This window comes from Luteimonas yanweni (assembly GCF_039548475.1).
GTDB lineage: Bacteria > Pseudomonadota > Gammaproteobacteria > Xanthomonadales > Xanthomonadaceae > Luteimonas.
Window position 1 is genome coordinate 113,099 of sequence record NZ_JBCLVC010000006.1, and the last position, 55,513, is coordinate 168,611.

A 55,513-nucleotide genomic window follows, 5' to 3' on the forward strand; every position below is an offset into this window, starting at 1 on the left:
ACCAGGTTTTCGCTGGGATCGAGCGACACGGTGACGTTGGTTTCCGACGAGCCGATCAGGTCCACCGACAGGCCGTGGCGGCGGAAGCATTCGAAGATGTCGGCCAGGAAGCCCACCTGCTGCCACATGCCGATGGTTTCCATCGACACCAGGACCACGCCGTCGCGGCGGCTGATGGCCTTGACGCCGGGCACGGTGTCGGCGCCGCCGTCGATGCGCGTGCCCGGGAGTTCCGGGCGCGCGGTGTCCAGGATCGCCATCGGCACGCCGGCGTCGCGGCAGGGCTTGATCGCGCGCGGATGCAGCACCTTGGCGCCGGTGGTGCAGATTTCCTGCGCCTCCGCGTAGTCCAGCCGCGCCAGCAGGCGCGCGTCCGGGACTTCGCGCGGATTGGCGCTGAACATCCCCGGCACGTCGGTCCAGATCTCGACGCGTTCGGCCCCCAGCAGCGCGCCGAAACAGCCCGCCGATGTGTCGGAGCCGCCGCGGCCCAGGATGGCCGTGCCGCCGTCCTCGTGGCGGGCGATGAAGCCCTGGGTGAGCACCATGGCGGTGGGCTGCGCGTCGAAGCGCGGGCGCCAGGTGCCACCGACCTCGCGGCGGCAGGACACCGACAGCCGGCGCGCCCAGTCGTTCTGGTTGGGCAGCGACTCCGCCTGCAGCCAGTCGCGCGCATCGCACCAGCCGAAGTCCAGTCCCTGGGCACGCAGGTAGGCCGCGCCCAGCGTGGACGACAGAAGTTCGCCCTGGGCCAGCAGTTCGGCCTGCCATGCCAGCGGGCGACTGGCGGCGCGCGGCTCGGCGACCAGGGTGCGCAGGGCATCCAGCCGCGCCCCGACCGCCGCATCCGGGTCAAGCCCCAGCGCCACCGCGAAGGCACGGTGCCGCTCCACCAGGTCGTCCAGCCGAACACGGGCGTCGGCCGCGCCGTCCGCGATCGCCGCGAGCTCGTTGGTGACGCCGGACAGCGCCGAAACCACCACCAGCACGCGGCGGCCGCCTGCGGCGCGCGACGCGGCAAGGCGTCCGATGGTGTCCCAGCGCTCGCGCTGCGACACCGAAGTACCGCCGAACTTGAGCACGATCCAGCGGGCGGATTCGGGAAAGGTGGTCATGGCGGGAGGCGTGGGCACAGCCTGCGATTCTAGCCGCGTGCATGGTCCCGGCGCTGCCCGGCCGGCGCCCGCCGGACGCCTGGCGAGCCCCTGGCGTCGGCCGCGGACCATCCCGTCGCGGGCGCCGCGGCTACACTGGCGCGCCCGCGCTGGAGATCCCGATGACCGCACGTCCCTACGTCCAGCTGGACGTGTTCTCCGACCGCGCCGGCGCGGGCAACCCGCTGGCCGTCATTCCCGACGCCGGCGACATCAACGACGCCACCATGCAGGCGATCGCACGCTGGACGCGGCTGCCGGAAACCACCTTCGTCTTTCCCTCGCCCACCGCATCGGCCGACTACGCCGTGCGCATCTTCAGCCCGCGCCGCGAGGTTCCCTTTGCCGGCCATCCCAGCGTCGGCACCGCGCACGTGCTGCTGGACCGTGGCCTGGTCACGCCGCGCGACGGCATCCTGGTCCAGTCCTGCGCGGTCGGCGAACTGCCGCTGCGCGTGGATGGCGAAGGTGCGTCGCGCACGGTCGCGGTGCGCACGCCGCGCGCGAGCGTGGTCGAAGTCGCCGGCGCCGACGATCCGCGCCTGCGCGATGCGCTTGCCGGCCTCGTCACAGGGGCGCTGCCCCCGGTGCTGATGGACGGCGGCCGCCGCTGGTGGCTGGCCGAGCTGCGCGACGAAGCCGAACTGCGTTCGGCAACGCCCGACTGGGCCGCTATCACGGCCCTGGCCGAAGCCACCGGGACCATGGGCCTGTGCGCGTTCGCGCGCAGCGAGGACCCGGTCTACTACCTCGCCGTCCGCGCTTGGGTGGGCTCGCCGGCGCCGTTCGAGGACGCTGCATCCGGCGCGGCGAACGCGACGCTCGCCGCATGGCTGGCCGAGCGCGACGCCCTGCCCGGCGAAGACGGCTTCTACCGGATCAGCCAGGGCCGCGAAGTCGGCCACGACGCCATCATCGAACTGCGCGTCGACGCCGAAGGCGAAGTCTGGTCCGGCGGCCGTGCGCGCAGCATCGTCAGCGGCAGCATCGACTGGTAGGCCCGCCGCCCCTGGGGGAGTCGCGCCTGTGGAGCCCACTTGTGGAAGGGGAGCCGCTTTTGTAGGAGCCGCTATAGCGGCGATCATGGCAATCGCAGCTATAGCTGCTCCTACAGGTGAGCCGCTTTTGGGGGAGCCGCTATGGCGGCGACCTCGGCCTCGTACACCGGTCGCCCATCGACCCAGGTCGAGCGCACGGTGAGCGAATCGAGTTCGCTGCCCGGGATCGCCAGCGGATCTTCGCCCAGCACCACGAAATCCGCGCGCAGGCCCGGGGCCAGGCGGCCGGTTTCGTCCTCGTCGAACGCCGCCCGGGCCGCGCCGGCAGTGAAGCCGTACAGGGCCTCGGCCGCGGTCAGCACCTGGTCCGGCAGCCAACCGCCCGGCGGCTGGCCATGCGCGTCCTGCCGGGTCACCGCGGCCAGCAGGCCCAGGCGCGGGTCTGCGTACTCGACCGGGAAATCCGAGCCCAGCGCCAGCGGCACGCCGGCCTTTTCGAAGCTGCGCCAGGCGTAGGCACCCGCAAGCCGCGCCTCGCCCAGGCGCTCACCGGCCCAACCCATGTCGGATGTGGCGTGCGTGGGCTGCATCGATGCGACCAGGTGCAGGCCGGCAAAACGCCCGATATCACCCGGCGCCATCACCTGCGCGTGTTCGACGCGCCAGCGATGGTCGCCCGCCGCATCGTCGCCGAGCACGCGCCCGTAGACATCCAGCACCACGCGGTTGCCGCGGTCGCCGATGGCGTGGGTCGCCACCTGCATGCCGCAGTCGTGCGCGCGGCGCACCGCGGCCTCGAAGTCCTCCTCGCTCTGCACCAGCAGCCCGCGGTTGCCAGGGTCATCGCTGTAGTCCTCGATCAGCGCTGCGCCGCGACTGCCGAGCGCGCCGTCGATCATCAGCTTCACCCCGCGCATGTCCAGGCGTCCGGACGCGTGGCTGTAGGCGCCGTCACGGCAGAGCCCGTCCACCAGGCCGCTGTCGCGCTGGGCATAGGCACGCACGCGCAGGCTGAGCGCACCGCTGTCGGCGAAGCGCTTCATGCGCTCGAGTCCGCCACGGGAGGTGCCCATGTCGTGCAAGCCCGTCAGGCCGAGGCTTGCGACGTGGCGCAGCGCGCGCTCCAGGGCGCGGTCCTGCCACGCCTCGTCCGGCGAAGGCGCCGCTGCGTAGACCAGCTGGGACGCCATATCGATGAAGACCCCCGTGGCCTTGCCGTCGACACGCTGCACCAGGCCGCCATTGGGCTGCCAATCACCGGACAGGTCGCGCCCGGCCGCGCGCATCGCCGCGCTGTTGGCCCAGGTGGCGTGCCCGTCGATGCGCTCGAGCACCACCGGGCGCTCCGGGAAGGCGGCGTCCAGCACCGCGGCCGTGGGGAATGCGCTGTCCGGCCAGAGGTTCTGGTCCCAGCCGCGGCCCATCAGCCAGGCGCCCTGCGGCAGGTCCTTCGCGAAGGCCTGAAGGCGCTGCACGATCTCACCGGTGCTGCGCGCGCCGACAAGGTCCGCCTGCATCAGTGCTTCGCCAAGGCCGATAAGGTGCGCGTGGGCGTCGATCAGTCCCGGGATGACCGTAGCGTTGCCGGCGTCGATGCGCTCGGCGTCGGGGTGGCGCGCGGCCAGCGCTTCGGCATCGCCAACGGCGAGGATGCGGCCGTCCGCGCCCCAGACCATCGCGGTGGCCACCGGCATGTCCGCATCGGAGGTATGGATCCGCGCCGCGGTCAGGAGCTGTTCGCCATCGGCGGCAAGGGCGTTGCCAGCCAGGGCAAGCAGCACGCTTGCGATGGCGGGGGCGAGGATCGTGGTGGCGTTGCTTCGCATGCGGCGTGGCTCCGTGGATGGACCGCGCCGACTATGTCCGCGATCGCGCGGCGGGGCAACGTGTCCTTGTGGCCGTTGCCCGCCGCGTACCGCCGGCACCGCGGGCCGTCAGCCCAGGAGTTCGGCTTCGAGCGTGACCGGCACCGCCGACAGCGCCTTGGACACCGGGCAGTTCTTCTTGGCGTCGTCGGCGATGGCGCGGAACTTCGCGTCCTCGATGCCCGGCACTTTGGCCTTGGTGAACAACCGGATCGCGCTCAGCGTCGGCCCGCCTTCCATCGACAGGTCGACCTCGGCACGCGAGTCCACCGAGTCGGCCGGATGCCCGGCTTCGGCCAGTGCGTTGGCCAGTGCCATGGTGAAGCAGCCGGCGTGCGCGGCGGCGATCAGCTCTTCCGGATTGGTGCCCTTCTCGTCGCCGAAGCGGCTGTTGAAGCCGTAGCGGGTGTCCTGCATCAGCCCGCTGGCGGGGGTGCTGATGCTGCCGCGGCCGGACTTCAGGTCGCCTTCCCAGTGTGCGGTGGCCTTGCGCGAAATACCCATGTCATTGCTCCGTTGGTGATCTGGACCCGACACGCTAGCGGTCGCGCCGTTATGCGGGCGTCGGGCCTCCCGGCGCGTCCGCGGCGCGAACTCGGGACGACCATGCTGCGTCGCAACGCGACGCCCGCGCACGCGCCGCGCTACTGTGCCTTTCCGCCATGACCGCCCGCCGTGTGCAGGCCCGGTCGCAGCATGCGACGGACAGCCATGACGTCCTTTCCGCCCAGCCAAGGGAGAAACGGACCCATGTCCCATGCAAGCGAAGACATCCGCAACGTGGCCCTCGCAGGCCACCCGGGCGCCGGCAAGACCACGCTGTTCGAAGCCCTGCTGCATGCCGGCGGCGCGATCCAGGCGGCAGGCAGCATCGAACGCGGCAGCACGGCCTCCGACTTCGATCCCCAGGAACGCGCGCGCGGGCATTCCATCGATGCCGCGATCGCCGGCATCGACCATCGCGCGACGGACGGCAGCCGCGTCCACATCAACCTGCTCGACACGCCGGGCTACCCGGATTTTCGCGGCGCTGCGCTGTCGGCGCTGTCGGCGGTGGAGACGGTCGCGGTGGTGGTTGACGCCGACACCGGGATCGGACACGGCACGCGGCGGATCATGGAGCACGCGGCGCGTCGGGGACTGTGCCGCGCCATCGTGGTCAACCGCATCGACGCCGAGGGCGCGGACTGCGCGCGCCTGCTCTACGAGCTGCGCCGGGAGTTCGGCCCCGACGTGCTGCCGGTCAACCTGCCGGCCGACGACGGAACGCGGGTGGTCGACTGCTTCGCCGGCGGCGGTGGCGACAGCGACCTCGGTCCTGTCGCGGAGTGGCACCGGCGCATCCTCGACCAGGTGGTCGAGGTCGAGGAGTCGGTGATGGAGCACTACCTGGACGGCGGCGAGTCCGCGCTTGGCCGCGACGAACTGCACGACGCCTTCGAGCAGTGCCTGCGCGAAGACCACCTGGTGCCGGTGTGCTTCGTATCCGCGCGCACGGGCACCGGCGTGCGCGAGTTCCTCGACGTGGTCGCCCGGCTGTTCCCGCATCCCGGCGAAGCAAACCCGCCACCCTTCAAACGCGGCACAGGCGATGACGCCGGGCCACTCGCCTCGCGCCCCGATCCCGACGCGCACGTGATCGCCGATGTCTTCAAAATCATCAACGATCCCTTCGTCGGCAAGCTCGGCGTGTTCCGGGTGCACCAGGGCACGGTGAGGCGCGACCAGCAGCTGTTCGTCGACGATGCCCGCAAGCCGTTCAAGGTCGCGCACCTGTACCGGATCCAGGGCAAGGACCACGTCGAGATCGAGCAGGCGGTGCCCGGCGACATCGCCGCGGTGGCCAAGGTCGAGGAGCTGCACTTCGACGCCGTGCTCCACGACAGCCACGACGAGGACCACATTTACCTTGAACCGATGGCCTACCCCCGGCCGATGTTCGGCCTCGCGGTGGAGGCCGGCAGCCGTGGCCAGGAGCAGAAGCTCGCCACCGCCCTGCACAAGCTGTCGGAAGAGGATCCCTGCTTCCAGGTCGAGCACGATGCCGAGACCAACGAGACCGTGGTGCGGGGGCTCTCCGAGCTGCACCTGCGCATCCAGCTGGACCGCCTGCGCGAACGCCACGGCGTCGAGGTGCATTCGCGGCCGCCGCGCATCGCCTATCGCGAAACCGTCAGCGCCGCCGCCGAAGGCCATTACCGGCACAAGAAGCAGACCGGCGGCGCCGGCCAGTTCGGCGAGGTCATGCTGCGCGTGGAGCCGCTGCCGCGTGGCGCCGGATTCGAGTTCGTCGATGCGGTGAAAGGCGGCACCATCCCCGGCCAGTTCATCCCGGCGGTCGAGAAGGGCGTGCAGCAGGCAATGGCCGGCGGCGCCGTGGCCGGGCACCCGATCCAGGACGTGCGCGTCATCGTGCACGATGGAAAGCACCATGCCGTCGACAGCAAGGAGATCGCGTTCGTGACCGCCGGGCGCAAGGCCTTCCTCGACGCGGTGGCCAAGGCTTCGCCGAAGGTGCTCGAACCCATCGTCGACCTGGTGGTGACCTCGCCCGAAGCGCACATGGGCGACATCAGCGGAGGGCTTGCCGGGCGCCGCGCGCGCATTCTCGGCACCGATGCGGCGCGCGGCGGCGACATCGTCGTCAAGGCGCAGGTGCCGCTGTCGGAGCTCGATGGCTACCCCGCCGAACTGCAGTCGGCGACCGCGGGTCGGGGCCGTTATTCGCTTGATTTCAGCCACTACGAGCCGGTTCCGGCGCAGCTGCAGCAGGCACTGGCCGCTGCCTGGCATCCCGGCCGGGACGACGATTGAGCACGGGCCTTGCGCGCGCGGCGCAGGAAAGATCGGGTTTTACCGCGCTTTCCACTTGGCGTGGCCCCGGGCATGCCCTACATTGCGATTGCCGACGGGGTCGGCCCGACTACCCATTACCGATAAACGGAATCACATAAACATGGCGAAGAAAGCAACCAAGGCGGTCAAGAAGGCCGCCCCGAAGAAAGTCGCTGCTGCCAAGCCGGCCGCGCCGAAGCCGATCAAGGACGCCCTGACCAAGTCCGGCCTTGTCGCGCACATCGTCGAGGGCACCGGCCTTGCAGCCAAGGACGTCCGCGCCGTCCTCGCCTCGCTCGAGGGCGCAGTGCACGGTTCGGTCAACAAGAAGGGCATCGGCAGCTTCACCCTGCCCGGCCTGCTGAAGATCACCTCGGTCAAGGTGCCGGCCAAGCCCAAGCGCAAGGGCATCAACCCCTTCACCAAGGAAGAGCAGTGGTTCGCCGCCAAGCCTGCTTCGGTGAAGGTCAAGGTGCGCCCGCTGAAGAAGCTGAAGGACGCCGCGGCCTGATCGCGACGCGCCAACGCTTCACCCTGCTCGGGACGGCAATTGCCGTCCCGAGTCGTTTCAGGGCCACGGCCACGCGGACGCAACGCGGCGTGGCGCATGCTTTGCCGATCGCCGGCCACCTGCCGGTCCCTCCCACGCACCCCCAAGGCACGCGCATGAACCTGCAAGGCTTCCTCGATCACCTCCTCAAGTCCCAGTCCGCCAGCCAGGCACCGGGCACGCAGCCTTCGACCGGGGGCAGCCTGCTCAACGCCGACTTCGGCAAGGGCGCCATCACCGGCGGCGCGCTCGGCCTGCTGCTGGGCAAGAACAAGTCCACGCGCAAACTCGCGACCTATGGCGGCCTGGCCGCGATCGGGGTCATGGCCTACAAGGCCTACGGCGACTACACCGCGCAACAGGCCGCGACGCAGCAGGGCGCTGCACGCGCCGCACCTCCGCAGACCGTCGACCGGCTTCCGCCGCCGCAGGCCGCGCTGCACAGCGAGGCGATCCTGCGCGCGCTGGTGGGCGCGGCGAAGGCCGACGGCCACATCGACGAACGCGAGCGCGGCGTGATCGAGGGCGAATTCGCGCGCCTGAACCCGGGCAGCGAAGTGCAGCAGTGGCTGCACGCCGAACTCGCCAAGCCGCTGGACCCGGCCGAGGTCGCGCGCGCGGCGACGACGCCGGAAATCGCTTCGGAGATGTACCTGGCCAGCCTGATGGCCGCCGACGAGCAGAACTTCATGGAACGCGCCTACCTCGACGAGCTGGCGCGCCAGCTCAAGCTCGACGACGACCTGCGCCAGCGCCTGTCGAACGAACTCCAACGCGGCTGACGTGCGGGCGACCGTCCGCCTGGCCCGGCTGGTCGCCTGGCTGTTCGTCCTGGCGGCGCTCGCCGCTCTGGCATCCTGGGCCTGGGACCAGCCGTTCATGGCCCGGGTGCGCACGCAGTGGGAACTCTCGCGCATGCCGCCGCCGACGGCGGTGGCGATGCCGGTGCAGGGCGTGGAGGCCCGCAGCGTGGCCGACACCTTCGGCGCGCCGCGCGGACGCGACCGCAGGCACGAGGGCGTCGACATCTTCGCTGCGCGCGGCACGGTGGTGGCAAGCGCCACGCGCGGCATCGTGACGGCGGTGCGCGAAGGCGGGCTCGGTGGGCGCCAGGTCTGGGTGTCGGGTCCCGCGCTGCAGCGCCACTACTACGCGCACCTGGACGACTGGGCCGAAGGCCTCGCGGCGGGTGACGTCCTGTGGCCCGGCGACCCGCTTGGCGTGGTGGGCGACACCGGCAATGCGCGCGGTACGCCGCCGCACCTGCACTACGGCATCTACGGCGAAGGCGGAGCCATCGACCCGCTGCCGCTGCTGCGCGCCCACGGGCGTCGCGACGCACGACCGGGCGAAGCGGCGGTGCCGCAGTGATCGACCTTCGCGCGGCGCGGCGCTAGGCTTTGGCCATCGCGCGGCGCACCGCGCTCCATTGGACCGGCATGGACAAGCGCTTCTGGATTTGCGGGATTGTCGTCGGCGCGGCCGCCCTGTTGATCGGTTTCCTGGTCCACGGCCTGCTGCTGCGCCCCGACTACCAGGCACTCGCCCAGCTGTACCGTTCCCCGGAGCAGGCGAACGCGCACGCGGCATGGATCATCCCCGCCTACCTGTCCCTTGGCCTGGCGATGACCTGGCTGTACCGGCGCATGCCCGCCAGCGACGGCGTCGACCTGACCCGCGGCGCGCGCTTCGGGCTGGCGGTGGCGCTGGTCTCCTACGTGCCCTGGCACGTGCTCGCCTTCGTCGGCCAGCCGCTGCCACTGGCGTTGATGCTGCGCCAGGTGGCGTTCGACCTGGTGGCGATGGTCCTGCTGGGGATGCTGCTGGCCTGGCTGCAGCCGCACCGGCGGGTGCTCACCTCGCTGCCCTGAGCAGGCGGCCGCGGCGCGACCGGCGCTGACGATGCGTTCATCGCCGGCGCGTATCGTCTGGCGCAGCCATCGCAGACGTCTACACCGCCATGTCACCACTGAACCTGCTGTCCATCGCCGCGCTGGCACTCGCCCTGGCGGGCTGCGGCGACAAGGCCGCCGCGCCTGCCGTGGTCGCGGAGGAGGATTTCGAAGCCCTGCCCGCGCCCGCGCAACCGGACCGTGGCGGCGTCACCGGCATGCCCGATGCGCCGGGCCCGGGCGCCGTTCCGCTTGCGGGCCAGGCCGCACAGCTCGATGACGATGCCACCGGACCGGGCGCAACGCTGTTCTCGGACGGCATGGCGCTGCCCGCACTGCCTGATTCCGAAGCCACCGCCACCCTCTCGCCGCTTCGTGCAGCAGCTCCCGACCAGCAACAGCTGCCGCGGTTCGCCGACACCGGCACGGGCCCCGGCACGTTGCCGCCGCTGGAAGACAACCCCGAAGCCGGACTTGCGAGCGGGCCCCACGCAGCGCCACCCGCCTTGCCCGCGTCGGCGTCGGCGTCGGCGGCTCCGCCGGGCGCGTCCGCACGCGACGCGACCACCGCGGTCCGCGCCTATTACGACGCAATCGGCTCCGGGGATTACAACCGTGCCTATGCCGCGTGGTCCGACGGCGGCCGCAGCAGCGGACGCACGCCGGCGCAGTTCGCGGCGGCCTTCCAGGACACCCGCATCATCCGCGTGTCGATCGGCGATCCCGGCCGCGTGGAAGGCGCCGCGGGCTCCCGCTTCGTCGAGGTGCCGGTGACCGTCACCAGCCGCCTGGCGGACGGCCGCGAGCTGCGCCAGGCCGGCAGCTTCGCCATGCGCAGCTCCGTGGTGGAGGGAGCCGCGCCGGGCTGGCACATCGTGTCTGCGGACCTCCGCGAACTGCAGCCCTGATCCGGGGCGCGCCGGTCAGCGCTTGGGCTGCAGCATCGTCCCGGTGCAGTCCGGCGCGCCGCAGCGGCATCCCCAGAGCTTCTTCAGCTTCGGGGTGTGGCGTTCGTCCAGGATGATGCCGTAGTTGTAGGTCAGCTCCTCGCCCGGCTCGATGCGGCGCAACGCTTCGATGAATACCTTGTCCTTGTGCGGGCGACCCTTGTCGTCCTCTTCCACCACGGCCTCGCAGTTCGGCGCGCAGCTGTGGTTGATCCAGCGCGCGACACCGCTGTCCATGTTGCCATCGATGACGTAGTCGTCGTTGAGCGTGAACAGGAAGGTGTGGCCGTTCTCGTCGACGTCGCCGTATTCGGCATCGACCTCGTCGTGGCTGCGGAGCCTGCCCTTGTAGCGGACGATGCGCTCTTCCTTCTCGATCAACTCGGTGGCGAACACGCCGTTGCCGTGGATCTCGGATTGGCGGGCCTCGATCTTCTTGTCCTTCTTGCCGGACTTGTTCTTGCTCTTGGCCATCTGCGGCGTCGTCTCGCTGGGGAAAGGGGCATTGTGGTGGAAGCGCAGGCGATCTTCCATCGCACATGTCCGGCTCTCCGCACACCCCCTGTGCGCGGGACGGGCTCCGGCGTCTTCCAGCTTCGGATCGGAGACAGGAGCGTCGCGGCTGGGACGCTCCTGTCTTTGCGAGCCAATCCGCTCGACCTCGACGTTGCGACGCTGCCCTCCACCAGATCGCCGCAACGGTCGGACCCGCCGCGGATGCAGGGGGGATGACCAGAGCCGGCCATGGATGGCCGGCGCCCGGAACTGGGAGCAGGACAGCGCATATTCCGGCTGGGCATCCCCCCTGCGTCCGCGGCGGGCAGCGCACACCCACAACGAAGAAAGGAAGGGGCGCAGCTTGGACGCGACCGGATCAAATGGTACAATTTCGGTCCTCTTTAACGACCACCGCCTCCGATGCTGCGCGTCACCCGCCTCACCGACTACGCCACCGTGGTGCTGACCGTGCTTGCCGCGGAGCCGGATCGCGTGCTGAGCGCGGCCGAGCTTGCGGAGCGCGCGGGGCTGGAAGCACCCACGGTCAGCAAGCTGCTCAAGCCGCTGGCGCAGGCCGGACTGCTCGAGGCCTTCCGCGGCGCGCATGGCGGCTACCGCCTGTCGCGCCCGGCGTCGGAGATCAGCCTGATCGCCATCGTCGAAGCCATGGAAGGGCCGCTGGCGATGACCGAGTGCAGCCTGGAGGACACCAGCTGCGGCATCGCCGAGCACTGCGGCGCGCGCGCCAACTGGCGGCGCATCAACGACATCGTCGCCGACGCCCTGCGCGGCGTCAGCCTGGCGCAGATGCTCGAAGCGCCACACCCCCATTCCGGGGCCGGCCCGGCTGCGTCCAGACGCATCCCCGCCCGCCTCGCCACCCTATGAAGACCCAGGCAGCCCCCATGGCCACCCAGACCGAAGCACCCATCCAGCCCCTCGCCGACGACCGCCCGCTCCAGAACGAGGCGATCCACGAGCAGCTTGGCCGCAAGTACGAGGCCGGCTTCATCACCGACATCGAGTCCGACTCGCTGCCCCCGGGCCTTGACGAAGACACCATCCGCGCCCTGTCCGCGATCAAGGAAGAGCCCGAGTGGATGACCGAGTGGCGCCTCGAGGCCTACCGCCACTGGCTGACCATGCCGGTGCCGCACTGGGCCAGGCTTTCGATCGCGCCGATCGACTTCCAGGCGATCAGCTACTACTCCGCGCCCAAGGGGCCGAAGTACGCGTCGCTCGACGAGGTGCCGCAGGAACTGCTCGACACCTACGACAAGCTGGGCGTGCCGCTGCACGAGCGCGCGAAGCTTGCCGGCGTGGCCGTGGATGCCGTGTTCGACTCGGTCTCGGTCGGTACCACCTTCCGCAAGGAGCTGGCCGAGAAGGGCGTGATCTTCTGCTCGATGTCCGAGGCCATCAGGGAGTATCCGGAGCTGGTCAAGAAATACCTCGGCACCGTGGTGCCGGTGGGCGACAATTACTTCGCCGCGCTGAACTCCGCCGTGTTCTCGGACGGCTCCTTCGTGTTCATCCCGAAGGGCGTGCGCTGCCCGATGGAGCTCAGCACCTATTTCCGCATCAACGCCGGCCACACCGGGCAGTTCGAGCGCACCCTGATCATCGCCGAGGAAAGCTCGCACGTGAGCTACCTCGAAGGCTGCACGGCGCCGATGCGCGACGAGAACCAGCTGCACGCGGCGGTGGTGGAGCTGGTGACGCTGGACGACGCCGAGATCAAGTACTCGACGGTGCAGAACTGGTACCCCGGCGACGAGAACGGCGTCGGCGGCATCTACAACTTCGTCACCAAGCGCGCCGAGTGCCGCGGTGCCCGCAGCAAGGTGATCTGGACCCAGGTCGAGACCGGCTCCGCGATCACCTGGAAATACCCGAGCTGCGTGCTGCTGGGCGACGATTCCTCCGGCGAGTTCCATTCGGTGGCGCTGACCCACCATCGCCAGCAGGCCGACACCGGCACCAAGATGATCCACCTCGGCAAGCGCACCAAGTCGAAGATCATCAGCAAGGGCATCAGTGCCGGCCGCGGGCAGAACACCTACCGCGGGCTGGTCAAGGTGGGCGCGAAGGCCGAAGGCGCGCGCAACTACACGCAGTGCGACAGCCTGCTGATCGGCAAGACCTGCGGCGCGCACACCTTCCCCTACATCGAGGTGAAGAACCCGAGCGCGACCGTCGAGCACGAGGCCACCACCTCGAAGATCAGCGACGACCAGATGTTCTATTGCCGCAGCCGCGGGCTGGGCGAAGAGGACGCGGTCAGCCTGATCGTCGACGGCTTCTGCAAGCAGGTGTTCCGCGAGCTTCCGATGGAGTTCGCGGTGGAAGCGAAGAAGCTGCTGGAAGTGAGCCTTGAAGGCTCGGTGGGCTGAGGCTTGCCGGGGATCGCGGCTGTAGCCGCTCCCACAAGGACGGGTACAGCCGCTTCCACACAGTAAGAGAAACATGACAGGTGCGGCGCGGCCGCCCTGGTTGAAACCCGAAGGACCGGCCGATGCCGGCCGTCCCCAGACACAAGAGATCGACATGCTGAAGATCGACAACCTGCACGCCACCGTCGGCGGCGACCGCGAAATCCTCAAGGGCCTGAGCCTCGACGTGAAGCCGGGCGAAGTGCACGCCATCATGGGCCCCAACGGCGCCGGCAAGTCGACGCTGGGCAACATCATCGCCGGCCGCGATGGCTATGACGTCACCGACGGCACGGTCGAGTTCGAGGGCGCCGACCTGCTGGCGCTGGACCCCGAGGAGCGCGCGGCCGCCGGCGTCTTCCTCGCCTTCCAGTACCCGGTCGAGATCCCGGGCGTGAACAACACCTACTTCCTGCGCAGTGCGCTCAACGCCCAGCGCAAGGCGCGCGGCGAGGAGGAGCTGGATTCGATGCAGTTCCTGAAGCTGGTGCGCGAGAAGCTCGGCGTGCTGCACCTGGATGACAAGCTGCTGCACCGCGGCGTCAACGAGGGCTTCAGCGGCGGCGAGAAGAAGCGCAACGAGATCTTCCAGATGGCGGTGCTTGAGCCGAAGCTGGCGATCCTCGACGAGACCGACTCCGGCCTCGACATCGACGCCCTGCGCCAGGTCGCCGACGGCGTGAACGCGCTGCGCTCGCCCGACCGCGCCTTCCTCGTGATCACGCACTACCAGCGCCTGCTCGAGTACATCAAGCCCGATTACGTGCACGTGCTGGCCGATGGCCGCATCGTCGAATCCGGCGGGCCAGAGCTCGCCCTGCAACTTGAAGCCCAGGGCTACGAGTGGCTGCGCGAGCGCAAGGTGCCGGAGGCGGTGGCGTAATGTCCGCACTGCTCGACTCCCTCTCGACCGGCTTCAGCGGCACCGGCGCCCGCCGCGTCGCGCTTGATGCCGCGCTTCGCGACGGCCTGCCGCATGCGCGCAGCGAAGCCTGGAAGTACACCTCGCTGCGCACGCTGGAGCGCCGCGGCTTCTCGCCCGCGTCGCTGCCGCATGCGGACGTGGATCCGGCGCTCATCGCCGACATCCCGGCACCGCGCCTGGTCTTCGCCAACGGCCGCTTCAACGCCGCGATGTCGGACATCTCCGGGCTGCCCGAGGGCGCGCGCCTGCTGTCGATGGCCGAAGCGATGGCCGATCCCGACCCGCGCGAGAGCAACGTGCTGGCGCGCAGCTACGAGCGTGCGGACGAGGTCTTCGCGCGACTCAACGCCGCGCTCGCCGACGACGGCGCGGTGCTGCGCGTGGCCGAGGGCGTGGCGGTGGAGGTCCCGGTGCACCTGGTCTTCATCGGCCTCCCCGCCGAGGGCGACCTCGCCTGGCACGCACGCCACCTGCTCGAACTGCGCCGCGGCGCCTCGGCGACGGTGATCGAGCACCACCTGGCCGGCGGCGACCATGCCCACCTCGGCAACGCCATCGCCCACGTGCACCTGGCCGCCGGCGCCGTGCTGCGCCATGCGCGCATCCAGGACGAATCCGGCCGCGCCACCCTGTTCACCCGCACCGACGCCGTGCTCGCACGCGACGCCAGCTACCGGCGCCTGGACCTCGAGCTCGGCGGCGCGCTGTCGCGCCACGAGCTCAACGTGCGCCTGGAAGGCGACAAGGCCGAGCTGGTCGCCAACGGCGTGCTGCTGGCCGCCGGTCGCCGCCACCTCGATACGCGCCTGGGGATCGAACACATCGCCCGCGACACCCGCTGCGAACTGGTCTGGCGCGGCATGGCCGCGGGCCGCGGCCGCGCCGTGTTCCACGGCGGCATCGAGATCCGCGAAGGCGCCGACGGTACCGATGCCCGGCTGTCGAACAAGAACCTGCTGCTGTCCGACACCGCCGAGATCGACACCCAGCCGGTGCTGGTGATCCACGCCGACGAAGTCACCGCCGCGCACGGCGCCACCGTCGGCCAGCTCGATGATGCCGCGATGTTCTACCTGCGCTCGCGCGGACTGCCTGAAGAGGAGGCGCGCGCGCTGCTGACCGCCGCGTTCGTGCGCGAACCGCTGCTGTCGGTAGTGGAGACGCCCGCGCACCGCGAACTGCTGGAGGCAAGGCTGGACCGGGCGGTCGAAGCGCAGGTACTGGTGTGATGGATCCTGGCGCGCTTCGCCCCCGTCCGCCCTTCGGGCACCTTCCCCCGCACGCGGGAGAAAAGGATCCGGCCACGATTGACTGGGCGGCGGTGCGGGGCGACTTCCCGCTGCTGCAGCGGGAGGTGCACGGCAAGCCGCTGGTGTATTTCGATTCGGCCAACACCGGACAGAAGCCGGCCGCGGTGATCGATGCCGTCGACGGTTTCTATCGCCGCCACAACGCCAACGTCAGCCGCGCCGTGCACCAGCTCGGCAGCGAGGCGACCGAGGCCTACGAGCAGTCGCGCGCGAAGCTTGCGCGCTTCATCAACGTACGGCCCGACGACCTGGTCCTGACCAGCGGCACCACCTTCGCGATCAATCTGGTCGCCTACTCCTGGGCGCTGCCGCGGCTCAAGGCCGGCGACGTGGTCCTGGTCACGCGCATGGAGCACCACGCCAACATCGTGCCCTGGCAACTGGTTGCCCAGCGCACCGGCGCGCGCATCGACGTCGTCGACCTGCTGCCCGACGGCAGCCTCGACATGGACATGCTGCGCGCGAAAATGACCGGCGACGTCAAGCTGCTCGCCGTCGCCCACGTCAGCAACGTGCTGGGCACCGTCAATCCGGTGGCCGACATCTGCCGCGAAGCGCGCAGGCGCGGCATCGTCACCGTGGTCGACGGTTCGCAGGCGCTGCCGCACCGCCCGGTCGACGTCGCCGCGATCGGCTGCGACTTCTACGCGCTGACCGGCCACAAGATGTGCGCGCCCACCGGCACCGGCGCGCTGTGGGCGCGACGCGAGCACCTCGAGGCCATGCCGCCCTTCATCGGCGGCGGCGAGATGATCAGGGAGGTGCGGCTGGACGGCGGCACCGTGTTCAACGATCCGCCACGCAAGTTCGAGGCCGGCACGCCGAACATCGCCGGCTTCGTCGGCATGGGCGCCGCGGTCGACTACCTTTCGGCGCTGGGCATGGCGCGTGTCGAAGCCCGCGAGCAGGAATTGCTGGCGCACCTGGACGAGGAGTTCGCCAAGGTCGACGGCCTGCGCGTCTTCGGCACCGCGCCGGGCAAGGCGGCGGTGGTCTCGTTCGCGATCGACGGCGTCCACTCGCACGACCTCGCCACCCTGCTCGACCTCGAGGGCATGGCCGTGCGCTCCGGCCAGCACTGCGCGCACCCGCTGCTGCAGTGGCTGGGCGTCAGCGCCACCTGCCGCGCCTCGCTCGCCTTTTACAACACCCATGACGAGATCGATGCCTTCATCGCCGCGCTGCGCAAGGTCCGGAAACTGCTGGCCTGACCCGGCCGCGGGCCGGCAGAATCACGCCATGGGCGAACTCCAGTTCCGCGCGGCCACCGACGCCGACATCGATGCCATCGTGCGCCTGGTCACGCGCGCCTACCGCGGCGAAGCCAGCCGCGCCGGCTGGACCACCGAGGCCGACTTCCTCGACGGCGAGCGCATCGACGCCGCCGTGGTCCGCGCCGACATCCGCCAGCCACGCAGCCGCGTACTGCTTGCCCTGCGCGGGGACGCGCTGCTCGCCTGCGCACACGTCGCCGACGTTGGCGGCGCCGGCTATTTCGGCATGTTCGCGGTGGAGCCGACCTTGCAGGGCGGCGGCATCGGGCGCGCCGTGCTTGCCGAGTGCGAGCGCATCGCGCGCGGGGAGTGGGGCCTGCCGTGCATGCGGATGACGGTGATCGACCTGCGCGCTGAACTGATCGCCTGGTATGGGCGCCTGGGCTACCGCCGCACCGGCGAGCACAGGCCCTTCCCCTACGGTGACGCCCGCTTCGGCATCCCCCGGCGCGACGACCTCCGTTTCGAAGTTCTGGAGAAGATGCTGTGAGCGAAGCCTGGACCTTCGTCTGCCCTGGCGCCGAGCTGCTGCCAGGTGAAATGAAGACGGTGTTCGATGAAGCCACCGGGGCGCCGATCCTGGTGCTGAACCTCGACGGCGAACTCTATGCGCTGGAGGACATCTGCAGCCACGAGGACTTCGAGCTCTCCGCCGGTGCGCTCGACGCCGACGCGGGCACGATCGAGTGCGTGCTGCACGGAGCGAAGTTCGATGTCCGTGACGGCAGCGCGCTCTGTGCGCCGGCGTATGAGCCGGTGGCCAAGTTTCCGGTGAAGCGGGAGGCGGATGGCGGGGTGTGGACGAGGGACGACCGGGACTGAGTCCTGATAGCAGCGCGACGGGACCCGTGGGGACCCGGTTCTTTGGAGGGGGCGGGTCGCAGCGATAGCTGCTCCTGCAGTTGGGATGTGGGCGCTGGGTGAATGATTCCCCGTTGCGGTTGCTAATGGTTCTCATTACCATGGCGGTCCGCTGAATGCGTGCGGACGGCCCCCGGGTTGCCGCGCACGCTTCCCCGTCAAGCCGCCGCCAGACGTGGACCCCCACTGATTTCCGGAGCCAATCCGTCCATGTCCACACCCGCCGCCCGCCTGCGCGTGCGCCACGCGCCCGTGCGCACCGCGCTGTTTGCCGCAATCACTGCCCTGCTGCCGCTGTCCACTGCGCTCGCGCAGGATGCGACGTTCGATGGCGGCGACGCGACCACCCTCGACACCCTGGTGGTGACCGCCGCCGGCTTCGAGCAGAAGCTCACCGACGCCCCGGCCAGCATCAGCGTGATCACCCGCGAGGACCTGTCCACCCGCCCCTACGTCACCTTGACCGACGCCGTGCGCGACCTCGAGGGCGTCGACGTCGGCGAGACCTCGGACAAGACCGGGCAGAAGACCGTCAGCATGCGCGGCATGGGGCCGGACTACACGCTGATCCTCATCGACGGCAAGCGGCAGAACAACCACGGCGACATCTACCCCAACAACTTCGGCGGCAACCAGTTCAACCACGTGCCGCCGCTGGACATGATCGAGCGCATCGAAGTGATCCGCGGGCCGGCGTCCACGCTGTACGGCGCCGACGCCCTGGGTGGCGTGATCAACATCATCACCCGCAAGGTCGGCGACCGCTGGATGGGTTCGGCCACGGTCTCGCACAACCTGCAGGAAAACGACGACTTCGGCAGCGACAGCACCTTCGACTTCGCGGTCATGGGGCCGCTGGTCCAGGACACGCTGGGCCTTGCCGTGCGCGGCTCCTGGTACGACCGCAATTCGTCGACGCCCGAGTACGAAGTCATCACCGCTCCCGACGGCACGGAGTTCGAGCGTTCGCTGGGCTTCGGCGGCGGCGGCAAGACCGTCGACAACACCAACAGGAGCGCGGGCGTGACCCTGAGCTGGACGCCCGGCGAGTTCCAGAGCGTGGTGTTCGAATACGACAAATCCGAGCAGGTGTACGACAACACGCCGTACATCAACAACCTCGGCACCGAGACCTACCCGCTGGGCACGGTGGACGGGCTGGGCGGCATCTGGCGCGCGCCGCCGCGCGTCGGCTATGCCGCCGACCAGGAGTTCACCCGCGACCAGTGGTCCGTGACCCACCAGGGGCAGTGGGAGTTCGGCAACAGCTTCCTGTCGCTGTCGCATATCGACACCGCCAACCACGGCCGCACCCTGCCCTTCACCGTGGCCGAGCGCCTGCTGCACGAAGACATCTACTGCGACAACGCCGCCGTCTGCGAGACGGGTCCCTACGCCGGCCTGGGCCGTGAAGACCGCCAGCAGCTGGCGGTCGAAGCCTTCCTGCCGCGCCCCAAGCGCACCATGGAAAGCCGCCAGTACACGCTCGACGGCAAGCTCGACTTCGCGCTGGGCGCCAACCACCACGTGATCGTGGGCGGACAGGTCGTCGACGGCGAACTCGAGGACGGCGTGTTCGGCATGGAAGGCGGCGGCGACGGCGGCGGCACCGTGCAGGAGCACAAAATGTGGTCGGTGTTCGCCGAGGACAACTGGAAGCCCACCGAGGCGCTGACCATCACCCTGGGCCTGCGCCACGACGACCACAACATGTTTGGCAGCCGCCTCAGCCCGCGCGCGTACGCGGTCTGGGACCTGGCCCCGGCCTGGACCCTGAAGGGCGGCGTCAGCACCGGCTACAAGACGCCCAAGACCACCGACCTCTACGACGGCATCATCGGCTTCGGCGGCCAGGGCACGTCGCCCTTCGTCGGCAATCCGGACCTTGAGCCGGAGACCAGCGTCAACACCGAAGTCGCGCTGTACTGGACCGCGCCCGAGGGCGGGCACAACTTCAACGTCACCATCTTCCGCAACGACTTCGACGACAAGATCGCCCGCGGCGAGACCAGCCAGAGCTGCGAGGAGACCGGCGGCGTGCGTCCGTGCGCCAACCTTGGCGACTTCGGCCTGCTGGGCTACACGACCTACGCGCAGAACATCAACATCGACGAGGTGCGCATCCAGGGTGCCGAAATCGCCGGCCGCTGGGGCATCAGCGAGGCCTGGTCGCTGCGCGCCAACTACACCTTCACCGACAGCGAGCAGCTGAGCGGCGACGACAAGGGCCTGCCGCTGACCAACACCGCCAAGCACATGGTCAACGCCAGCCTCAACTGGCAGGCCACGGATGACTTCAGCATGCAGCTGTCATCGGAAACCCGCTCCAAGCGCTACCGCGACGTGATCGACGGCGTCCGCTACGACTACGAGGACTACACCGTCCTCCATTTCGGCGCGCAGTACCGTTTCAGCGAGAACGTCCGCCTCAACGCGCGCATCAACAACCTGCTCGACGAGGACTTCACCAGCTTCCGCACCGTCTGGACGCAGGATGCGGACGGCGCCTACGCGCCCACCTATTACGACGACTACAACAACAAGGACAAGTCGCGGAACCTGTGGCTCAGCCTGAACGTGCAGTTCTGACCCGCGACGCCGGCCCCGACGTGACCCGACCCTCCGCACCTTCCGGCAACGCCGCCGCCCAGCGCCGCGGCTTCTGGCTGCGCACGCTGCACCAGTGGCACTGGATCAGCTCGGCGGTGTGCCTGGTCGGCATGCTGCTGTTCGCGGTCACCGGCATCACGCTCAACCACGCGGCGAAGATCGAAGGCAGCCCGGAGATCGACAACCGCCAGCTTGAAGTGCCCGCTGAGCTCCTGCCGCAGCTTGACGCCCACGCTGAAGGCACCGCGCCGCTGCCGCGCGCGCTCGAGCGCTGGCTGCGCGACGAACTCGGCGCGCCCACCGGCGGCCGCGAGGCCGAGTGGTCCGAGGACGAGGTCTACCTGTCGATGCCGGGTCCCGGCCGCGACGCCTGGCTTGCCATCGACAAGGCTGGCGGCACGGTCGAGTACGAACGCACCGACCGCGGCTTGATCTCCTATCTCAACGACCTGCACAAGGGCCGCAACTCAGGCCCCGCGTGGGGCTGGTTCATCGACATCTTCGCCATCGCCTGCATCGTGTTCACGCTGACCGGGCTGTTCCTGCTGCAGATGCACGCGCGCCAGCGCCCCTCCACCTGGCCCTGGGTGGGGCTGGGCCTGGTGGTGCCGGTGCTGCTCGCCCTGCTGTTCATCCATTGATCCACGAGAGACCACGCATGCGCATTCCCCTGACCATTGTCCTTGGCGGCCTGCTGGCCACGCCGGTGTATGCCGCGGAGCTGACCGTCGAGGTCGAGATCCCGTCGATGACCGTCGCCGAGTACCACCGTCCCTACGTCGCGGTCTATCTCGAAGGCGCCGACGGCAAGGCCGCGGTCGACCTGTCGGTCTGGTACCTGATGAAGGACACCGCGGAAGGCCACGGCACCAAGTGGCTGCCCGACCTGCGCCAGTGGTGGCGCAAGTCCGGGCGCACGCAGCAGCTGCCGGTCGATGGCGTCAGCGGACCGACCCGCCCCGCGGGCCGCCACGCGCTGAAGTTCGACGCCCGCGACCCGCGGCTGTCCGGCCTCGCGCCCGGACGCTACAGCGTGGTGGTGGAAGCCGTGCGTGAAGTCGGCGGCCGCGAGCTGCTGAAGATCCCCTTCGACTGGCCGGCAAGGGCCGCGCAGTCAGGCAAGGCGCAGGGCAAGACCGAACTTGGCGCGGTGAGCCTCGCCATCAAACCCTGAGCTCCGGCCGCGCGATCCGCGGCACGCCGGCCGCACGACAAGCCGGCCACACGACAAGTATTCCCTTCCGGAGACCGACGATGAAGAACACCCTCGCACTCGCACTCGCACTTGCCCTGGCCGCCGTGCTGCCCATGACCGCGTCCGCGCACAAGCAGTGGATCATCCCTTCGCAGGCCGTGGTCAACGGCAGTGACGTCTGGGTGACCTTCGACGCCGCGGTGTCCAACCAGCTGTTCTTTCCCGACCACGTGCCGATGCGCCTGGACGGCATCACCGTCACCGCGCCGGACGGCAGCAGCGCGGAGCTGGCGAACGGTGCCACCGGCAAGTACCGCAGCACCTTCGACGTCGAGCTCGCGCAGCAGGGCACCTACCGCATCGCCAACGCCGGCAGCGGCATGTCGGCGCGCTGGGACACCGCCGAAAGCCTGGCCGCGAAGGCGAAGGCCGAGGCCGAAGGCAAGCCCGCCGGTCCCGACGCGCGCGGCGGCTTCCTGCGCAGCGCCACCGTCGAGGACCTGGCCACCAGGGTGCCGAAGGACGCGCGGAACCTGGAAGTCACCGAGACCGTCCGCCGCGTCGAGACCTTCGTCACCAACGGCGCGCCCAACGCGACCGCGCTTGCCGCCACCGGCACGGGCATCGAGCTGGAGCCGGTGACCCACCCCAACGACCTGTTCGCGGGCGAGGAAGCGACCTTCCGCATCCTGGTCGACGGCAAGCCGGCCGCCGGCCTCGAGTTCGAGATCGTGCGCGGCGGTACCCGCTACCGCAATGCCCAGGACGACATCGCCGCGACCAGCGACGCCGAGGGCCTGCTGCGCGTGACCTGGCCCGAGGCCGGCATCTACTGGCTGGAAACCGGCCTGCAGGACGACAAGCCCAGCCTGCCGCAGGCTACCGGCCGCCGCCTGGGCTACGTCGCCACCCTGGAAGTCCTGCCGCAGTAATGGGTCCACACGGCGCCATCGCCGCGCGACCCGCCCTCGCGGTGCACGCGCTGGGCGGCGCCACCATGGGCACGCTGTGGCGGGTGTCGGTGGCGGCGCCGTGCGGCGCCGACCTGCACGTCCTGCACGACGGCATCCAGGCCTGCCTGGATCGCGTGGTTGCGCAGATGAGCACGTGGGAGCGCGACTCGGACATCAGCCGCTACAACCGCGCGCGCGCGGGCAGCTGGCAGACGTTGCCGCAGCCGTTCTTCGATGTCCTGCGCGATGCGCTCGCGATCGCCGCGGACAGCGATGGTGCGGTCGACCCGACCGTCGGGCCGCTGGTCGAGGCCTGGGGGTTCGGTCCCCATGGACAGGGTGGTGCTGTGCCCGATGCAGCGACCCTTGCCGAGGCACGCGCACGCGTCGGCTGGCGCCGCATTGAACTGGATGCGTCCCGGCAGCGCGTGCTGCAGCCCGGCGGGGCCGCGCTGGATCTGTCCGGCATCGCCAAGGGCCATGGCGTGGACACGGTGGTGGATTGGCTGCAGGCGCGAGGCGTGCGCGCCGCGCTGGTCGAGGTCGGTGGCGAACTGCGCGGCCACGGCCGCAAGCCGGACGGAAGCCCGTGGAAGGTCCTGGCCGAGGCCTGGCCGGATGATGACGACCGCGACGATCACGCTGCCGCCCCCGCACCCTGCGTGATCGCGCTCGACGACGCCGCGATCGCGACTTCCGGCGACCACTGGCATCGCTTCGAACAGGACGGCCGCCTGTACTCGCATACGATCGATCCGCGCACAGGCGCGCCGGTGGAGCATGCACCGGCCGCCGTGACCGTGGTCGCCGACACCGCGCTTGCAGCGGACACCTGGGCGACGGCGCTGACCGTGCTGGGGCCCGAGCGCGGCCTGGAACTGGCACAGGCCCGCGGCATGGCCGCACGCTTCGTACTGCGCGATGCCACGAGCGTGCTCGACCGTGCCACCGACGCCTTCAGGCAGCGGCTCGCGCAGTGAGCGGCGCATCCGCCACTCGCCGCGCGCGCGTGGCGCAGTCCGGCGTCCTGCTCGCCCTGTGTGCGGCCGCGTTTGGCTTCGTTCCGCTGCACGACGGGGCCTGGTGGCCCGGTCCCCCCAGCGCGATGCAGGGATGGCTCGCAGCGCTGCTTGCGGCCGTCTACCTGGCTGCCACCGGCGGCAGGCTCCGGCACGTCCGTCGCGGCGCTCGCGCCCAGCTTGCCATCGAAGCCGCTGACGCCGGGACGCCGGATGCCGGCGATTGGCTCGTGGTCCACGCCAGCCAGACCGGCCAGGCGCTGGACGTCGCCCGACGCACGGCGGACGCGCTGCGCAGCGCCGGACTGCGCCCCCGCCTGCGCGGCATCGCCACGCTCGATGCCGCGTCGCTCTCGGCCGCGCGGCAGCTGCTGTTCGTCGCCAGCACCACCGGCGAAGGCGACGCACCCGATCCGGCCGCGGCCTTCATCCGCGACACGATGCACGCCGGCATTGCCCTGCCTGGCCTCCGCTACGCCGTCCTGGCCCTGGGCGACCGCGACTACCAGAACTACTGCGCTTTCGGCCACGCCCTGGACCAGTGGCTGCGCGACGCAGGTGCCAGGCCGCTGTTCGACATCGTCGAGGTCGACAACGGCGATCCCGCCGCGTTGCGCCATTGGCAACACCACCTCGGCGTCGCGACCGGCGCGCCGGAGTTGCCCGACTGGTCTCCTGCGAGCTATGCGCCCTGGACCCTGGCCGCGCGGCGCGAACTCAATCCCGGCAGCCTCGGCGGCGCCGTGCACGAAGTGCTGCTCTCGCCACCTGCCGGCAGCGACCCGCAGTGGCGCGCCGGCGATATCGCCGAAATCGGTCCACGCCAGGCGCCGCGGGCGGTGGTCGCCCTGCTGGTCGCCACCGGCCTGGACCCCGCCACGCAGGTGCGCGTGGACGACGGACGCGCGTCCCTGCGCGACCTGCTGGCGCGTTCCCACCTGCCCGAAGCAGCCGAGCTCGCCGGACTGGATGCCCATGGCGTGGCCGCGATCCTGAAACCCTTGCCGCACCGCGAATACTCCATCGCATCAGTGCCCGGGGAAGGCAGGTTGCGCCTGCTGCTGCGGCGCATGCTGCGTCCGGACGGCAGTCCGGGCATCGGCAGCGGCTGGCTCTGCGACCACGCCCGGCCTGGCGGCATGATCGACCTGCGCATTCGCGCCAATCCCGGATTCCATGGCCCGGACGCCGGCACGCCGCTGGTGCTCGTCGGCAACGGCACCGGCATTGCCGGCCTGCGCGCGCACCTGGCCGAGCGCATCGCCACCGGCGGCCATCGCAGCTGGCTGCTGTTCGGCGAGCGCAGCGCGGACCACGATTTCCACCTGCATGAAGACATCCTGCAGTGGCTCCACGACGGCGCGCTGGCGCGCCTGGACCTTGCATTCTCGCGCGATGCCGAGGGCGCCGGACGTCTCGCGTCGGTGGTCGCCGGCGACGCCGCGGCCATCCATCGCGGCTACGTGCAGGATGCCCTGCGCGCCCGATCCACGCGCCTGCGCCAATGGGTAGAAGACGGCGCCACGATCCTGGTCTGTGGCAGCCTGCAGGGCATGGCGCCGGGCGTGGACGCCGTGCTGCGGGATATCCTGGGTGATCCCGCGGTGGAACGGATGCGCGCGGAGGGACGGTACCGCCGGGATGTCTATTGACGCGTCGGCTCGATGCGTACGAGCAGCAGCTCGCCGGCGCCTTCTATCAGGCATCGCCTGCGCGCGGCATCGGCTTCCAGCAGCGCGCTGTCGCCCATTTCCAGCAGCGGCATCGCATGGCTGCCGCCGAGCGCTGCCTGCCCCGCCACCACGTGCACGACCCAGGCAGCACCCGGGTCGACGAACAGAAGCATCGAGCCCACCAGCGGCCGATGCCACAGCTGCGGTGCCACGCGCCCGTCCTGCCACATCAGGTTGAACACCTCGACCCGCCCGGCCTGCAGCCGGGCCTGCACCGCGACCTCGCCGCTGAAGCGCTGGCGTCCGTGCGGCGGCGCCAGCACGCGCTCCGACCCGTCATCGAAGTCCAGCGCAAGGCCTTCGCCGGCCAGCAGCACCTGTTCTCGCTGGACGCCGGGGAAGATGGAATACGGCCCGTCGGCTTCGATTTCCGCGATCGACAGCCGCCAGTCCCAACCTTCGCCCGCGGCGGCCCCCGCCGCATGGATCTCGCGCGTCCAGCCCAGGCCGTTGCGCCAGCGCAGGCGCCGGTACTCGTTGGCAGGAAGGTGGCGTGCGAAGGCCGCGTCGCTGGGCATGGCGGCAGTGTAGCGCCGCATGCGTGCCCTTCGAGGGCGCGCGGGACGCGTCCCTGCGTCCCGCCACGCCATTGCCTCGCCGGGTGCGTCCCTGCACCCGGCACACGACGCCGTGTCAGGGGGTTGACGCAGCGACGGGCTTGCCGGCAGCCGGCTTCTTCGCCGCGGCGGCTTTGGCGGTGCCGCCACCGACCACGATGCGGTCGCGGTTGCGCTCGACCGTCTTCAGGCCCACGCCCTTCACGTTGACCAGTTCGTCGGCGCTCTTGAAGGCACCATTGGCCTTGCGATACGCGACGATGGCCTCGGCCTTGGACATGCCGATATTGACCATCACGCGCTCGATGGTCGCGGCATCGGCGGTGTTGATATTGACCTTGTCGCTGGCGAACGCGCTGCCTGCCAACAGCAGCGACAGCAGCACGGGTGCAAGTACGGACTTCAGGGGAATCATTGCGCTCTCCTTGCGTGGTTGGGTTTCCTTCCCGCCGGGCCATCCTGGCGCCGGCGTGGCCAGTCTCGACGCCCGCCGCCCGCCACGACCATCGCCCGGCTACTCGCGGCGGCGCCGGCCTGCAGCGCATCGCGTCGTCCGGAAACCCTGACGCGAGGGGGGTAGAATCGGGCGTTCCCCCGAAAAACAGGGCATCCGCGATGGACACCAGCCTGATCAACCCCGACAGCGCCGAAAAGTTCGTTTCCGCCAAATGGGACGACGAAATCGTGCCGCAGCTGGTGGAGTACATCCGCATCCCCAACAAGTCGCCGATGTTCGACGCCGACTGGGTTGCACATGGCTACATGGAAGACGCGGTCAAGCTGATGGAAGGCTGGGCGCGGTCCCAGCCGATCCCCGGGATGCAACTGGAGGTGGTGCGCCTGGAAGGCCGCACGCCGCTGATCTTCATCGACATCCCGGCGGCCAACGGCGGCAATGCCGACGACTGCGTGCTGCTCTACGGCCACCTCGACAAGCAGCCCGAGATGACCGGCTGGGACGACGACCTCGGCCCCTGGAAGCCGGTGCTGCGCGACGGCAGGCTGTACGGCCGCGGCGGCGCCGACGACGGCTACGCGATCTACGGTTCGCTGGCCGCGCTCATGGCGCTGCAGGAGCAGAAGGTCCCGCACGCGCGCTGCGTGGTGCTGATCGAGGCCTGCGAGGAATCCGGCAGCTACGACCTGCCGGCCTACGTCGACCACCTCGCCGACCGCATCGGCCAGCCCTCGCTGGTGGTCTGCCTGGACTCGGGCTGCGGCAACTACGACCAGCTCTGGTGCACCACTTCGCTGCGCGGCCTGGCCGGCGGCAACTTCAGCGTGAAGGTGCTGGAGGAAGGCGTGCATTCGGGCGACGCGTCGGGCGTGGTGCCGTCGAGTTTCCGCCTGCTGCGCCAGCTGCTGTCGCGGATCGAGGACGAGGCCACCGGCCGCATCCTGCTGGACGGCCTGCACGTGCAGGTCCCGGACGAACGGCTCGCGCAGGCGCGCAAGTGCGCAGAAGTGCTTGACACCGCCGTGTTCGACAAGTTTCCGTTCCTGCCGGGAATGACGCCGATGAGCGACGACCTCACCGAACTGGTGCTCAACCGCACCTGGCGCCCGGCGCTGTCGATCACCGGCATCGGCGGCATGCCCTCGCTGGAATCGGCCGGCAACGTGCTGCGCCCGGAAACCGCCGTGAAGCTGTCGCTGCGCCTGCCGCCGACGCTCGACGGCAAGCGCGCCGGCGAGCTGCTGCAGGAGGCGCTGCTGCGCGACCCGCCGAACGGCGCGAAACTCGGCCTCGAGCTCGAGAAGGCGTCGAGCGGCTGGAACGCACCGGCGATGGCGCCGTGGCTCGACAGTGCCGTCGACGCCGCCAGCCAGGCCTTCTACAAGCGCCCGGCCATGTACATGGGCGAAGGCGGTTCGATCCCCTTCATGGGCATGCTTGGCGAAAAGTTCCCGGGCGCGCAGTTCATGATCACCGGCGTGCTCGGGCCGCACTCCAATGCCCACGGCCCCAACGAGTTCCTGCACATCGACATGGGCAAGCGGGTGACCGCCAGCGTGGCGCAGGTGATCGCCGCCCACCAGGCGGCGAGCGAGCGCGGCGAGACCACGGGCGCGGCGGTGGCCGCCGACAGCGGCACGCGGCACGGCGACCACGGCTGCTGCTGAGTACGACTGCTAAGCTCCCCGGACCATCAATCTAGGGGCAAGGATATGGAAGGCGTCTTCGGCGGCAGCAGCTGGCTCTGGATCATCCTGGTGGGCTTCGTGGTCGGCGTGCTCGCGCGCCTGATCAAGCCCGGCAGGCAGGGCATCGGCATCATCATGACGATCGTGCTCGGCATCGTCGGCGCACTCTTCGCCGGTTGGATCGGGCGCATGCTGGGGTGGTACGCCGAGGGCGAACCGGTCGGCTTCATCGCATCGCTGGTCGGCGCGATCGTGCTCCTGTTCATTGCCGAGGCCATCAAGGGCAAGCGCAGGCGCTGAGCCGGCTCGGGGCACTGCACGCATGGAAAAGCCGGGCGATGCCCGGCTTTTCCGTTCCCGGGCCGGGCTTCAGTCCAGGAGCGCTGCGATCACGCGTTCCGCGAGCGCCTCGGGCCCTGCCGACATCGTGTCCAGCACCAGCTCCGCATCCTCCGGCCGCTCGTAGGGCGAGTCGATGCCGGTGAAGTTGGGGAGTTCGCCACGGCGCGCCTTGGCGTACAGGCCCTTGGCGTCGCGTCGCTCGGCTTCGGCCAGCGGCGTATCCACGAACGCCTCGATGAAATCACCCTCGGCGAACAGCGCGCGCGCGGACCGGCGCTCGGCGCGGAACGGCGCGATGAAGCTCACCAGCACGATCAACCCCGCATCGGTCATCAGCCGCGCGACGTGGGCGATGCGGCGCAGGTTCTCCACCCGGTCCTCATCGGTGAAGCCCAGGTCGCGGTTGAGGCCGTGGCGGATGTTGTCGCCGTCCAGCAGGTAGGTGTGGCAGCCGCGCGCGACCAGCCCGCGCTCGACCAGGTTGGCGATGGTCGACTTGCCGGCGCCCGACAGGCCGGTGAACCAGACGCAGCGCGGGCGCTGGCCCTTGAGCGCGGCACGCACGTTGCGGTCAACGTCCAGCGCCTGCCAGTGGATGTTGTCGGCACGGCGCAGGCCATGGCGAACCATGCCGGCCGCGACGGTGGCGCGGCTCAGCATGTCGACCAGGATGAAGCCGCCCATCGCCGGTTCGTCGGCGAACGGCGCGAACGGGATCGGCGCGTCGAGCGACAGCACCACTTCGCCGATGTCGTTGGCCTGCAGGCGCTTCGCGGCCAGCGGCTGCAGCGTTTCGGGATCGAGCAGGTGCTTGATTTCACCGACGCGCGCGCCAACCACGCGGGGGCCCGCCTGGAGCTGGTAGCGCCGCCCGGGCAGCAGCGCGGCGTCATCGAACCACAGCAGGTCGGCGACGAACTGGTCGGTGGCCGCCAGGGGCGCGGGGGCGGCGGCAAGCACGTCTCCGCGTGCGGCGTCGACGTCCTCCGCCAGGCGCACCGAGACAGCGTTGCCGGCGTACGCGCTGTCGACCTCGACGCCACCGCGGCGCAGGCCGGCGACGGTCGCGGCGACGCCGTCGGGCTCGATGCGCAGCGCGTCGCCCACGCGCAGCGTGCCCGAGGCGACGGTGCCGGCCAGCCAGCGCCCGCCATCGTCGTCGCGCAGCACCAGCTGCACGGGCAGCCGCACGGCAAGGTCGGCGTCGCGGGGTTCTACCTGCACGGACTCCAGGTGTTCGAGCACGGTCGGCCCGTCATGCCAGGGCATCGCGTCCGAACGCGCGGTGACGTTGGCGCCGGTCGCGGCGGCCAGCGGGATCGCGACGGCATCGGCGATGCCAAGCTTCGCGGCGTGCGCACGGTATGCGCCCGCGATCGCCTCGAAGACGGCGCGATCGTGGCCGATGCGGTCCATTTTGTTGACCGCCAGCAGCACGTGGCGCACGCCGAACATCGCCGCGATCGCGGTGTGGCGGAAGGTCTGCGGCAGCAGGCCGCGGGTGGCGTCGACGAGCACGATGGCGAGGTCGGCCACCGACGCGCCGGTGGCCATGTTGCGCGTGTACTGCACGTGCCCCGGGCAGTCCGCGATCAGGAAGCGGCGGCGCGGCGTGTCCAGGTGGCGCCATGCGACATCAATCGTGATGCCCTGCTCGCGCTCGGCCTCGAGCCCGTCCAGCAGCAGCGCGTAATCGACGTCGCCGCCGCGGGTGCCATGCACTGCACTGGCCTTCGCCAGCGCGGCGCGCTCATCGTCGGGCACGCGGCCGGCTTCGGCCAGCAGGCGACCGATCAGGGTGCTCTTGCCGTCGTCCACGCTGCCGCAGGCGACGATGCGCAGGAAATCACGCGCCATCAGAAGTAGCCCTCGCGCTTCTTCTTCTCCATCGAATCGCCCTCGGCGTGGTCGATCAGGCGGCCGGCGCGCTCGGACTGCGTGCCCGCCTCCATCTCGGCGATGATCGCGTCCAGGTCGGTGGCGTCGGATTCGACCGCGCCGGTCAGCGGGTAGCAGCCGAGGGTGCGGAAACGCACGCGGCGCATTGCCGGGGCCTCGCCAGGCTCGAGCCTGAAGCGCTCGTCGTCGACCATCACCAGCGTGCCGTCGCGCTCCACCACCGGGCGCTCTGCGGCAAAGTACAGGGGCACCACCGGAATGCCTTCGCGGCGGACGTAGCGCCAGACATCGAGTTCGGTCCAGTTGGACAGCGGGAACACGCGCATGCTCTCGCCCGGGTTCACCCGCGCGTTGTACAGGTTCCACAGCTCGGGGCGCTGACGGCGCGGATCCCAGCGCTGGTTCGCGTCGCGGAAGGAAAACACGCGCTCCTTCGCGCGCGACTTCTCCTCGTCGCGACGGGCCCCGCCGATCGCGGCGTCGAAGCCTCCGGCGTCCAGCGCCTGGCGCAGCGCCTGGGTCTTCATCACTTCGGTGTGGCGACTCGCGCCGTGGCTCTGCGGACCGATGCCGTCGCGCACGCCGTCGGGGTTCACGTGCACGCGCAGGTCCACGCCGGTCTCCGCGGCGCGACGATCGCGGAAGGCGATCATCTCCCGGAACTTCCAGGTGGTGTCGACGTGCAGCAGCGGGATCGGTGGCCGCGCCGGCGCGAAGGCCTTCAGCAGCAGGTGCAGCAGCACCGAACTGTCCTTGCCGATCGAGTACAGCATCACCGGCTTGCGGCACTGCCCCGCGACCTCGCGCAGGATGTGCAGGCTCTCGGCTTCAAGCCGCTCGAGCTGGGCGTCGATCGCGTCCACGTCGCTCATGAACGCCCGTAGACATCTTCGTAGCGGACGATGTCATCCTCGCCCAGGTAGTCGCCGGACTGCACTTCGATCAGCTCCAGCACCTCCGTGCCCGGGTTCTCCAGCCGGTGCCTGGCGCCCAGCGGGATGTAGGTCGACTGGTTGGCATGCAGCTCGAAGACGTCGTTGTCGCGCGTCACCCGCGCCGTGCCCCGGACCACGATCCAGTGCTCGGCCCGGCACTCGTGCGACTGCAGCGACAGCCGGCCGCCGGGCTTGACCTTGATGCGCTTGACCTGGAAACCCTCGTCCCGGTCGATGGAGTCGTAGCTGCCCCAGGGCCGGTGCACCTCGCGGTGGAGCACGGCGTGGCTGCGGTCGTCGGCCTTCAGCCTCGCGACCACGTCCTTGACCTCCTGCACCCGGTCCTTGTGCGCGACCAGCACCGCGTCGTCGGTCTCCACCACGACCAGGTCGTCCACGCCCACCAGCGCAACCAGGCGGCGCGACCAGGCATAGCTGTTGCGGCTGCCGACCGCGATCACGTCGCCATGGCCGGCATTGCCGTCGGCGTCCCGCTCGCTGACCTGCCACAGCGCCGACCAGGAGCCGACGTCGTTCCAGCCGATGTCCACCGGCAGCACCATGGCGCGGCCGGTCTTCTCCATCACCGCGTAGTCGATCGAGTCCGAAGGCGACGACGCGAAGGCCTCCTTGTCCAGGCGCACGAAGTCGCCGTCGCGGGTCGCGCCGTCGCTGGCGCGGCGCACCGCATCGAGCATGTCCGGATGGAAGCGGCCGAGCTCTTCCAGGTAGCGCGAGGCGCGGAACAGGAACATGCCGCTGTTCCAGTAGTAGCCGCCCGCATCCACGTAGGCCTGGGCGGTGGCGGCGTCGGGCTTTTCGACGAAGCGCAGCACCTCGCGCACGCCGTTTCCGGTGCCAGCCCCGCCCGCATCCGCCTGGGCCGTAGCCGCTCCCGCCTGGATGTAGCCGAAGCCGGTTTCCGGCCCCTCCGGCACGATGCCGAACGTGACCAGTGCACCGGCATCGGCCGCCGCGGACGCCTCGGCCACGGCGGCGCGGAACGCCCCGGCATCGCGCACCACGTGGTCCGACGGCAGCACCAGCAGCAGCGGATCGGCGCCACCGGCCATGGCCTGCAGGGCCGCGGCGGCGATCGCCGGGGCGGTGTTGCGGCCGACGGGCTCCAGGATGATCGCCGCGCCCTCCACGCCCACCTGGCGCAGCTGCTCGCCGGCCAGGAAGCGATGCTCCTCGTTGGCGACCACGATCGGCGCCAGCGCGGCCAGGGGCGCCACCCGCAGCCACGTGTCCTGGAGCATGGTGTGCTCGCCGGTCAGCGCGAGGAACTGCTTGGGATACGCCTCGCGCGACAGCGGCCACAGGCGCGTGCCGGAACCGCCGGAGAGGAGCACGGGTTGCAGCTGGGTCATGGCGGCGCGGCCTGGCTGTCTAAGGGGAAGCGCGAAGTTTACCCTGTGCGCACCGCCGCCCCGACGGCCGAAGACCGCAGCCTGCATGACCACAGCCAGTGAAAGAACGCACGCCACCGAACGCCTGGACTGGGCCCGTACCGCCGCCGGGCGACCCGGCCTGGAGCTCGAACGCGCGTCGACCGACGCCGGCTTCCGCAGCTACTGGCGCACGGCGGGCGCTGGCGATGCCAGCCTGGTCGTGATGGACTCGCCCCCCGCGCTGGAGGACGTCCGGCCCTGGCTGAAGATGCACGAACTGCTCGAGGGTGGCGGCGTGCGCGTGCCGCGCTTGCTGGCGCGCGACGTGGAGCGTGGCTTCCTGCTGCTTGAAGACCTGGGCGTGGACACGCTGCTCCACGTCATCGACGCCGGCAACGCCGACGCCCATTTCGATGCCGCCATCGACCAGCTGCTTCGCATCCAGGCGATCCCCGCGCCCAGCGACCTGCCGCACTACGACGAAGCCCTGCTCGCGCGGGAGCTTCGCCTGTTCGACGAGTGGTTCCTTGGTCGCCACCTTGGCGCCACCCTCGACTGCGCCGATCTCGAGGCCCTCGACCTGGTCTACCGGGTGCTGATCGACAGCGCGCTGGCGCAGCCGCGGGTGCTGGTGCACCGCGACTTCATGCCGCGCAACCTCATGCCGGTGGCCGGCGGGCTGGCGGTGCTCGACTTCCAGGACGCGGTGCTGGGCCCGGTGTCCTACGACCCGGTGAGCCTTTTCAAGGATGCCTTCCTGAGCTGGCCAACCGCGCGCGTGGATGCCTGGCTTGCGCACTACCACGCTCGCGCCGTGGCGGGGGGTGTGCCCGTGCCCGCCTCCCCGGAGCGCTTCCTGCGCGACGCGGGGCTGATGGGCGTGCAGCGCCACCTGAAAGTGCTCGGGATCTTCGCCCGCCTCCACCACCGCGACGGCAAGCCGAAGTACATCGCCGACGCGCCGCGCTTCCTGGCCTACCTGGACGACGCCCTGCCGCGCCATCCGGCGCTCGCGCCCCTGGCCGGCGTGCTGGACCGCCACGTGCGCCCGGCGCTGGCCGCCGCGGCGGCGGGCTGAGGGACGCGCAGTGAAAGCCCTCGTCTTCGCGGCCGGCCTTGGCGAACGCATGCGCCCGCTCACCGACCACACGCCCAAGCCGCTGCTGCAGGCCGGCGGCAAGCCGCTGATCGCCTGGCACCTGGAGAAGCTGGCCTCGGCCGGCGTGCGCGACGTGGCGATCAACACCTCGTGGCTGGCATCGCAGTTTCCACAGCTGCTTGGCGACGGATCGCGCTGGGGCCTGCGCCTGCACTACGCGCACGAGGGCGACACGCCGCTGGAAACAGGCGGCGGCATGCTGCATGCGCTGGCGCTGCTGGGCGACGCGCCCTTCATCGCGGTCAATGGCGACGTGTGGTGCGACCTCGACTTCAGGCGCCTGCCGGACGCACCCACGGGCGACGCCCACCTGGTGCTCGTCGACAACCCCGACCATCATCCGCGCGGCGACTTCACGCTGGACGCGGATGGCTGCGTGCACGCCGGCGACACGCCGCGGCTCACGTTTTCCGGCATCGGCGTCTACCGGCCGTCGCTGCTGCATGGCTGGCGCGACGTCATCGGCGATGCACCTGGCGCGGACGCCCGCCCGCCGCGCTTCAAGCTGGCGCCGCTGCTGCGCGCGGCCATGGCGCGAGGCGCGATCCGGGGCGAGCACCACCGCGGCCACTGGACCGACGTGGGCACGCCCGAGCGGCTCGACGCGCTGTCGCGTGCGCTCGATGCCGGCCGCTGATCCTGCGCACGTCGCCCGTCGCGTCGTTTCGGCGCCGGCAGCGGCCTCAGCGGACGCCTGGATGCGATAACCGTGACGTAGGTCACGGATTTTGTCGCGCCGCACAAGACACGATCAAGCGAGGCGCACCTCGATACGTGCCGCCCAAGGGGATGAATGATGAAAGCGACCACCGTGCTGGCCACGGCATTGCTGCTTGCCGCGTGCAGCGCCCATGCACAGTCCGGCAGTGACTGCCCCGCGCTTCCCGCCACCAGCGGACTGGCCTGGGAGAAGCTCGACGGCAAGGACTACACCTTCTGCAAGGCCATCCGCGCCAGCGACGGCGCGCAGGTGCTCGCGGTGATGATCACCGGCGATGCGCCGTTCCGCCCGCGCCGCGGCAACCGTACCGTGGAAACCGTGATCGACGGCAAGGACACCTGGTGGTACCGCAGCGAGCTGTCCGGCCAGTCCGGCATCGAAGTGCGCGAGACCCTGGTCGAACTCGACAGCAGCAACGTGGCCCACATCTCGCTGCGCGGCGACGAGACGCAGCTGTCGGAAGCGATGTCGCTGGCGCGGGAACTGCGCTTCGACGTGGTCCGCCTTTCGACCAACTGAGCCGGCGCGACGCAGGCCGGGCGGGCACGGCCCGGCGCGCATGCTCCGGGCGCCAGGCTCAGAAGCGGCCTTCCTGGAAGTCCGCGAAGGCCTGCATGAGCTCCTGCTTCGTGTTCATCACAAAGGGTCCGTGGCGCGCCACCGGCTCGCGCAGCGGCCGGCCGGAGACCAGCAGCAGGCGCGCTCCGGACGCGCCGGCCTGGACGCGCAGCGCATCGCCGCCGCCGAGGATGCCAAGCTCCCGGGTTGCCAGCGCGCGCGCCTCGTCGCCGCATCCGATCCGCGCCTCGCCCTCGAACACGTAGGCGAACGCGCTCTGGCCCTCGGGCAGCCGGTGCTCCCAGGCGACGCCAGGCGCAAGCGACACGTCCAGGTACAGCGGATCGGTGGCCGGCTGTTCGATCGGCCCGCGCACGCGACAGCCGTCGGCCGAGGCGATCTCGCCCGCCACCACGCGGACATCGACGCCTTCCGCCGGCGTGACGCGCGGAATGCGGTCGGGCGCGAACTCCTGGTAGCGCGGCTCGATCATCTTGTCCTTCGCCGGCAGGTTCACCCACAGCTGGAAACCGCGCATGCGGCCTTCCTCCTGCTCGGGCATCTCCGAGTGCACAAGACCGCGGCCGGCGGTCATCCACTGCACGCTGCCGGGCACCAGCAGGCCCTCGTTGCCATGGTTGTCGCGATGGCGCATGCGGCCGTCGAGCATGTAGGTGACGGTCTCGAAGCCGCGGTGCGGATGCTCCGGGAAGCCCGCGATGTAGTCCTCGGCGCGATCGGTGCCGAATTCATCGAGCAGCAGGAACGGATCGAGGTCGGGCAGCCCGGCGCCGCCGATCACGCGCGTCAGCTTCACGCCGGCGCCGTCGGAGGCGGGCTGGCCGCGCAGCTTGCGCACCACGCGGGTGGAGTCGAAATCGGAAGTGGTCATGGCGGGTTCCTCTGGAGGCTCTCCCACATCATGGTGCCGCCGCGCGGTGAGGACAGCGCCACGCGTGCAACTGTCTGATCCGCCGAACCGGACTGCAGCAAGGCCGGCGGTGCGCAACACGCCGGGAATCGCGGCTGCAGCCGCTGTTACAGGGCGCGCGCGCCGGAGGAGCGGCGGCGCAGCCGCCAGGCCTTGTGGATCCGCGGGTTGCGCGCGAAGTCAGGCGGGATCGTCGCGGCGGTGATGTCCTCGCACTCCGCGAACGCCGCCACCGCCTCCTCGTCCAGGCGGAAGCGGCGGTAGTTGTTGGAGAAGTACAGCACCCCGTCCGGCGACAGCCGCGCGACCGCGGCCTGCAGCAGCTGCACGTGCTGGCGCTGCATGTCGAAATCATCGGCGCGCGCCGAGTTCGAGAACGTCGGCGGGTCGCAGAAGACCAGGTCGTACTCGCCGGTGTCGGCCTCCAGCCAGGCCACGGCATCGGCCTGCACCAGGCGATGCGCGTTGCCACCGAGGATACGGCCGTCGACGCGGTTGCCGCGCAGGTTGTCCGACGCCCACTGCAGGTAGGTCGCCGACAGGTCGACGCTGGTGGTGCTGGCCGCGCCGCCCACCGCCGCATGCACGGTGGCCGCGCCGGTGTAGCAGAACAGATTGAGGAAACGCTTGCCGCGCGCCTCGCGCTGCAGGCGCGCGCGCAGCGGGCGGTGGTCGAGGAACAGGCCGGTGTCGAGGTAGTCGAACAGGTTCACCCGCAGCAGCGCCGCGCCCTCGCGCACCGTGATGTATTCACCGCGGCGCAGGGCCGCGGCATCGGCGTACTTGCTGCCGCCCTTGCCACGCGCGCGGACCTTGGTCGCGACGCGCTCGCGCGAGACGCCGAAGACTTCGCGCGCGGCCGCCAGCACTTCGCCGAAGCGGCGGCGCACGTCGGCGTCCGGGATGTCCGCCGGCGCGGCGTATTCCTGCACATGCAGCCAGGTCGCATCGGGATCGTCGGCTTCGGTGTAGACATCGATAGCGGCCGAATACTCGGGCAGGTCGGCGTCGTAGGCGCGGTAGCAGCCGATGCCCTCGCGCACGCGCCAGGACTTCAGCGCGCGCAGGTTCTTGCGCAGGCGGTTGGCAAGCATCTGCGCGCCGGGCGACAGCGGGCGGGGCGTGGCGTCCTCGCGCAGCGGCGGCTGCACCGGATCGACGACCAGCAGCGAGCACTCCAGCGCACCGTTGAACACCTGGTAGACCTTCTGCGGGCGCAGGCCGGTGGCCCGCGCCAGGTCCGGGCTGCCGCAGAGCAGGCTGGCGCGCCAGTACGGCGCGATCCGGCGCAGGGCATCGCCAAGTCCGCGGTAGAGCTGGGCGTCGGCGGCGAGGCGCGCGTCGTAGGGCGGGTTGCTGGCGACCAGGCCGCGGACCTGGATCATCGGCCGCAGCGCGGCAACCTGGCGTTCCTCCAGCTGCAGCACGTCACCGAAGCCTGCGGCGGTCGCGTTCTCGTGCGCGGCCCGCAGCGCTGCCGGATCGACGTCGCTGCCGTAGAACACCGGCCGCAGTGAATCGCGTCCCGCGCGCTCACGTGCCAGTGCGTCTTCACGCAGCGCGGTCCACGCGCCGGCATCGAAGCCGCTCCAGCGCGAGGGCTGCACCTCGCCATGGCGCAGAAGGCCGGGCGCCACGTCCGCGGCCATGGCCGCGCCTTCGACCAGCAGCGTGCCGCTGCCACACATCGGATCCAGCAGCGCGCCGCCCTCGGCATGCACCTGCGGCCACTGGCCACGCAGCAGCACCGCGGCGGCCAGGGTTTCCTTCAGCGGCGCATCGCCCTGCGCGCGACGCCAGCCGCGACGGTGCAGGGAGCCGCCGCCGAGGTCGACGGAAAGGATCGCGCGGCCCTTGCGCACCACCAGGTTCAGCCGCAGGTCGGGCGCATCCAGGTCGACGTCCGGGCGCGCCCCGGTCTCGGCGCGCAGGCTGTCGACCACGGCGTCCTTGACCCGCAGCGCTGCATAGCGCGCATGCGTGATGCCTTCGCCGGACACCCGGGCATCGACCGCCAGCGTGCGGCCCGGCGCCAGGTGGCTGGCCCACGGCAGGGCCACGGCGTTGCGGTACAGCGTGTCTTCGTCGTCGCAGTAGAACTCGGCCAGCGGCCACAGCACGCGGCTGGCCAGGCGCGACCACAGCACCGCGCGCTGGGCGTCGGCGAGCTCGCCTTCGACGTTGACGCCGGCGACGGTGGCGGTCGCGCGCGCGCAGCCGAGCGCAACCAGCTCGTCGGCCAGCAGGTATTCCAGGCCCTTGCCGCAGCTTGCGAAGAATTTCACGGCGACAGCGCGCCCAGCAGGTCGGCGAACAGCGCCGCCGAAGCTTCGACATGCGCGGACAGGCGGTGGCTGTCGTCGACCAGCAGCAGGCGGTCGCGACGCGGCATCGCCCAGGCGACGACATCGGCGGCCGGTATCAGCTCGTCGTGCCAGCCGTGGATGATCGCGGTCGGCACCGCGCCGGCCTGGAGCGGGTAGGCCTTGGCCAGGTTCACCGGCGGCGCCATCAGGAACAGCGCGCGCGTGGGCACTTCAAGCGAGACCCGCCCGGAGATCCAGGCGCCCAGGCTCGACCCCGCGAGCACCAGCGGGCCTTCGGCGGCGCGGGCGGAGGCGAGCGCCTGCAGGTGGGCCAGGCGCCGGGCGACGTCGCCGAGGTCGCTGACGTCATGCATGGCGTCGAAACCCGTGTAGTCCGGACGCTCGTGGCTCCAGCCCAGGCGTTCGGCGACGTCGGCCAACGCGGTGACCTTGGTGGCGTCGGGGCCGCTTTCGAAGCCGTGCGAGAGGATGCAATGGCCGCGTGCGGTCATGGGGTCCGGGAAAGTTCGGGGGAATGTGAATGCTAGCATCGCGCCGTCCCCCGCCCCGGCCGCGACGTGCGCATCGACCCCCTGCCCTACGAGTCCCTGCTGGAGATGCGCCCGCTGGCGCAGGTCGACCTGGTGGTCATCCACTGCACCGAACTGCCGGACCTCGCCACCGCGCGCGAATACGGCGAACGCGTGCTGTACCCGGCCAGCGGCACGGGCAACAGCGGGCACTGGTACGTCGATCGCGACGGCGCCACCGAACGCTGGGTGGATCCGGCGCGGGTCGCGCACCACGTCCGCGGCTTCAACCCGCGATCGGTGGGCATTGAACTGGTGAACACAGGGCGCTGGCCGGACTGGCTGGATTCGCGCCGCCAGGCGATGGAGGAAGCGTATCCGGAGGCCCAGATCGAGGCGCTGCTTGCACTGCTGGCGGTGCTGGCCCGCGAGCTGCCCGCGCTGCGCTGGATCTCCGGCCACGAGGATCTCGATACCGCCACGGTCGCCGCCGACGACAACCCCGCGATCCAGGTGGCGCGCAAGCGCGATCCCGGACCGATGTTCCCCTGGCAGCGGGTGCTGGACGCCACGTCGCTGCGGCGCCTGCCCCTGCCTCCGCCGCTCTAGCTCTGCTGCGGGCGCGCTTGCCGGCCGGGGTTCACCGCACGCCACCGTATAATCGGCGGATGCCCAACAGCGCCCCCGCCCCCGCTTCCGAACTCCTTGAACTGCTCACCCTCGAGCGCCTGGAGGACAACCTGTTCCGCGGCCAGAGCCGCGACATCGGCACCAAGTACGTCTTCGGTGGCCAGGTGCTGGGCCAGGCGCTGTCGGCGGCGCAGAGCACGCTGTCGCAGCCGCGCGCGGCGCATTCGCTGCACGCCTACTTCCTGCGCGCCGGCGACATCGAGCACCCGATCGTCTACGACGTCGACCGCACCCGCGACGGCGGCAGCTTCTCGGTGCGCCGGGTGACCGCGATCCAGCACGGCAAGGTCATCTTCTTCTGCGCCGCGTCGTTCCAGGAGCCGGAGGGTGGCGCCGAGCACCAGCTGTCGATGCCCGCAGTGCCGCAGCCCGAGGATCTGGAGCCCGCACCGGCGATCCCGGACAAGGTGCTCGCGAAGCTGCCGATCAAGATCCAGCGCTGGCTCGACCGCAGCGGTCCGTTCGAGTTCCGCCACGTCTATCCGCGCGACGAGCTCGATCCGCCCAAGCGCCCGCCCTACCAGCAGGTCTGGTTCCGCCTGGCCGAAAAGGTCGGCGATGCGCCCGAGCTGCACCGCACGCTGCTCGCCTACGCCTCCGATTTCCACCTGCTCGGCACGGCCACCTTCCCGCACGGCATCAGCTACTACCAGCCGAAGGTGCAGATGGCTTCGCTCGACCACGCGCTCTGGTTCCATCGTCCGTTCCGCGCCGACGACTGGCTGCTGTATTCCATCGACAGCCCCAGCGCGCAGGGCTCGCGCGGACTGGCTCGCGGCATGATCTACGACCGCGCCGGCCGGCTGGTGGCCAGCACCGCGCAGGAAGGGATGATCCGGGTGGTCGAAGGGCAGCCCGGGCAGGTCCCGGCACGGAGCTGACGCCGTGCGCCAGGTGTTTTCCAGCGCCCGCATCGAGAATGTCGAAGCGGTGGCCCGGCTGCTCGAAGAGGCCGGCATCGAGGTCAGGATCAGCAACGGCCGTTCCTACCGCGGTGCCATCCGGGGCAACTTCAGCTATCGCGACGGCAACAACAGCGGCCCGCGCCCCGCGGTCTGGGTCATCCGCTCCGACCAGCAGCCCGAGGCGCGCCACATGCTGCGCGAGGCCGGCCTGCTGCAGGACAACACGGGCCGCAGCGAGAGCTTCCTGCCGCCACCGCCGTCGCTGGCGGGTGGCACCAGCTCGCCGCTCGCGGCGCGGGGCGGCGGACGCTTCCGCTACGGGCTGCTCCTGGGAGTGGCGGTGATGGTGGCGCTGGTGATGATCGCCTATCGCGCCAGCCGCGGGCCCGGCGACGACGATGCCCTGGCCGCGGGCCCGGCGATGGCGGTCCCCGCCGCCACGCCTGGCGCCGGCGGGCCTGCGCCGGCGCCATCCGCACCGGACATGCCGCTTGTCGCCACCCTGCCCGACGAAGCCTTCGTGATCGCCACGCCGCCGGCGCTGGCGGCCACCCTGCTGCGTGACGCGCTGGCCGCGGCCGGGACCAGGCGCGGCTGCCTCGGCATCGACGGCGCCGACCCGGATCCAGCACTCGTGCACGCGCTGGCCGGCGAAGGCCTCGACCTGCGCCCCGCCTCGAACTGTGACGATGGACATCTGCGGGTGATGGTCTCCGGCTACGCCACCGACGGCTCCGGCAGCGGAACCGTGCGCCTGGCCGTGGGCGGGGAGGAGCCCCGGGACGTGGCCGTGCGCCGCGAAGGCAGGGACTGGCTGCGCGACAACCGGCGCTGAGGCCCGGTCGTCCCTGCCACCGGTCACATTTCGCGCGCCGCCGCGTCCGGATAGGATGGCGCCCGTCCGGCGCCGCCTTGCGAACAGCCCATGACCACCTGCGCCATCGATGCCCTGATCCATCGCGACCTGCCCGCCGCGGCCGGCGGCTGCCAGCAGGCCTATACCCGCATCATCGTCGCCAGCCAGAACACGGTGACCGCGGTGGCCCTGGCCATCACCCGCGACCCGGCCGCCAGCGAAGATATCGCCCAGGAGGCCTTCCTGTCGGCGTGGCAGAACCTCAAGCGCCTGCAGAATCCTGCGAGCTTCCTGCCCTGGCTGCGCCAGATCACCCGCAACCTCGCCTATGACCACCTGCGCCGGCACCGCCAGCGCGCGGTCCAGGGCGAAGCCGCCGAGATCGCCATCAACCACGCGGCCGACCCCTCGGCACTGCCCGAAGAGCAGCTGCTCGACGCCGAGCGCGAGCGAATGGCCGCCGAGCTGATCTCCGAACTCCCCGAAGAAAGCCGCGAAGTGCTGCTGCTGTACTACCGCGAGGGCCAGAACTCGCGCCAGGTGGCCGAGCTGCTGGGCCTGTCCGATGCCGCCGTGCGCAAGCGCCTGTCCCGCGCCCGCAGGAGCCTGCGCGACGACCTGATGTCGCGCTTCAGCGACTTCGCCCGCTCCACCGCGCCCGGCACCGCGTTCGCGGTGGGCGTCACGGCCATGCTCGGCTTCAGCCGCCCCGCGGCGGCGGCCGGCTTCGCCAAGGTCGGTGGCAGCGTCATCGGCAGCGTGTTCGGCAAGGGCGTGCTTGGCACCGCCGGCGCGCTGGGCGGCGGCCTGCTCGCCGGCCTTGTCACCGCCTGGCTGTGCCGGAAGATGCTCACCGCATACGCCGACGACGACGTGGAGCGCGGGGGGGTCCTTCGCGTTTACAACACCTACATCTGGACCTCGTTGCTGGCTGTCGGCCTGACCCTGGCCTCGGCCTTCGCTTTCGACAGCCTGGTGCCGACGTACGCACTGGCACTGGCCGCGATCGCAGTGCTGAACTACCAGCTGCTCGGTCCGTTGGCGCGCACCATGCAGCCGCTGCTGCGGCGGGATGCCATCCGCAACCCCGAAGGCGCACGCTCACGACAGCTGTTGTATCGGCTGACCTTCGGTCCGAGCGGCGTGGCCATCAGCAACCTGGCAGTCATCGGCGGACTGCTGCTTCTGTATCTCAAGGGCTGAGGCCAAGGGACCAGATCGAAATGAAAAGGCCCGCGCCATGGGCGCGGGCCCCGGCACCGGTTGAACCGGCGCCACCCCATCAGCGGAACACCTGCTCAGCGGCGCCTGTCGGCTTCCAGTTCCGCGCGGCCCAGGAAGCCGTCGCGGTTGTCGTCCATCCATGCGAAGCGCTTCGACAGTCGCGGCATCTTCTCGTCGATCTCGACGCGACTGAGCTTGCCATCCTTGTTCAGATCGGCCGCAGCGAAGGTTTCGGCGAAGCGCTCGGCGCGCTTGGCGCGCATCTGCCCATGCATGCGATCGCGGTGGGCCGCCACTTCGCTGCGGACGATGAAGCCGTCCTTGTTGGCATCGATGGCATCGAAATCGAAGCCCATGCGCGCACGCTGGCCCATCCGGTCGCGGCCGGGGCCAGCGTGTCCGGCACGGGCGCGGCGCGCGGATTCGCCGGCACCGGCCTGCTCGCGCCCGGCGACGCGGGCGGCGCGACGGACGTCCCCCGCGGCCTTGCCCGCGTCGAACTCGGCGCGGCTGATGCGGCCGTCCTCATCGCTGTCCATGCGCTCGATGCCGCCGCGCATGGCGTGGCCGCCGCGATGGCCGGCGTGGCCCTTGCCGTGGCGCATCGGGCGCTCGCCCTTGGCGGCGCGTGGAGCATCGGTGCCGGCCTTGGCCGCGGCGTTGGCCTTGGTGGCGCTGGCCGCCGGCACGGACTGCGCGGCGGCCGGGCCGGCGGTACCGAGGGAAGCCACGGCCAGGGCGGTGGCGAAGAACAGGGCATGACGTTTCATGCGTGACTCCTTTGCTCGCAGCGGCATTGCTGCATGTGCATGGGTCAACGCCTGGCGCTGGATGCGGTTGACGGGCGGCCGGCGGCGTTCAGCCTGCAGCCGGTTCGCAGCCGCTGCGACGCGGCGCAGTATCCTGCCCGCATGCTTCCCGCCGTCCACGCACCGCCGAGCCGGGCCCACCATGGTTGAGCCCGCGCCGCTGCGCCTGTTCCATACCGCCGAACACCCCTGCGGCTACTGGCCCGACCGCCCCGCGCGCGACCTGGTGCTCGATCCCGGCGACCCGCGGCTGGCCCAGTCCTATGCGCGTGCGCTGGCCTGGGGCTTCCGCCGCTCGGGCGACCTGGTCTATCGCCCGCACTGCCATGGCTGCCGCGCCTGCGTGCCGGTGCGCATCCCCGTGGCCGACTTCGTGCCCAACCGCAGCCAGCGCCGCTGCCTGACGCGCAACGCCGACGTGCAGGCGCGGATCCTCCCCGCGGACGAGAACGCCGAACGCTTCGAGCTTTACCGCCGCTACCTCGTCAACCGCCATCCCGGCGGCGGCATGGACGATCATGGCAAGGCGGAGTTCGCGCAGTTCCTGGTCGGCAGCTGGTCGCAGGGGCGCTTCCTCGAACTGCGCGCCAGCGGGCGCCTGCTTGCGGTGGCTGTCACCGACCTGGTGGATGATGCGCTGTCGGCCGTCTACACCTTCTACGATCCCGACGAGCCCGCGCGCGGCCTGGGCACGCTGGCCATCCTGCAGCAGCTCGCCTGGGCCCGGCGCGACGGCCACCGGCACCTCTACCTCGGTTACTGGATCCAGGGACACATGAAAATGGATTACAAGCGCGGGTTCCAGCCCCTGGAACACTTTGACGGCCGTGGCTGGCAGGCACTTGCCCGCGCGGGTGACGCATGACCGTGCGCCTTGCCGCGCTGCTCTGCTGCGCGCTGCTTGCCGGCTGCGTTCGCGTCCACGTCCACGGAGATCCCGGACCGTCCATGACCCCGCACCCGACCCTCCGCGTCGCCAGCTACAACGCATCGCTCTATTCCGATGACGCCGGGGGCCTGCTGCGGCGACTTGAATCGGCCGACGCCGATGCGCGCAAGGTGGCCGCGGTGCTGCAACGGGTCCGTCCCGACGTGGTGCTGGTCAACGAGTTCGACTACGACGCCAGCGGCCGCGCGGCGGATGCGTTCCAGCGCGATTACCTGGAAGTCCCCCAGCCCGGCGGCGGCGACGCACTGCGCTACCCCTACCGCTACATCGCGCCGGTGAACACCGGCGTGCCCAGCGGCCTTGACCTTGACCGCAGCGGGCACGTCGGCGCAGGCCAGCCCGCGCCGGACGAAGACGCGGCGGCCGCGCGCGGCCGCGGCAACGACGCCTGGGGCTATGGCCTGCACCCCGGCCAATACGGGATGCTGCTGCTGTCCAGGTATCCCATCGACGCAGGGGCCGCGCGCCGCTTCCAGCACCTGCGCTGGAGCACGATGCCCGGCGCCGCGCGGCCGGTGGATCCGGAGACCGGTGCGCCCTGGTACACGGACGCCATCTGGGAACAGCTGCGACTGTCGTCGAAATCGCACTGGGATGTGCCGGTTCACACTCCGCTTGGCACCGTGCACATGCTGGCCTCGCACCCGACGCCACCGGTGTTCGACGGCCCGGAAGACCGCAACGGCGCTCGCAACCACGACGAGATCCGGCTGTGGAGTGAATACATCGGCGCTGGCGAGGCACCGTGGCTCTGCGACGACGCGGGCCACTGCGGCGGACTGGTTGCAGACGCGCGCTTCGTGATCCTCGGCGACCTCAACAACGATCCGGTGCATGGCGACGGCCGCCACCAGGCCATCGTCGAGCTGCTCGAACACCCGCGCGTACTGCGCATGGCGACCCCGCGCAGCGAAGGCGCCGCGCACGCCGCGGGTGCCGACCAACCCGGCCGCCGCGGCAGCGTGGCCCATGCCACTGGCGACTTCGGCCCGCGCACGGGTCCGCTGCGGCTCGACTATGCCCTGCCGTCCACCGGTTTCCAGGCGCTGGATTCAGGCGTGTACTGGCCGGCCCCCGGCACTGACGGCGCCGGCATACTCGACGGCAGCGACCACCGCCTGGTCTGGATCGACCTCGGCAACTGACCGCCGTTCCCGCGCCTGGCTTCAGGGCGCGGGCTTGGCGGCGGCATCCCCTTCGGCCGGGGCCGCCACCGCGGGCGAGCTGGTCCCGGCGCTTGCCGGCACTGCTCCGGTCGGCGCTTCGGCCGCCGGCGCCGAAGCGCCAATGACCGGCAGCGCCACCTGGGCGACCGCCTCGTGGCTGCGCGGCCCGAAACCGAACATGCCGCCGCTCTGCCGCGACACGATCATCCGCACCATCGACGTCGGCACCATCAGCTCCAGCGTGACGTCGTCACCCGTGGGCATGCGGCCTTTCATGGTGAGCTCGATCAGTGCGCCGCCGGTGTCGACCTCGTCGCAGGGCACGTGCGGGCCGACCACCGGACTGTCCTGGATGTAGGGCTTGATGGCGTCCCCAAGGGCTTCGATCGCCTGCGGGAAGAAAAACACGGCATAGCCGTCGCGGCCTTTCATCAGTGGTCTGCCCTCCGGGGATCGGGGGCCATCATCGCAGCTTGCCGCGACGCGCGCCGTTCATGGCCATCGCGCCGGCGCCGCTACGGCGCCGCCACGCTCGACAAACACATATCAATCTGATATCAATAATTTCTACCAAGCCCACGCGTCCGGAGACCAGCCATGAAGGAAAACCCGATCCGCTCCCTGTCCGGCATCCCGGTGCTGCTGGCCCTGCTCGCAGTGGCGCTGGCCTGCGGCTGGTTTTTCTTCCAGGCGCTGGTCAACGGCGGCGCCGTGCTCCAGCTGGTCGCGGCGATCGCCATCGGCGGCATCGCGCTGTTCTGCCTTGCCGGCCTGTACATGGTCGAGCCCAACCAGTCGGCGGTGCTGAGCCTGTTCGGCAAGTACGTCGGCACCGTCCACGAGAACGGCCTGCGCTGGAACAATCCCTTCCTCGCCAAGCGCAAGGTCTCGCTGCGCATCCGCAACTTCGAAAGCGGCAAGCTCAAGGTCAACGAGCTCGAGGGCAGCCCGATCGAGATCGCGGCGGTGATCGTGTGGAAGGTGGTGGATTCCGCCGAAGCGGTGTTCAACGTCGACGACTACGAGAGCTTCGTCCACATCCAGTCCGAGGCGGCGTTGCGCGCCATGGCCACGACCCATCCCTACGACCAGCACGAGGACGGCCAGATGTCGCTGCGCAGCCACCCCGTGGAAATCTCCAACGAGCTCAAGCAGCACCTGGACGAGCGCCTGGGCTCGGCGGGCGTGGAGGTCCTGGAGGCGCGCATCAGCCACCTCGCCTACGCGCCCGAGATCGCGCAGGCGATGCTGCAGCGGCAGCAGGCCAACGCCGTGGTCGCGGCGCGCACGCGCATCGTCGCCGGCGCCTGCGGCATGGTCGAGCTGGCCCTGGCCGAACTGGAGAAGAGCGGCGTGGTCACGCTGGACGAAGAACGCAAGGCGGCGATGGTCAGCAACCTGCTGGTGGTGCTGTGCAGCGACCGCGGCGCACAGCCGGTGGTCAACTCCGGCTCGCTGTACTGATGGCGCGCCGTGTCTGAGAAGAAGGCCTATCCGCTGCGCATCAACGCCGCGATCCTCGCGGCCGTGCAGCGCTGGGCGGACGATGACCTGCGCAGCGCCAACGCCCAGATCGAATACCTGCTGCGCGAGGCGCTGCGCAAGGCGGGACGGCTGCCGGAACGGGGCACCACCAGCTCCAGGAAAGGGGAGAAAGAATGACAGTGACCGATGACAACAACCGCCACGGCGCGGTCCACGGCAACGAGGCCGCCACGGCCTTGGTGCCGGCCTCGCCGCGCGCGCAGGCCTGGCTGTTCGCGCTGGTGGTGGTCCTGCCGCTGGTGCTGGTCGGCCTGACCGAGCTTTCGGGCAGCGGCAGCGGCGAGGGCCAGAATGCGCTTGCGGTCCGTGCCTTCGCCAGCGTCGCCGCGTTCTGCCTGGTGCTCTGGGGCGCGCTGGCCGCGCTGGTCCGCCGCCATCGCCTGCGCCTGGACGCGGGCGGGCTGGAGCTCGCCACCACCTTCTATCGCCGGCACTTCGGCCTCGATGCGCTGGACCTCGCCCATGCGCGCGTGGTCGATCCCGACGAACGGCCCGAATTCCGCGCGATGCTGCGGACCAACGGCGTCTCCATCCCCGGTTTCCGCAGCGGCTGGTTCCGCCTGCGCAGCGGCGAGCGGGCGCTGGTGGCCACCGCCGGCGGCAAGCGCCTGCTGTGGATCCCCACCGCCGCCGGGCACGGACTCCTGCTGCAGCCGGCGAGTCCGCAGGCGCTGCTCGACCGGCTGCGCGCCATGGCGGACGGCGGCCGCAGGCGCTAGCCTTCCAGCCATGCGCGGTCGCGACGCCATCCTGGCCAACACCCCCGACATCGAACTCTGGCCGGGCGGCGTGCTGCGTGCCCGCGGCAACCGCGACGCCCGCGCCCTGGCTCGCGCACGCACCGTGCTGCGGCGCAAGCGCGACGGCACCCTGCTCGCTGCCGACCTTCCGGAGGGCCTGCTGCCGCTGGTCCCGCGGCTGGCGCGCGAACCCGGGATCGATGCCGCCCTGGAGGTGCTGCATCATCCGCCGCACGCGGGCCTGCGCGCCGGCATCGACATGGTGCCGACCCTGCCACCGGTGCGCTTGGCCGCGCGCCTGCAGGCCCTGGGTATCGATGGCGAGGCCTATGCCGCGCGCACCGGGCTGGCGCTGGAGGCCGAGCCTGCCTGGCTGGACCTTGCCGGCCACGACCGCTATCGCAGGGCGCTCTGGCTGCGCGTGGACGCCGCCCGCGGCTGGCGACACCTGGCGGGTGCAGCGGCCCGCGACGGCATCGTACTGGAGGCCGTGTCCGGCTACCGCAGCCACGATTACCAGGCCGGCATCATCGAGCGGAAGCTCGCGCGCGGGCTCGCCATCGACGACATCCTCGCCGTCAACGCGGCCCCTGGCTGGTCCGAACACCATTCAGGGCGAGCCATCGACATCAGCGCGCCCGGGGAGCCGGCGGCCGAGGAATCCTTCGAACACACCGCGGCCTTCACATGGCTCCATGCCCACGCCGCAGCGTTCGGCTTCACGATGAGCTATCCGCGCGACAACCCGCACGGCATCGTCCACGAGCCCTGGCATTGGCGCTACGATGGGATCGCGCGGACCGATTGAGATCGTGGCCGGCTGCAGCTACATTGACGGCAACGAACACCAATAGCCGCCAGCCCACCCGCGCCCCGGCCGACGCGAGACGTCGCCCGGGGCGCGTTGCTGGCGGCAAGCGCATTGTCAGGAGACGCACGCGTGAACACCCGACCCAAGATCACCATCTCGACGCTGGATTCCGAGCGCCTGGAGAGCCTGCTCGAATCCCTTCCCGACGGCGCCTTCCCCGGCCGCGATGCGCTCGAGGCCGAGCTGCTGCGTGCCGACGTGGTCGCCCCCAAGGACGTCCCGTCCACCACGGTGACCATGAACTCCACGGTCCGTTTCCGCGTCGGCCCGGACGAGAGCTTCCAGCTCACCCTGGTCTATCCGCGCGATGCCAACGGCAGCGCCGATCGCATCTCGGTGCTGGCGCCGGTGGGCAGCGCCCTGCTCGGCCTGTCCCAGGGCGACGAAATGGAATGGCCCAAGCCCGGCGGCGGCGCCATCAAGGTGCTGATCGAGGAAGTGACCTATCAGCCCGAGCGCGCGGGCGAATACCACCGCTGAGTCACGCTGCGTGCCCGGCGGCCTGGCCGCCAGCAGGCGGTCTACGGCGCCTGGCTCATCGGCCCCTGGCCGACCGCGGACCCGAGCACCTCGCGCAGGAACGGCACCGTCACCCGGCGCTGCGCCGCCAGTGACGCCCGGTCCAGGGCGTCCAGCTGGGCCGTGAGCCCTGCCAGGTCACGCCCGGCGCGCCGGAGCAGCCAGGCGATCGCGGCCTCGTCGAACTGCAATCCACGCCGGCGCGCGCGCAGGCGCAGCACCTCGGCACGGCCGGCATCGTCCAGCGGCTGCAGGGCGATGCGCACGCACTGGCCCAGCCGCGAACGCAGGTCCGGCAGGCCCACGGGCAGCGCGGCCGGGGCCGCCGAGGCCGCATAGAGCACGCTGCCGCCGGCGGCGCGCGCACGATTGTGGAAATCGAACAGCGCGACTTCGTCGTCGCGCCGGCCGGCGATGGCCTGCAGGCCGTCCAGCGCGACCAGCCCGGGACCGTCGCCCAGCGACTCCAGCGCTTCATGCAGGCGCCCCGCGGCCAGCGCCAGGGGAAGGTAGGTCGCGCGCAGCCCCGACGCATCGGCCACGGCGCACGCGGCCAGCGCCAGGTGGGTCTTGCCGGTCCCAACGCCGCCATCGAGGTACAGCCATTCGCCGGCGCCGGCGGCCAGTGCACGCAGCTGCCCGATCGCCGCGGGCGGCGCATCCACGAACGTGTCGAAACGCTGGTCCGGCGGGTAGCGCAGCGCCAGCGGCAGCTGCCGGTTCACGCGCCTTCGCGGCTGGGCCCGGGCTCGCCGTCGCGCGGCGGTACCCCGTCAGCCGCGCCCGGAAGCGCCACGGCCACCGCAGGCACCACCACGTGCGCCGGGAGCCCGCCGGCCACGCCCACACTGGTATCCACGACCACGTCCATCTCCGCCTCGGCGGCGCGGCCCGCGTAGAGCCTGCTGGCGGTATAGCGCTCATGTGCGAAGCGCAGCAGCACGTTGACTACCGCCGCCGCGGGCAGCGCGATCAGCATGCCCACGAAGCCGAACAGCACGCCGCCGGCCATCACCGCGAAGATCACCGCCACCGGGTGCAGCCCGATGCGGTCGCCGACCAGCTTCGGCGTCAGCCAGTAGCTTTCGACCACCTGGCCGACGGTGAACACCACGGCCACGCCCAGCAGGTGCTGCCAGTCGCCGTACTCGATCAGCGCCGCGATCACGCCAAGGATGATGCCGGTGGCGGGGCCGATGTAGGGAATGAAGGTGAACAGGCCGGCGATCAGGCCGATCAGCAGGCCCAGTTCCAGGCCCACCAGCCACAGGCCGAGCCCGTACATCACGCCCAGGATCACCATCACCAGGAACTGCCCGCGCAGGAAGCCGCCCAGCACCTCGCTGGACTCGCGCGCCAGGCGGCTGACCGTGTCCACGTGGTCGCGCGGGATCACCGAGGCGATGCGCTCCACCATGCGGTCCCAGTCGCGCAGGAAGAAGAACGTGATCACCGGCAGCAGCACGATGTTGGCGATCCAGGCCAGCATCATGAATCCCGAGCGCGACACCACGCCCAGCGCGGTCGCGGCGATGCCGCCGGCGCGCTCGGAATGCTCGCGGATGTATTCCATCAGCCGCGCGGGATCCAGCCAGGCATCGATGTCGATCCCGCTGCGCGCCTCGACCCAGGGCAGTGCGGTCTGCAGCAACCAGTCCCGGTACTCCGGCATGGAATCGACCAGCGTGCGCACCTGGGCCACGATCATCGGCACCAGGATCACCAGGGCCAGCACCAGCAGGAGCAGCATCGCGGTGAACACCAGCAGCACCGCGACGTTGCGCGAACGCCCCGACTCCTCCAGTCGATCGACCAGCGGATCGCCCATCCAGGCCAGCAGCGCGGCGAGCACGAACGGCGTGAGTACCGGCCCCAGCCGCCACACCAGCCAGCCGACCGCGGCCAGGATCAGCGCCCACTGCAGGCGCATGATGAAGCGCGAAACCACGTCGTCGGCGTGACCAGTCATGGATCCGGGCCTCAGCGCAGGTAGAACTCGGGCGGCACGCCCTCGATGTTGGCGCCCGACTCGACCAGCACCGCTTCGTCGAGCACGCGGCGGAAGCCGGCCAGGCCCGTCAGCAGGTCGAGCTCGAGCTCGAGGCTGTTGGGCGTTGCGCGCAGCGGCCGGATGCCGCGCACCACCGACGTCGATTGCAGCCACGAAGACAGGCGCACGTAATCGTTGGCACTGTTGATGCCGGTCACCACCACGCGCTCGACGCCGGGCTCGCCCACGGGGCTGGCCTTGGCATAGCGGCGCACCAGCGCGTTCGCAGCGCCGTCGGCGCCCGAGGCGATGGCGCGACGTGCCTGTCCGTCCTCCTCCGACCAGTTGGCGAGCACGCGCCCGTTGTCGATGAAGGTCCAGTCGGCCTTCCAGCCGCCACCGGCGCGATAAAGCTTGCCGACCAGCTGCATCGGCGGGCTGTAGCGCGCGGAAATGCGTGAGATCGCCGCGGTGTCGCCGCGCCAGATCGCGCCCACCGCGGCCTGTTCGGCGGCCGTGCCGTTGGGCAGGCCCAGGCGGTAGCCGCGCTCGATCGCCCGGTCCAGCACCGGGCGGGCGACGTTGTTCTGCCCCAGCGCCACCAGGCGCGGGCCGCTGCCATCGTCGATGGCCAGCCACAGCACCGGCTTGGGCCGCGGCTCCGGCCACACCGGCAGGCCGAGCGCACCGGCGATGGCATTGACCTCGTCCTCGCGGAAGCGCACCACCAGCACCGTGCTGTAGGTGGGCGAGCCGGCCGCCGAACGGCCTTCGTCCTGGCGATAGTCGTAGCCCTCGACGAAATCGCCCGCGCGGCGCAGTTCGCGCGCCACGCCCGGGCGGTTCGCCACGCGGGCATCGCCGGACAGCTTGCCCAGGACCTGCGCCAGCGCGCGCCCGAAGCCCGACTGGCGGGCCGATTCCGTCTGGCTGCCGACCGTAACCTCGGCCGAATACAGGCCGCTGGCCCCGGCGCGATCGCCCTCGACGCGCTGGGCATGGGCCCAGCCCGGGAGCAGAAGTGCGAGGAGCAGCGCGAGCAGCAACGCCTTGGGCATCGTCGTTCCCTGGACCGGTGTAGAGCGGAATGGTGCCGCAGCGGCGTCGCCGCGTCCATGAAGACGGCCCGGAGGCTGCTAAAATCGACGTTTTCCTGCGCGGCGAAGCATCGTGACCAGCCCCACTCCGCTGACCTACCGTGACGCCGGCGTCGACATCGACGCGGGCAATGAAGTCGTCGAACGCATCAAGCCGCTGGTGAAGCGCACCTTCCGCCCCGAGGTGATGGGCGGGCTGGGTGGTTTCGGCGCGCTGTTCGACCTGTCGGGCAAATACCGGGAGCCGGTGCTGGTCTCGGGTACCGATGGTGTCGGCACCAAGCTCAAGCTCGCGCAGCAACTCGGCCGCCACGACACCATCGGCATCGACCTGGTCGGCATGTGCGTCAACGACGTGCTGGTGCAGGGGGCCGAACCGCTGTTCTTCCTCGACTACTTCGCCACCGGCAAGCTCGACATCGACACCACCGTGGCAGTGGTCGGCGGCATCGCGAAGGGCTGCGAACTGGCGGGCTGCGCGCTGATCGGCGGCGAGACGGCCGAGATGCCCGACATGTACGCCCCGGGCGAGTACGACCTGGCCGGCTTCACCGTGGGTGCGGTCGAGAAGTCCGAACTGCGCGACGGCGGCCGCGTTGCCGCCGGCGACGTGCTCGTCGGCATCGCCTCAAGCGGCCCGCATTCCAACGGCTATTCGCTGATCCGCCGCATCTACGACCGCGCCGGCCGCCCCGGCGACACTGACCTCGGCGGCGTACGCCTGGAAGACGCGCTGATGGCACCCACCGCGCTGTACGTGAAGCCGGTGCTGGAGCTGCTGCGCGGCGCCGAAGGCGCGGCGATCCACGCCATGGCGCACATCACCGGCGGCGGCCTGACGGAAAACATCGTGCGCGTGGTGCCCGACGGCCTGGGCGTCGACATCGACGCGGGCGCGTGGCCGCTGCCCCCGGTGTTCGCCTGGCTGCAGCGGGAAGGTGCGGTGGCGCCGGAAGAAATGTGGCGGACCTTCAACTGCGGCATCGGCTTCGTGCTGGTGGTGGATCCCGCGCGCGCGGCGGCGGTGTCGGCCGCGCTCGACGCGCTGTCGCTGGCGCACTGGACGATCGGCTCGGTGGCGCCGGAAAGCGCCGGCACGCCCCGCGTGCGCATCGGCTGAGCGCGACGATGGCCGCGGCCGCCCTCCCGCGCCTTGCGGTGCTGGCCTCGGGTCGCGGCAGCAACCTGCAGGCGATCCTCGACGCGATCGCCGACGGCCGTCTGCATGCGCGGATGGCGGGCGTCTTCGGTGACCGCCCGAAGGCGCTGGCGCTGCAGCGCGCGCGCGACGCGGGCATTCCCGCGGGCGGGCTGCGGCCCCGCGACTTCGCGACCCGCGACGACTTCGACGCGGCCCTGTTCGCCGCGGTGGCCGAGGCCGAGCCGGACTTCATCGTCTGCGCCGGCTACATGCGCCTGCTTGGCGCCGCGGCGATCGCGCCCTGGGAGGGGCGGATCGTCAACATCCACCCGTCGCTGCTTCCCGAATTCAAGGGCCTGGACACGCATGCGCGGGCGCTCCAGGCCGGCGCGGCGGAGCACGGCGCAAGCCTGCACTTCGTCACCGCCGACCTGGACGGCGGTCCGGTCATCGCGCAGGCACGGGTGCCGGTGCTGCCGGGGGACGACCCCGACAGCCTGGCCGCGCGGGTGCTGGGGGTCGAGCATCCGCTGATGATCTCGGCACTGGAACTGCTGTGCAGCGGCCGCGTCCGCCTGCGCGGCGCAACGGTGGAGTTCGACGGAGACCCGCTCCGGGAGCCGCTTCAGCTGGCATCCAACCGCCTGCGGGCATGATCCGCCGGTCATGAAGACCATCTTCCATATCGGGCTGGCGGTCCTGCTTTCGGCGTTCGCCTCGGCACCCGCGGTGGCGGACCCGGCTCCCGCCTCCGAAACGGCACCACCGCCTGCGCCGGGTGTGACCGCCGCCCCCGATGCCGAAGGCGCCGTCCCGCTGCAGCCCTTCGTGGCGACATACGACGCTTGGAACAAGGGCAAGCCCGCCGGCACCGCCAGCATGCGCCTGGCGCGGCTGGACGGGCGTTGGCGGATCGACCTGGACGTCACCGGCAATCGCGGGCTTGCGCGCTGGGTGCGCCTGGACATCGACCAGGGCACGCTGTTCGACGTGGTCGCCGGCCAATACCGCCCGCTCCGCCAGGACACCCGGCGCAAGGCACTGTTCCTGGGCCGCGAGGTCCACGGCGTCTACGACTGGGATGCCGGCGTCGCGCAGTGGCGCGGCGACATCAAGGACGCGCGCAGCGAGCCGGTGGCGCTGCACGCGGGTGACATGAGCGGCCTGCTGATCAACCTCGCGATCGTCCGCGACGCGGAGCCCGGGCGCCTGCTGGACTACCGGTTCGTCGATGGCGGACGCGTGCGCGACCACCGGTACGCGGTGGCCGAGGCCACCGAGTACGTCGAGGTCGACGGACTGTCGTACGACGCAATGCGGGTTTCACGCACCAACGGCGGCAATGATGAAACGATCTTCTGGGTGGCGCGCGGCGTCCCCACGCCGATCCGCATCCTGCAGAGGGAAAACGGCGAAGACGCCATCGACCTGCGCCTGGTCGAATACCAAGGAGCTCACTAGATGCTGCACATGAACACCCTGCGCGGCCGTGCCGCGACCGCCGGTGCCGGCCTGTTGCTGGCCCTGGCCGCCATGCCCGCCCTCGCCATCGAAGCGTTCAGCGCCGACTACCAGGCCAATTACATGGGCATGGAAGCGACGGCGAAGATGAGCCTCGCAAGCGTCGGCAAGGATCGCTGGGAATACCGCATCGACATAGGCGGCATGGGCGCCGAGCTCGAACAGAGCACCACGTTCGAAGTGGATGGCGCGCAGTGGCGCCCGATCAGGAGCGTAGACAGCCAGCGCGGCACCAACGGCCTGGCGGCGATGCTGGTCAAGCGCAAGACGGTCACGGCCGAGTACGACTGGGACCGCGGCGAAGCGCGCTGGTCCGGCGACGTGAAGGCCGACCGCGCCGGGCCCGTGGCGCTGCGCGCCGGTGACCTGGACGGCATGCTGATGAACCTCGTGCTGGTCCGCGACGTCGCCGCGGGCAAGCCTCTGGACTACCGCCTGGTCGAGGATGGCCGGGTCAAGCGCCAGAGCTTCAAGGTGGCCGGCGAGGAGACCATCCAGGTCGGCGGCAAATCGCACACGGCCACGCGCGTAGAGCGCAAGGACGGCAAGCGCGAGATCATCGCCTGGGTCGTGGATGGCCTGCCGGTCCCGGCGCGGGTGCTGCAGCGTCGCGACGGGCGCGACCACGTGGACCTGCGGCTCAAAGCGGTCAACTGAGCGGTGCGGCCGGACCCGCAACCCGCGGCATGAACCCGGCTAAGGGCCCCGCATCGCGGGGCCCTTGCGCATCGGCTTCAATCGATGCGGCGGATGCGCGCGCCCAGTCCCGACAGCTTGCGCTCGATGTGTTCGTAGCCGCGGTCCAGGTGGTACACGCGGTCGATCACGGTCTCGCCCTCGGCCACCAGCCCGGCCAGCACCAGCGACGCCGACGCGCGCAGGTCGGTGGCCATCACCGGCGCGCCACCCAGGCGCGCGACGCCGGTCACCGTGGCGCGGTTGCCGTCGACGTGGATCTCCGC

56 protein-coding genes and 2 pseudogenes (2 of these 58 cut by a window edge) are annotated in these 55,513 nt (G+C 70.7%); 40 read left to right on the forward strand and 18 right to left on the reverse strand.

The window, feature by feature from the left end; translation table 11 throughout:
* Positions 1–1,115, reverse strand: a pseudogene (locus WCE39_RS02150) (bifunctional aspartate kinase/diaminopimelate decarboxylase); its annotated part reaches 1,471 nt to the left of the window's first position; the annotation flags it as partial.
* 161 nt (positions 1,116–1,276) lie between these two features.
* Between WCE39_RS02150 and WCE39_RS02155 the strand changes: the two are divergent.
* A complete protein-coding gene (locus WCE39_RS02155; RefSeq protein WP_343275073.1) occupies positions 1,277–2,152 on the forward strand; it encodes a PhzF family phenazine biosynthesis protein in 876 nt (291 codons plus the stop codon).
* Between the two features lie 110 nt (positions 2,153–2,262).
* Here the strand turns inward: WCE39_RS02155 and WCE39_RS02160 are convergent, their stop codons facing one another.
* Entirely contained in the window at positions 2,263–3,978 is a 1,716-nt protein-coding gene (locus tag WCE39_RS02160) for an amidohydrolase (RefSeq protein WP_343275074.1), read from the reverse strand.
* A 108-nt stretch (positions 3,979–4,086) separates the two neighbouring features.
* Positions 4,087–4,521, reverse strand: coding sequence for an OsmC family protein (locus WCE39_RS02165; RefSeq protein WP_343275075.1), 435 nt, complete (start codon positions 4,519–4,521; stop codon positions 4,087–4,089).
* 246 nt (positions 4,522–4,767) lie between these two features.
* On the opposite strand from WCE39_RS02165, the gene fusA reads away from it, so the two are divergent.
* From fusA to WCE39_RS02195, 6 genes are all read left to right on the forward strand, one after another.
* Complete coding sequence (gene fusA / locus WCE39_RS02170; RefSeq protein ID WP_343275076.1) at positions 4,768–6,831, forward strand: elongation factor G; 2,064 nt, start codon at positions 4,768–4,770, stop codon at positions 6,829–6,831.
* Between the two features lie 142 nt (positions 6,832–6,973).
* Positions 6,974–7,363 (forward strand): HU family DNA-binding protein, encoded by a 390-nt coding sequence (locus tag WCE39_RS02175; RefSeq protein ID WP_343253826.1) that lies wholly within the window; start codon positions 6,974–6,976, stop codon positions 7,361–7,363.
* A 155-nt stretch (positions 7,364–7,518) separates the two neighbouring features.
* Positions 7,519–8,184, forward strand: a complete 666-nt coding sequence (locus WCE39_RS02180) for a tellurite resistance TerB family protein (RefSeq protein WP_343275077.1) — start codon at positions 7,519–7,521, stop codon at positions 8,182–8,184.
* Between the two features lies 1 nt (position 8,185).
* Entirely contained in the window at positions 8,186–8,773 is a 588-nt protein-coding gene (locus WCE39_RS02185; protein WP_343275078.1) for a M23 family metallopeptidase, read from the forward strand.
* Between the two features lie 68 nt (positions 8,774–8,841).
* Complete coding sequence (locus WCE39_RS02190; RefSeq protein WP_343275079.1) at positions 8,842–9,273, forward strand: hypothetical protein; 432 nt, start codon at positions 8,842–8,844, stop codon at positions 9,271–9,273.
* 89 nt (positions 9,274–9,362) lie between these two features.
* Positions 9,363–10,202, forward strand: a complete 840-nt coding sequence (locus tag WCE39_RS02195) for a hypothetical protein (protein ID WP_343275080.1) — start codon at positions 9,363–9,365, stop codon at positions 10,200–10,202.
* 15 nt (positions 10,203–10,217) lie between these two features.
* On the opposite strand, the gene WCE39_RS02200 is transcribed toward WCE39_RS02195, so the two are convergent.
* Complete coding sequence (locus WCE39_RS02200) at positions 10,218–10,715, reverse strand: SET domain-containing protein (protein WP_343275221.1); 498 nt, start codon at positions 10,713–10,715, stop codon at positions 10,218–10,220.
* Positions 10,716–11,159: 444 nt separating this feature from the next.
* Between WCE39_RS02200 and WCE39_RS02205 the strand changes: the two genes are divergently transcribed.
* The 13 genes from WCE39_RS02205 to WCE39_RS02265 all read left to right on the forward strand — a co-directional run bounded on the left by WCE39_RS02205 (position 11,160) and on the right by WCE39_RS02265 (position 24,970).
* Positions 11,160–11,627, forward strand: coding sequence for an SUF system Fe-S cluster assembly regulator (locus tag WCE39_RS02205; protein WP_343275081.1), 468 nt, complete (start codon positions 11,160–11,162; stop codon positions 11,625–11,627).
* A 17-nt stretch (positions 11,628–11,644) separates the two neighbouring features.
* The gene (gene sufB / locus WCE39_RS02210; protein WP_343275082.1) at positions 11,645–13,132 is read left to right on the forward strand and encodes a Fe-S cluster assembly protein SufB; all 1,488 of its coding nucleotides are present in this window, start codon (positions 11,645–11,647) and stop codon (positions 13,130–13,132) included.
* A 154-nt stretch (positions 13,133–13,286) separates the two neighbouring features.
* Positions 13,287–14,054 carry a Fe-S cluster assembly ATPase SufC gene (sufC, locus tag WCE39_RS02215; RefSeq protein WP_343275083.1) on the forward strand — a complete coding sequence of 256 codons (768 nt, stop codon included), beginning with the start codon at positions 13,287–13,289 and terminating at the stop codon, positions 14,052–14,054.
* On the forward strand, positions 14,054–15,325 hold the full coding sequence (gene sufD / locus WCE39_RS02220; protein ID WP_343275084.1) for a Fe-S cluster assembly protein SufD: 1,272 nt from the start codon (positions 14,054–14,056) through the stop codon (positions 15,323–15,325). Before sufC ends, sufD begins: the two co-directional genes overlap by 1 nt.
* A gap of 77 nt (positions 15,326–15,402) precedes the next feature.
* Positions 15,403–16,617: a cysteine desulfurase gene (locus tag WCE39_RS02225; protein ID WP_343275222.1), complete on the forward strand. Its 1,215-nt coding sequence runs from the start codon at positions 15,403–15,405 to the stop codon at positions 16,615–16,617.
* Positions 16,618–16,645: 28 nt separating this feature from the next.
* Positions 16,646–17,170, forward strand: a complete 525-nt coding sequence (locus tag WCE39_RS02230; RefSeq protein ID WP_343275085.1) for a GNAT family N-acetyltransferase — start codon at positions 16,646–16,648, stop codon at positions 17,168–17,170.
* Positions 17,167–17,502, forward strand: a complete 336-nt coding sequence (locus WCE39_RS02235) for a non-heme iron oxygenase ferredoxin subunit (protein WP_343275086.1) — start codon at positions 17,167–17,169, stop codon at positions 17,500–17,502. Before WCE39_RS02230 ends, WCE39_RS02235 begins: the two co-directional genes overlap by 4 nt.
* Before the next feature lie 249 nt (positions 17,503–17,751).
* Positions 17,752–20,130 (forward strand): TonB-dependent receptor domain-containing protein, encoded by a 2,379-nt coding sequence (locus WCE39_RS02240; RefSeq protein WP_343275087.1) that lies wholly within the window; start codon positions 17,752–17,754, stop codon positions 20,128–20,130.
* Positions 20,131–20,150: 20 nt separating this feature from the next.
* Positions 20,151–20,792: a PepSY-associated TM helix domain-containing protein gene (locus WCE39_RS02245; RefSeq protein WP_343275088.1), complete on the forward strand. Its 642-nt coding sequence runs from the start codon at positions 20,151–20,153 to the stop codon at positions 20,790–20,792.
* 17 nt (positions 20,793–20,809) lie between these two features.
* A complete protein-coding gene (locus WCE39_RS02250) occupies positions 20,810–21,325 on the forward strand; it encodes a DUF2271 domain-containing protein (RefSeq protein WP_343275089.1) in 516 nt (171 codons plus the stop codon).
* An 80-nt stretch (positions 21,326–21,405) separates the two neighbouring features.
* The gene (locus WCE39_RS02255; protein ID WP_343275090.1) at positions 21,406–22,278 is read left to right on the forward strand and encodes a DUF4198 domain-containing protein; all 873 of its coding nucleotides are present in this window, start codon (positions 21,406–21,408) and stop codon (positions 22,276–22,278) included.
* A complete protein-coding gene (locus WCE39_RS02260) occupies positions 22,278–23,279 on the forward strand; it encodes an FAD:protein FMN transferase (protein ID WP_343275091.1) in 1,002 nt (333 codons plus the stop codon). The genes WCE39_RS02255 and WCE39_RS02260 overlap by 1 nt, the downstream gene beginning before the upstream one ends.
* A complete protein-coding gene (locus WCE39_RS02265) occupies positions 23,276–24,970 on the forward strand; it encodes a sulfite reductase flavoprotein subunit alpha (protein ID WP_343275092.1) in 1,695 nt (564 codons plus the stop codon). The genes WCE39_RS02260 and WCE39_RS02265 overlap by 4 nt, the downstream gene beginning before the upstream one ends.
* Here the strand turns inward: WCE39_RS02265 and WCE39_RS02270 are convergent.
* Together WCE39_RS02270 and WCE39_RS02275 are read right to left on the reverse strand one after the other, a co-directional pair.
* Positions 24,964–25,590: a HutD/Ves family protein gene (locus WCE39_RS02270; protein ID WP_343275093.1), complete on the reverse strand. Its 627-nt coding sequence runs from the start codon at positions 25,588–25,590 to the stop codon at positions 24,964–24,966. The genes WCE39_RS02265 and WCE39_RS02270 overlap by 7 nt on opposite strands.
* Before the next feature lie 94 nt (positions 25,591–25,684).
* Complete coding sequence (locus WCE39_RS02275) at positions 25,685–26,023, reverse strand: ComEA family DNA-binding protein (RefSeq protein ID WP_343275094.1); 339 nt, start codon at positions 26,021–26,023, stop codon at positions 25,685–25,687.
* 200 nt (positions 26,024–26,223) lie between these two features.
* On the opposite strand from WCE39_RS02275, the gene WCE39_RS02280 reads away from it, so the two are divergent.
* Positions 26,224–27,732, forward strand: a complete 1,509-nt coding sequence (locus tag WCE39_RS02280) for a M20 family metallopeptidase (RefSeq protein ID WP_343275095.1) — start codon at positions 26,224–26,226, stop codon at positions 27,730–27,732.
* 45 nt (positions 27,733–27,777) lie between these two features.
* Entirely contained in the window at positions 27,778–28,053 is a 276-nt protein-coding gene (locus WCE39_RS02285) for a GlsB/YeaQ/YmgE family stress response membrane protein (RefSeq protein WP_343275096.1), read from the forward strand.
* A 69-nt stretch (positions 28,054–28,122) separates the two neighbouring features.
* On the opposite strand, the gene cysC is transcribed toward WCE39_RS02285, so the two are convergent.
* The 3 genes from cysC to WCE39_RS02300 are packed head-to-tail and all read right to left on the reverse strand — an operon-like array spanning position 28,123 to position 32,302.
* Positions 28,123–29,952 (reverse strand): adenylyl-sulfate kinase, encoded by a 1,830-nt coding sequence (cysC, locus tag WCE39_RS02290; RefSeq protein WP_343275097.1) that lies wholly within the window; start codon positions 29,950–29,952, stop codon positions 28,123–28,125.
* Positions 29,952–30,866 (reverse strand): sulfate adenylyltransferase subunit CysD, encoded by a 915-nt coding sequence (cysD, locus tag WCE39_RS02295; protein WP_343275098.1) that lies wholly within the window; start codon positions 30,864–30,866, stop codon positions 29,952–29,954. The genes cysC and cysD overlap by 1 nt, the downstream gene beginning before the upstream one ends.
* Positions 30,863–32,302, reverse strand: a complete 1,440-nt coding sequence (locus tag WCE39_RS02300) for a mannose-1-phosphate guanylyltransferase/mannose-6-phosphate isomerase (RefSeq protein ID WP_343275099.1) — start codon at positions 32,300–32,302, stop codon at positions 30,863–30,865. The genes cysD and WCE39_RS02300 overlap by 4 nt, the downstream gene beginning before the upstream one ends.
* An 85-nt stretch (positions 32,303–32,387) precedes the next feature.
* Between WCE39_RS02300 and WCE39_RS02305 the strand changes: the two genes are divergently transcribed.
* The 3 genes from WCE39_RS02305 (at position 32,388) to WCE39_RS02315 (ending at position 34,722) form a co-directional block, all read left to right on the forward strand.
* Complete coding sequence (locus WCE39_RS02305; protein ID WP_343275100.1) at positions 32,388–33,401, forward strand: aminoglycoside phosphotransferase family protein; 1,014 nt, start codon at positions 32,388–32,390, stop codon at positions 33,399–33,401.
* 10 nt (positions 33,402–33,411) lie between these two features.
* Positions 33,412–34,119 (forward strand): N-acetylmuramate alpha-1-phosphate uridylyltransferase MurU, encoded by a 708-nt coding sequence (gene murU, locus WCE39_RS02310; RefSeq protein ID WP_343275101.1) that lies wholly within the window; start codon positions 33,412–33,414, stop codon positions 34,117–34,119.
* Positions 34,120–34,278: 159 nt separating this feature from the next.
* On the forward strand, positions 34,279–34,722 hold the full coding sequence (locus WCE39_RS02315; protein WP_343275102.1) for a hypothetical protein: 444 nt from the start codon (positions 34,279–34,281) through the stop codon (positions 34,720–34,722).
* A gap of 58 nt (positions 34,723–34,780) precedes the next feature.
* Here the strand turns inward: WCE39_RS02315 and WCE39_RS02320 are convergent, their stop codons facing one another.
* The 3 genes from WCE39_RS02320 to WCE39_RS02330 all read right to left on the reverse strand — a co-directional run bounded on the left by WCE39_RS02320 (position 34,781) and on the right by WCE39_RS02330 (position 38,510).
* On the reverse strand, positions 34,781–35,653 hold the full coding sequence (locus WCE39_RS02320; protein ID WP_343275103.1) for a pirin family protein: 873 nt from the start codon (positions 35,651–35,653) through the stop codon (positions 34,781–34,783).
* Between the two features lie 146 nt (positions 35,654–35,799).
* Positions 35,800–37,977: a bifunctional 23S rRNA (guanine(2069)-N(7))-methyltransferase RlmK/23S rRNA (guanine(2445)-N(2))-methyltransferase RlmL gene (gene rlmKL / locus WCE39_RS02325; protein WP_343253855.1), complete on the reverse strand. Its 2,178-nt coding sequence runs from the start codon at positions 37,975–37,977 to the stop codon at positions 35,800–35,802.
* Positions 37,974–38,510 carry a hypothetical protein gene (locus WCE39_RS02330; RefSeq protein ID WP_343275104.1) on the reverse strand — a complete coding sequence of 179 codons (537 nt, stop codon included), beginning with the start codon at positions 38,508–38,510 and terminating at the stop codon, positions 37,974–37,976. The genes rlmKL and WCE39_RS02330 overlap by 4 nt, the downstream gene beginning before the upstream one ends.
* Before the next feature lie 105 nt (positions 38,511–38,615).
* On the opposite strand from WCE39_RS02330, the gene WCE39_RS02335 reads away from it, so the two are divergent.
* The 4 genes from WCE39_RS02335 to WCE39_RS02350 all read left to right on the forward strand — a co-directional run bounded on the left by WCE39_RS02335 (position 38,616) and on the right by WCE39_RS02350 (position 42,182).
* A complete protein-coding gene (locus tag WCE39_RS02335; protein WP_343275223.1) occupies positions 38,616–39,137 on the forward strand; it encodes an N-acetylmuramoyl-L-alanine amidase in 522 nt (173 codons plus the stop codon).
* Between the two features lie 59 nt (positions 39,138–39,196).
* Complete coding sequence (gene tesB / locus WCE39_RS02340; RefSeq protein ID WP_343275105.1) at positions 39,197–40,099, forward strand: acyl-CoA thioesterase II; 903 nt, start codon at positions 39,197–39,199, stop codon at positions 40,097–40,099.
* A 4-nt stretch (positions 40,100–40,103) separates the two neighbouring features.
* Entirely contained in the window at positions 40,104–40,958 is an 855-nt protein-coding gene (locus tag WCE39_RS02345) for a hypothetical protein (RefSeq protein WP_343275106.1), read from the forward strand.
* A gap of 90 nt (positions 40,959–41,048) precedes the next feature.
* Positions 41,049–42,182, forward strand: coding sequence for an RNA polymerase sigma factor (locus WCE39_RS02350; RefSeq protein WP_343275107.1), 1,134 nt, complete (start codon positions 41,049–41,051; stop codon positions 42,180–42,182).
* Between the two features lie 95 nt (positions 42,183–42,277).
* Here the strand turns inward: WCE39_RS02350 and WCE39_RS02355 are convergent, their stop codons facing one another.
* Positions 42,278–42,973 carry an EF-hand domain-containing protein gene (locus tag WCE39_RS02355; protein WP_343275108.1) on the reverse strand — a complete coding sequence of 232 codons (696 nt, stop codon included), beginning with the start codon at positions 42,971–42,973 and terminating at the stop codon, positions 42,278–42,280.
* Between the two features lie 61 nt (positions 42,974–43,034).
* Between WCE39_RS02355 and WCE39_RS02360 the strand changes: the two genes are divergently transcribed.
* Both WCE39_RS02360 and WCE39_RS02365 read left to right on the forward strand, forming a co-directional pair.
* A complete protein-coding gene (locus WCE39_RS02360; protein ID WP_449283947.1) occupies positions 43,035–43,877 on the forward strand; it encodes an arginyltransferase in 843 nt (280 codons plus the stop codon).
* On the forward strand, positions 43,874–45,106 hold the full coding sequence (locus tag WCE39_RS02365) for an endonuclease/exonuclease/phosphatase family protein (RefSeq protein ID WP_343275110.1): 1,233 nt from the start codon (positions 43,874–43,876) through the stop codon (positions 45,104–45,106). The genes WCE39_RS02360 and WCE39_RS02365 overlap by 4 nt, the downstream gene beginning before the upstream one ends.
* A gap of 21 nt (positions 45,107–45,127) precedes the next feature.
* Here WCE39_RS02365 and WCE39_RS02370 read toward each other — a convergent pair whose 3' ends face one another.
* Positions 45,128–45,559 carry a hypothetical protein gene (locus tag WCE39_RS02370; protein WP_343275111.1) on the reverse strand — a complete coding sequence of 144 codons (432 nt, stop codon included), beginning with the start codon at positions 45,557–45,559 and terminating at the stop codon, positions 45,128–45,130.
* Between the two features lie 165 nt (positions 45,560–45,724).
* Here WCE39_RS02370 and WCE39_RS02375 point away from each other — a divergent pair, with 165 nt between their 5' ends.
* The 5 genes from WCE39_RS02375 to rnk all read left to right on the forward strand — a co-directional run bounded on the left by WCE39_RS02375 (position 45,725) and on the right by rnk (position 48,763).
* Positions 45,725–46,591 carry an SPFH domain-containing protein gene (locus WCE39_RS02375; protein WP_343275112.1) on the forward strand — a complete coding sequence of 289 codons (867 nt, stop codon included), beginning with the start codon at positions 45,725–45,727 and terminating at the stop codon, positions 46,589–46,591.
* Positions 46,592–46,600: 9 nt separating this feature from the next.
* On the forward strand, positions 46,601–46,789 hold the full coding sequence (locus WCE39_RS02380; RefSeq protein WP_343275113.1) for an Arc family DNA binding domain-containing protein: 189 nt from the start codon (positions 46,601–46,603) through the stop codon (positions 46,787–46,789).
* Complete coding sequence (locus WCE39_RS02385) at positions 46,786–47,391, forward strand: hypothetical protein (RefSeq protein WP_343275114.1); 606 nt, start codon at positions 46,786–46,788, stop codon at positions 47,389–47,391. Before WCE39_RS02380 ends, WCE39_RS02385 begins: the two co-directional genes overlap by 4 nt.
* Before the next feature lie 10 nt (positions 47,392–47,401).
* Positions 47,402–48,220: a M15 family metallopeptidase gene (locus WCE39_RS02390; RefSeq protein WP_343275115.1), complete on the forward strand. Its 819-nt coding sequence runs from the start codon at positions 47,402–47,404 to the stop codon at positions 48,218–48,220.
* Positions 48,221–48,352: 132 nt separating this feature from the next.
* Complete coding sequence (rnk, locus tag WCE39_RS02395; protein WP_343275116.1) at positions 48,353–48,763, forward strand: nucleoside diphosphate kinase regulator; 411 nt, start codon at positions 48,353–48,355, stop codon at positions 48,761–48,763.
* Between the two features lie 41 nt (positions 48,764–48,804).
* On the opposite strand, the gene hda is transcribed toward rnk, so the two are convergent.
* From hda to WCE39_RS02410, 3 genes and pseudogenes are all read right to left on the reverse strand, one after another.
* On the reverse strand, positions 48,805–49,527 hold the full coding sequence (hda, locus tag WCE39_RS02400; protein ID WP_343275117.1) for a DnaA regulatory inactivator Hda: 723 nt from the start codon (positions 49,525–49,527) through the stop codon (positions 48,805–48,807).
* Positions 49,528–49,649: 122 nt separating this feature from the next.
* Positions 49,650–50,771, reverse strand: a pseudogene (locus tag WCE39_RS02405) (AI-2E family transporter); the annotation flags it as partial.
* A gap of 11 nt (positions 50,772–50,782) precedes the next feature.
* A complete protein-coding gene (locus WCE39_RS02410) occupies positions 50,783–51,850 on the reverse strand; it encodes a DUF2066 domain-containing protein (protein ID WP_343275118.1) in 1,068 nt (355 codons plus the stop codon).
* Between the two features lie 112 nt (positions 51,851–51,962).
* Here WCE39_RS02410 and purM point away from each other — a divergent pair, with 112 nt between their 5' ends.
* Genes purM through WCE39_RS02430 form a run of 4 tightly spaced genes read left to right on the forward strand, consistent with a single transcriptional unit; the run spans position 51,963 to position 55,208 of the window.
* Entirely contained in the window at positions 51,963–53,009 is a 1,047-nt protein-coding gene (gene purM, locus WCE39_RS02415) for a phosphoribosylformylglycinamidine cyclo-ligase (RefSeq protein ID WP_343275119.1), read from the forward strand.
* Positions 53,010–53,017: 8 nt separating this feature from the next.
* Positions 53,018–53,686, forward strand: coding sequence for a phosphoribosylglycinamide formyltransferase (gene purN / locus WCE39_RS02420; RefSeq protein WP_343275120.1), 669 nt, complete (start codon positions 53,018–53,020; stop codon positions 53,684–53,686).
* Between the two features lie 10 nt (positions 53,687–53,696).
* Complete coding sequence (locus WCE39_RS02425) at positions 53,697–54,491, forward strand: DUF3108 domain-containing protein (RefSeq protein ID WP_343275121.1); 795 nt, start codon at positions 53,697–53,699, stop codon at positions 54,489–54,491.
* A 9-nt stretch (positions 54,492–54,500) separates the two neighbouring features.
* A complete protein-coding gene (locus tag WCE39_RS02430) occupies positions 54,501–55,208 on the forward strand; it encodes a DUF3108 domain-containing protein (RefSeq protein ID WP_343275224.1) in 708 nt (235 codons plus the stop codon).
* 77 nt (positions 55,209–55,285) lie between these two features.
* Here the strand turns inward: WCE39_RS02430 and murA are convergent, their stop codons facing one another.
* Positions 55,286–55,513, reverse strand: partial view of a UDP-N-acetylglucosamine 1-carboxyvinyltransferase gene (gene murA, locus WCE39_RS02435; protein WP_343275122.1) — the 3' end only. Its footprint extends 1,032 nt past the window's final position; 228 of the gene's 1,260 nt are visible here — the last part of the coding sequence; its start codon lies off the right edge, out of view; its stop codon occupies positions 55,286–55,288.

Coding starts and splice junctions, on each gene's coding strand:
- WCE39_RS02285 (WP_343275096.1), top strand. CDS start 27,778: ATGGAAGGCGTCTTCGGCGGCAGCAGCTGGCTCTGGATCATCCTGGTG.
- WCE39_RS02260 (WP_343275091.1), top strand. CDS start 22,278: ATGGGTCCACACGGCGCCATCGCCGCGCGACCCGCCCTCGCGGTGCAC.
- WCE39_RS02360 (WP_449283947.1), top strand. CDS start 43,035: ATGCGGTTGACGGGCGGCCGGCGGCGTTCAGCCTGCAGCCGGTTCGCA.
- WCE39_RS02375 (WP_343275112.1), top strand. CDS start 45,725: ATGAAGGAAAACCCGATCCGCTCCCTGTCCGGCATCCCGGTGCTGCTG.
- cysC (WP_343275097.1), bottom strand. CDS start 29,952: ATGGCGCGTGATTTCCTGCGCATCGTCGCCTGCGGCAGCGTGGACGAC.
- WCE39_RS02365 (WP_343275110.1), top strand. CDS start 43,874: ATGACCGTGCGCCTTGCCGCGCTGCTCTGCTGCGCGCTGCTTGCCGGC.
- WCE39_RS02430 (WP_343275224.1), top strand. CDS start 54,501: ATGAACACCCTGCGCGGCCGTGCCGCGACCGCCGGTGCCGGCCTGTTG.
- WCE39_RS02390 (WP_343275115.1), top strand. CDS start 47,402: ATGCGCGGTCGCGACGCCATCCTGGCCAACACCCCCGACATCGAACTC.
- WCE39_RS02270 (WP_343275093.1), bottom strand. CDS start 25,590: ATGCGGCGCTACACTGCCGCCATGCCCAGCGACGCGGCCTTCGCACGC.
- WCE39_RS02205 (WP_343275081.1), top strand. CDS start 11,160: ATGCTGCGCGTCACCCGCCTCACCGACTACGCCACCGTGGTGCTGACC.
- WCE39_RS02320 (WP_343275103.1), bottom strand. CDS start 35,653: ATGACCACTTCCGATTTCGACTCCACCCGCGTGGTGCGCAAGCTGCGC.
- WCE39_RS02200 (WP_343275221.1), bottom strand. CDS start 10,715: ATGGCCAAGAGCAAGAACAAGTCCGGCAAGAAGGACAAGAAGATCGAG.
- sufC (WP_343275083.1), top strand. CDS start 13,287: ATGCTGAAGATCGACAACCTGCACGCCACCGTCGGCGGCGACCGCGAA.
- WCE39_RS02425 (WP_343275121.1), top strand. CDS start 53,697: ATGAAGACCATCTTCCATATCGGGCTGGCGGTCCTGCTTTCGGCGTTC.
- sufD (WP_343275084.1), top strand. CDS start 14,054: ATGTCCGCACTGCTCGACTCCCTCTCGACCGGCTTCAGCGGCACCGGC.
- sufB (WP_343275082.1), top strand. CDS start 11,645: ATGGCCACCCAGACCGAAGCACCCATCCAGCCCCTCGCCGACGACCGC.
- WCE39_RS02240 (WP_343275087.1), top strand. CDS start 17,752: ATGTCCACACCCGCCGCCCGCCTGCGCGTGCGCCACGCGCCCGTGCGC.
- WCE39_RS02410 (WP_343275118.1), bottom strand. CDS start 51,850: ATGCCCAAGGCGTTGCTGCTCGCGCTGCTCCTCGCACTTCTGCTCCCG.
- WCE39_RS02175 (WP_343253826.1), top strand. CDS start 6,974: ATGGCGAAGAAAGCAACCAAGGCGGTCAAGAAGGCCGCCCCGAAGAAA.
- WCE39_RS02165 (WP_343275075.1), bottom strand. CDS start 4,521: ATGGGTATTTCGCGCAAGGCCACCGCACACTGGGAAGGCGACCTGAAG.
- tesB (WP_343275105.1), top strand. CDS start 39,197: ATGCCCAACAGCGCCCCCGCCCCCGCTTCCGAACTCCTTGAACTGCTC.
- WCE39_RS02180 (WP_343275077.1), top strand. CDS start 7,519: ATGAACCTGCAAGGCTTCCTCGATCACCTCCTCAAGTCCCAGTCCGCC.
- WCE39_RS02335 (WP_343275223.1), top strand. CDS start 38,616: ATGCGCCCGCTGGCGCAGGTCGACCTGGTGGTCATCCACTGCACCGAA.
- fusA (WP_343275076.1), top strand. CDS start 4,768: ATGTCCCATGCAAGCGAAGACATCCGCAACGTGGCCCTCGCAGGCCAC.
- WCE39_RS02370 (WP_343275111.1), bottom strand. CDS start 45,559: ATGAAAGGCCGCGACGGCTATGCCGTGTTTTTCTTCCCGCAGGCGATC.
- WCE39_RS02195 (WP_343275080.1), top strand. CDS start 9,363: ATGTCACCACTGAACCTGCTGTCCATCGCCGCGCTGGCACTCGCCCTG.
- WCE39_RS02190 (WP_343275079.1), top strand. CDS start 8,842: ATGGACAAGCGCTTCTGGATTTGCGGGATTGTCGTCGGCGCGGCCGCC.
- cysD (WP_343275098.1), bottom strand. CDS start 30,866: ATGAGCGACGTGGACGCGATCGACGCCCAGCTCGAGCGGCTTGAAGCC.
- WCE39_RS02155 (WP_343275073.1), top strand. CDS start 1,277: ATGACCGCACGTCCCTACGTCCAGCTGGACGTGTTCTCCGACCGCGCC.
- WCE39_RS02280 (WP_343275095.1), top strand. CDS start 26,224: ATGGACACCAGCCTGATCAACCCCGACAGCGCCGAAAAGTTCGTTTCC.
- purN (WP_343275120.1), top strand. CDS start 53,018: ATGGCCGCGGCCGCCCTCCCGCGCCTTGCGGTGCTGGCCTCGGGTCGC.
- WCE39_RS02330 (WP_343275104.1), bottom strand. CDS start 38,510: ATGACCGCACGCGGCCATTGCATCCTCTCGCACGGCTTCGAAAGCGGC.
- WCE39_RS02160 (WP_343275074.1), bottom strand. CDS start 3,978: ATGCGAAGCAACGCCACCACGATCCTCGCCCCCGCCATCGCAAGCGTG.
- WCE39_RS02300 (WP_343275099.1), bottom strand. CDS start 32,302: ATGACCCAGCTGCAACCCGTGCTCCTCTCCGGCGGTTCCGGCACGCGC.
- WCE39_RS02385 (WP_343275114.1), top strand. CDS start 46,786: ATGACAGTGACCGATGACAACAACCGCCACGGCGCGGTCCACGGCAAC.
- WCE39_RS02350 (WP_343275107.1), top strand. CDS start 41,049: ATGACCACCTGCGCCATCGATGCCCTGATCCATCGCGACCTGCCCGCC.
- WCE39_RS02250 (WP_343275089.1), top strand. CDS start 20,810: ATGCGCATTCCCCTGACCATTGTCCTTGGCGGCCTGCTGGCCACGCCG.
- WCE39_RS02305 (WP_343275100.1), top strand. CDS start 32,388: ATGACCACAGCCAGTGAAAGAACGCACGCCACCGAACGCCTGGACTGG.
- WCE39_RS02355 (WP_343275108.1), bottom strand. CDS start 42,973: ATGAAACGTCATGCCCTGTTCTTCGCCACCGCCCTGGCCGTGGCTTCC.
- WCE39_RS02255 (WP_343275090.1), top strand. CDS start 21,406: ATGAAGAACACCCTCGCACTCGCACTCGCACTTGCCCTGGCCGCCGTG.
- WCE39_RS02230 (WP_343275085.1), top strand. CDS start 16,646: ATGGGCGAACTCCAGTTCCGCGCGGCCACCGACGCCGACATCGATGCC.
- WCE39_RS02315 (WP_343275102.1), top strand. CDS start 34,279: ATGAAAGCGACCACCGTGCTGGCCACGGCATTGCTGCTTGCCGCGTGC.
- WCE39_RS02275 (WP_343275094.1), bottom strand. CDS start 26,023: ATGATTCCCCTGAAGTCCGTACTTGCACCCGTGCTGCTGTCGCTGCTG.